This is a genomic window from Nostoc sp. ChiQUE01b (genome assembly GCF_034531255.1).
Taxonomy (GTDB): Bacteria; Cyanobacteriota; Cyanobacteriia; order Cyanobacteriales; family Nostocaceae; genus Nostoc.
In genome coordinates this window covers 1-51072 of record NZ_JAVRBM010000066.1, presented here as the reverse complement: position 1 = coordinate 51072, position 51072 = coordinate 1, and the positions used below count along the sequence as shown (strand labels likewise).

Here is a 51072-nt window from a genome sequence, read left to right as displayed (position 1 = left end):
GGATATCGCTACCGAAGTATTTGGTGATGCTTTGGGCGGTGTAGACACTGTACAGGCTTCTGTAAGCTACACCTTGAGCAGTAACCTAGAAAACTTAACTTTGACAGGGTTTGCAGCAAATGGCACAGGCAACGCCCGCAACAACGTCATCAACGGCAACGCTTTCAATAATACACTCTTTGGGTTGGATGGTAACGATAATATTAATGGTGGTGGTGGCAATGATACAATCTTTGGTGGCAATGGCAACGACACCGTAAATGGCGGCACAGGTGCTGACAGACTAGACGGTGGTGACAACGATGACCTGTACATTGTAGACAACGTTGGGGATATCGCTACCGAAGTATTCGGTGATGCTTTGGGCGGTGTAGACACTGTACAGTCTTCAGTTAGTTACACTTTGAGTGCTAACTTGGAGAACCTAACTTTGACAGGGTTGGCAGCAATTAACGGCACAGGCAACGCCCGTAATAACGTTATCAACGGCAACAGTGCTAATAATGTACTCTCTGGGTTGGATGGTAACGATACAATCTTTGGTGGTAGTGGCAATGACACCATCAATGGAGGCAATGGCAACGACAGCATTGATGGTGGTGGTGGCAACGATAGCCTCAATGGCGGCGCTGGTACTGACACATTCAAAGGCAGTCAAGGTAATGACAACATTAATGGTGGAGATGGCATAGATACCGCAGACTACAGTCAACTAGGTCAAATCACTTTGTCAGGTGTCGGAACCGTTCAAAAAGCAGGGGGATTCGGGCAAGACCAACTCTTTAAAGTTGAAAAGGTTATTGCAAATGCGAGTGTTGCCAATAACACCATAGATGCATCCGCATCTTTGCCTGGGGTATCTATTACTGTTAACCTGCAAACCCAAAGTTTGGCTGCAAATAACGTTCCTGGTTTGGGAACATTGTCATTTACTGCGGTTAACTTTGATAATGTCATCGGTACAAATGCAGGTGACAACATTGTTGGTGACAGCCAAAATAACGTATTATCCGGTGGTAATGGCAACGATAACATTAACGGTGGTGCTGGCAACGATACCATTACTGGTGGTAATGGAACCGATCTTCTCACTGGTGGTTTAGGTAACGATCTTTTCGACTTCAACTCACTTGCTGAGAGTCAACCTGGTGTGTTGCGCGATGTCATCAGTGGCTTCGCTGGATTAGGCGCTGGATTAGGCGATCGAATCGATCTATCTACCATTGACGCTAACCCATTTTTAGCAGGCAACCAAGCCTTCACTTTCATTGGGGCTAACCTATTCACCGCAGTTGGCCAAGTCAGTTATATTGGAGGCATTCTTCGAGCTAACACCGATCTCGTTTTCGGCTTGGAATCTGAGTTCGATATTCAGCTCGCAGGAGCGCCAGCACTATTTGTAGCCGCAGGAAATCTTGGAAGCGACATTATCCTTTAATTAAGTTACAGCTATTTTCAGGTAAATAGACCACGCGCTAGGGGCACAGCAATGCTGTACCCCTACGACAGATGTGGTTCAAATAAATGAAACTGCTGTAAGTAAGGTTAATTGAATAGTCGGGGGGAGAGGTTAGCTTGCTTCTCCCTTTTTTGATCTTCTCTACTCCTTACTCAACACTTTTTTGGTGAAACATCGAGAATTACTCAGGATCGATCGCGCTCCCCAGGCATGAGAAAATCAGGTAATACAATCGCAACTGTAGCGATGATGGCACACAAGGAAAAAAGATGTCGGAGAATTTGAGAAGCCAAATTGTCACCAAAGGGGTGCAGCGATCGCCAAATCGAGCTATGCTGCGTGCAGTTGGTTTTAAAGATGAAGATTTCAACAAAGCCATTGTGGGCATTGCCAATGGCTATAGTACAATCACTCCCTGTAATATGGGGATTAATACACTGGCGCAAAGGGCAGAAGTTGGGATTAAATCTGCCGGGGCGATGCCGCAAGTGTTCGGGACGATTACCATTAGCGATGGCATTTCCATGGGAACTGAAGGGATGAAATATTCCCTGGTGTCGCGGGAAGTAATTGCTGATTCCATTGAAACTGCCTGTACCGGACAAAGTATGGATGGGGTGTTGGCAATTGGTGGTTGTGATAAAAATATGCCAGGAGCAATGCTGGCGATCGCTCGGATGAATATTCCAGCTATCTTTGTTTACGGTGGCACCATCAAACCCGGTCACTACAACGGACGCGATTTAACTGTTGTCAGTTCTTTTGAAGCTGTTGGTCAATACAGTGCTGGAAAAATTGACGAAAAGGAATTATTAGAAGTTGAAGGTCGGGCTTGTCCTGGCGCTGGTTCCTGTGGTGGAATGTTCACGGCTAACACCATGTCTTCTGCTTTCGAGGCGCTGGGTATGAGTTTGCCCTATTCCTCAACAATGGCAGCGGAAGATGCCGAAAAAGCCGATAGTACAGAAAAATCGGCATTTGTTTTAGTCGAAGCTATTCGCAAACAAATTTTACCCCGACAAATCATCACCCGCAAATCTATCGAAAATGCCATTTCTGTAATTATGGCGGTGGGTGGTTCCACAAATGCGGTGTTGCATTTCTTGGCGATCGCTCGTGCCGCAGAGGTAGAGTTAACTATAGACGACTTTGAAGCTATCCGCGCCCGTGTTCCCGTTTTGTGTGATTTAAAACCAAGTGGTAGATATGTAGCTACAGACTTGCACAAAGCTGGAGGCATTCCCCAAGTGATGAAAATGCTACTTACACATGGTTTACTACATGGGGATTGCTTGACCATCAGCGGTCAAACCATTGCAGAGACATTAGCAGATATCCCAGAAGAACCAGCAGCCAACCAAGATGTGATTCGTCCTTGGAACAACCCGATGTATGCCCAAGGACATTTAGCTATTCTCAGAGGTAATCTGGCAACAGAAGGGGCTGTAGCTAAAATTACTGGTGTGAAAAAGCCAGTAATTACTGGGCCTGCACGGGTATTTGAATCCGAAGAAGCTTCCTTGGATGCGATTTTAGCGGGTAAGATTCAACCAGGTGATATTTTGGTAATTCGCTACGAAGGCCCTAAGGGAGGCCCTGGAATGCGAGAAATGTTGGCCCCCACCTCCGCAATTATTGGTGCTGGCTTGGGCGATGCTGTGGGATTAATTACTGACGGACGCTTTTCTGGTGGTACTTATGGTATGGTAGTTGGTCACGTTGCACCAGAAGCAGCAGTTGGAGGTGCGATCGCTCTTGTGGAAGAAGGCGATCGCATTACCATTGATGCACCCGCTCGTTTATTGCAGTTAGATATCTCCGATGAAGAATTAGCTCGTCGGCGTGCTAATTGGCAACCTCCTGCACCACGTTACACAAAAGGTGTGTTGGCGAAATATGCCAAGTTGGTATCTTCTAGTAGTGTTGGTGCGGTAACGGATTTAGATTTATTTTAAAGTGAAAATTTGAGAGTAATCAGCTGTTCCACATCTAATTCGCATATCTAAATTTGATGAAAGTCTTGTGGCGTGAGCATTTTGTCTGCCCTGATTATGCAATTTAAATGTGGAGCAGCTTACTAATTAAACTTGATCGTATAAATTAGCCTGCGCTAATTGCTGAACTTTTGAAAGTTTGTTTTGAATATTTTTGCGGATATGATCTCGCTTCTCAAGCAAAGCAATGATTAATTTACCTAGATTGCTCTCCTCAAGAGCCTCTTCAGGTTTAATTAGCATTCCCTCTAGCTCAAAGTGTCTGAATAGCCCCTCAAATTTACCTTGATAGGTTATGCAAGCGACAGGAGTTCCTTGCCCCAAACAGGCAATAGCAAAATGCATTCTACCGCTCAGTACCATATCAAGATTCCCAGCTATAGATTTGATTTGTCTAGCACTAAACTGTGCAGGTAGCCTCAAACAATGATACTGCACTTCTGCCGGAAGATCTTGCCAGATTGCCTCAGATAAACCAATATCACTAGACTTCTTGTCAGGATGGCGAAAATCATGAGGAACTAGTATGAAGCTGACGTTATCATTTTGAGAATATATTTCAGTTAAAGCCTCTACATAGATGTGAATTATTTTATTAATATCTTGCTCGTCAGGTTGGGAAATTATTTGAGAATTGGCGTTGATTCCAAGAACTACCCGTTGACTGATTTTCTGGTCTTTAATCCATTTCAATACATCTGATAGATGTCCATCATTACTAGCAGGATGCACGAGAAATGCTAAGTCAGCGACTAGTTCTATTGGTCTTTTTAATTTCTGAATCAGACGATTCTGTGAAATTGGATCTCGAGCGTATAACTTGATATCTAAAGGTAATTTTTGAAAAGCTTCAACTACTTTTTCCGTTGGTTCTTCATTGAAGCTAAAGCCAAGTATAGCACTATCTGTACCTGTTTGCTTAGCTAATGCAGCACATTGGATTCTTCTGGCAGATCGGTACTCACTATACTTGCCATCCATTACGTCGGCACCCAGACAATAAAATTGGTCATAAGTGCTAGCTAGTTTTATAAATTCAAACCACTGTTTCCATGAATCGCTAAAGATGTGATGAACAATTTTTAAATTTTGAGATTCTGTTTTAAAATTGTTCCAATCAGGAGATAGACTACAGGAAATTAATCCAATTTTTTCTACACCTTTATCTTTGAAATAATCAATAATTCCAGTAATCATAGCTTCATCGCCAATACTACCAAAATTGCTGGGAGGCAGTATAAGAATAGAACGATTTTGCTGATTGCGAGCATGGTTAAAAATCCGCATTAGCCTTAATTTAGTAGCATATGCGTTCAGAAAAAGAGACAAGATATCTTGTTTCATTTATTTTTAAAGATTATTAACAGATTTGAACTTTTGTTTAGTATAGTACGAATTTTATTTTTTTTAACTTTTTTTAAACTCTGTTGGCAAAAAAAACTTCTTCAATTTTGAACCCCGGATAGCGTCCAAACAGACCATATTAAGAGGGAAAAATTCCGGGATGGAAATACCTGATTTCACAGTTTTCAGAAGCTGCATCCTGCTTTGCTAATTGGCGTTGCTGATTTCATGTATCAAAACGATTGTGCATATATCAAAATTATTGTAGAGACGTTGTGTTGGAACGTCTCTACATCTGGATTCATACTGCAATTAGGCAACACCTTCCAGGGACTGCTGTATTTCCCGCTTTTTAAGGCTTACTCGTAAATTCCCCACTGTCTTGATTCTGGCGGTAGACGGAACTTTCCGCCTTGACTCGTGAATTCTGACTTGTGAATTGTTCTTCAATTCTTGCAGTTGCGTCAGTTTCAGACTTCAGTTCGTAAGTCTTTATGCGTTAGGATGACTACAGTGTGGGCAATATACTTAAATCTCATGAATAAAAAAGCACTTTATGTAATATATTTAACTTTGTACTTTATTGATGACGGTTTGATAGTTGGTGAAGTTTGGAGTTTATAATTCCGGTTAGGAAGTATCCACAATCATAATAGGGTATTGTTAGGAACAATGTCTTTTAAGACACTTGCCAATAAAAATGCCCAGCCGAATCGACAATATTATTGCCTATCAACTATATTTCTGGCGCTTTCGCCTTGGGGCGAAAGCAACGTTTGGGTATTTTTTTGATTCGATTTCTCTAACAAGCCTTGTTTGAAAGGATTGAGTTCATTGCAGTAACAGTTTTTTGCTCAAAAAAATCACCACCATACCTGTAGCCATACCAAATACAAGCAGAAGGAATTAATTTTTTTTAGAGACTTACCCAATGGAACCACCTAAAGAATCATCGAATTTTCGACAGAAGGCGTTAAAAGGTGTATTTTGGTCTGCAATTCAAAATTGGGGACGCCAAGCGATCGCCTTTGTTGTTTTTGCGCTGCTTGCTCGTCTGCTTGGGCCTGAGACTTTTGGTTTAGTTGCTTCAGCTACTATATTCCTGGCATTCGTAGGTATTTTTCTTGACCAAGGATTTTCTGTAGCGATCATCCAACGAAAGGAACTGGAACCAGAACATCTCGATACAGCCTTTTGGACTAACTTTGTCATCGGCTTGGTAATGACGGCTTTGAGTATTGCAGCGGCTGGATTGGTTGCCAACTTTTTTTCTCAACCGGAGTTAACACCAATCATTCGTTGGTTATCTCTCAGTTTTGTAATTATTTCCCTGAGTAGTACTCAGGAAGCAATTTTTCAACGCAATCTTGATTTCAAACCCCTAGCGATACGCGAACTGGTAGCAGTATGTTTAGGTGGTGTGGTTGGCGTGACAATGGCTTTTATGGGCTTTGGTGTTTGGAGTCTAGTTAGTCAGCAGTTAGTAAATGGTTTGGCTAAGGTTGTAGTTCTCTGGTCGGCCAGCAATTGGCGACCAAGATTCAAGTTTTCTCAAAGGCATTTTCATGAATTATTTTCTTTTGGTATTAATGTAGTTGGAACCCAAATACTCAACTTTGTTAATCGCAGATCTGATGACTTATTAATTAGTTATTATCTAGGCCCAGTTGCTTTGGGTTATTACTCCGTCGCTTATCGCTTGCTCTTAATAATTACACAGTTATTAACTGGCGTGATCAATCAGGTAGCGATACCTGCATTTTCTAGGTTACAGCAAGAACCTGAAAAGTTGAAAAATGCTTTTTATCAGGTAACGCAACTTACAAGTCTGATTTCTTTTCCAGCATTTTTGGGTATGGCAGCATTAGCACCCGAATTAGTAAGAGTTTTGTTCGGAGAACAATGGTTGCCAAGTATTCCAGTGATGCAAATACTTGCTTTTATTGGTATTGTTCATTCAGTTACCTACTTCAACGGTACTGTAATCACAGCGATGGGTAAACCGGCTTGGAAACTGAAGTTAAACTTTATGCACTCCGTAGCAAATGTTATCGGTTTTGCAATTGCTGTACACTGGGGAATTGTAGCTGTTGCAGCAGTTTATGTGATTCGCAGTTACTTATTGACGCCTGTAGATCTGTGGTTAATTCGTAAATTAATTGGTATAAAATTGATTGTTTATCTGCGGCAGTATGTGATTCCATTAACTGGAGTCCTGGGTATGACAGTTGTAATTTTTGCGGCTAGACACTTCCTGAAAAACCTCATAAACTTACAAACATTATTAGCTGTTTGCATATTGTTGGGTGCCATAACCTATGGAGTGCTTATTGTATTGCTTGCACCAAAGATAGTACAGCAAATACTTGAGATAGTTAACCCATTGATATCTAAAAAATTGGGACACAGTAAAAGATAATAATAAATTCTGGCATTGCTAAATCATCGCTTGATTGGGCAATGCCTATTTCAACTTCAGCTATCAAGAAAAATTCTTGGGCAAAAATTTTACTATAGGACTAGTAATTTTTCCTTTTTTAGCAGTAAAACTTTGAGATGTATTTACTTTTTGGAATATAGTTTTGTTTGTTGCTAACGACTGCCTTACTCTCATCAACAAAAATCACAAACAATATTTTTAACGGTTTGATAAATTTAGGTGTAGCTAGAGTTGAGGGCTTTGTGAAACCTTACAAAACCAAGGATTTTTGCTCTTGCGTTACCATGCAGGAGACAAACTACGTGCCATGATTCGTGAATTTGCTGACATTGAGATATTGTTTAAATAACTTTTGTAACAAGTCAACGTATGAAAAATAATCAAATTCCTCCTGGAAGCTTTGGTCTACCTATATTAGGTGAAACACTTTCTTTTGTTCTTAACCCAGACTTTGTTAAAAAGCGCTATCGACAGCATGGGTCTATCTTCAAAACTCATATTCTTGGCAGACCAACTGTGGTGATGGTGGGGCCAGAAGCTTTAGAGTTCGTTTTGTCAAGCCATATGGAAAATTTTTCTTGGCGCGAGGGATGGCCTGCTAATTTCAAGATATTGCTTGGTGAATCGCTTTTTTTGCAAGATGGAGAGGAACATCGCAGAAATCGCCGTTTGATGATGCCGGCGTTGCATGGTCCAGCATTGGTAAATTATGTCGCCACTATGGAAGATATCACACGTAGTTATCTGCAAAAGTGGGAGAAGCAGCAGGAGTTTACCTGGTTTAAGGAGTTTAAACTATTAACGTTTGATATTGCTAGTCAATTGTTATTGGGTACGCCTCCTGGTCCCGAAGGTGCGCGCCTGAGCAAGTTGTTTGGAACTTTAACCAATGGACTGTTTGCAATTAATCCCTTGCCTTTACCGTTTACAAAATTTGGCAAAGCTTTAGCCGCTCGTAATCAAGTTTTAGAGCAGATAACTCAAATTGTCCGAGAACGCCAACAAAATCCAACCAAGGATGCTCTGAGTTTGTTAATCCAAGCTAGAGATGAAGATGGTAACAGTTTAAGTGAAAAGGAACTCGTAGCCCAAGCGCTGCTGTTACTTTTTGCTGGACATGAAACAACTACTTCTATGCTGACTTGGTTATGTACAGAATTAGCCCGTCATCCAGAAATCCTGGAAAAGGCTAGGGAAGAACAATTACAACTTGCAAGTAAGGGGAATTTGGATTTAGAACAATTAGGAAAAATGCCTTATTTAGAACAGGTTTTATGGGAAGTTGAAAGATTATATCAATCTGTGGGCGGTGGGTTTCGTGGTGTTATTAAAGACTTTGAATTTAAAGGTTTTCATGTACCTGCTGGTTGGCAACTATTTTATTCAATTAGAACTACTCACCAAATTGAAGAAATTTATTCTCAGCCAGACCGTTTTGAGCCTGAACGTTTCAGCCCTCAACGGCAAGAACACAAAAAATATCCTTTGAGTCTAGTTGGTTTCGGCGGTGGCCCCCGTGTTTGTATCGGTATAGCTTTTGCCAAAATGGAAATGAAAATAGTGGCTTCCCATCTCCTACGCAACTATGATTGGGAAATATTGCCTAACCAAAGTTTGGATTCCGTGCAGTTGCCCACAAATCACCCGAAAGATGGGTTGCGAGTTCGATTTCATCGGCGATGAAATTTTTCTGAATATTAATACAGCGCTTCTCAGTTGAGTAAAGTAGATGTTGATAAGGAAGAAAGACTAGAGGCTAGAATAATGTGCCTCATTTAAATGAAAAGCGCTGTAATTGCAGGTTAAAATGACTTTTTTGATGAAGTAATTAAATTAAATATATGAAAAATCATCAAATTCCTCCTGGAAGCTTTGGTCTACCTGTATTAGGTGAAACACTTTCCTTTTTTTTTGACCGCGACTTTAGTAAAAAGCGCTATCGCGAGTTTGGGCCTATCTTCAAAACTCATATTTTTGGCAGACCAACTGTGGTAATGGTAGGGCCAGAGGCGTTAGAGTTCGTTTTGTCAAGCCATATGGAGAATTTTTCTTGGCGCGAGGGATGGCCTGCTAATTTCAAAATTTTGTTGGGCGAATCACTTTTTTTGCAAGACGGAAAGGAACATCGCAGAAATCGCCGCTTGATGATGCCGGCGTTGCACGGACCAGCGTTGGTAAATTACGTTGCTACTATGGAAGATATCACACGTAGTTATCTGCAAAAGTGGGAAAAGCAGCAGGAGCTTACCTGGTTTGGGGAGTTTAAACAACTGACGTTTGATATTGCAAGTCAATTATTATTGGGTACGCCTCCTGGTGTTGAAGCTAGGCGCGTGAGCAATTTGTTTACAACCCTATCAAGTGGGTTATTTGCTATTAATCCATTGCCTTTACCATTTACCAAATTTGGTAAAGCCCTAGCAGCCCGTAATCAAATTTTAGAGCATGTAACTAAGGTTGTTAGAGAACGCCAGCAAAACCCAACCAAAGATGTTCTGAGTTTGTTAATGCAAGCTAGAGATGAAGATGGTAACAGTCTCAGCGAACAAGAACTCATCGCCCAAGCAGTACTACTACTTTTTGCCGGACACGACACCACAACCACGATGTTAACTTGGTTGTGTTTAGAATTAGCTCGTCATCCAGAGGTACTGCAACGCGCTAGGGAAGAACAACTGAAATTTGCTGATGTTAATTCTTTAACTTTGGAACAACTGGGGCAAATGCCTTATTTAGACCAAATTTTATGGGAAGTTGAAAGGCTACGTCCGTCAGTTGGTGCGGGATTTCGTGGTGTTGTTAAAGAATTTGAATTTAAAGGCTTTTATGTTCCTGCTGGTTGGCAATTATACTATGCGATCGCATTTACTCATCGCCTCCCAGAAATTTATTCTCAGCCAGAGCTTTTCGATCCTGACCGCTTCAGTCCCCAGCGTCAAGAACACAAGCAGTATCCTTTTAGTTTAGTTGGTTTTGGCGGTGGGCCACGCGTGTGTATTGGCATAGCTTTTGCCAAAATGGAAATGAAGATTATCGCAGCTCACCTTCTACGTAGCTATGATTGGGAAATCTTACCCAATCAAAGTTTAGATACAATGGGAATTCCTAATCGTCCTAAAGATGGGTTACGAGTTCGATTTAAGCCTCAGTGATATCATGTCTGCTAAAGACTAATCGTTTAGGCTGACGCAAAGATGAGGGGATAATCATAAGTGATTAGCTGGACTTGCATATAGGACTAGTATTTGATTTTTGAAATTACTCTTAGAGGCAGGGAACAGGCAATAGGCAATAGGCAATAGGCAATAGGCAATAGTGAAGAAGGGGATTAGAAGTGTACGGATTTTTTTCAGAAATCAAACCGGATTCCTATATGAAATTTTTTATGGCACTTCCCATAGAGATAAATTTGCCTGAACAAGTTTTACAACGCTGGCAAACAGCGAAAGATATCGTCAACCAAAGCGTTAATTCTTTGAGTAACTCAGTAGAACAAGTTGGCGAATCTTTAAAAGCACAAGCTACTACAACGACTAATACAGCAATTGATACAGTGACGACAAGTTTAGAACAAACTTGGCAAACGGCTGAACAGTTGAAAAGCAGCACATCGGGAGCAATTGAAACAGCAATCAGTTCTTCTTTTAATGATTGGCTGATACAACACCCTGTGATTTTGCGGTTAATTCAAATAGTCAGTTGGGCAGCCAATCATCCCATTATTAGCGTCGTAATTCTGATTTTTGCGCTTGCTTTACTTTGGAGTATTATTAAAGCAATTGTCCGCGTCATCGAAACAGCTAGTTGGTCAATACTGCAATTTCCATTTAAGTTACTTCAGGGTTTAATTAAAGTTAGCTTTCTTTCTTTAACTCAAGTTGGTAGTTTTGCTGTACAGCGAATTAAAAATACCAAAACAGCTGATAATCTATCAGTTTTACCACCTGATAATTTGCCAAAAAAGAAACAACTAAGATTGGCAGAAATTTCTAGTCGTTTAGAGGCAATTCAAAAGGAACAACATGAGCTTTTAGAAGAAGCAGCAGATTTGATTGCTTCTGATACGATTGAGTTAAAAATATCAGAAATTAAACCGCTAGAAAACGTTGAATCACATCTTGGCTGAGTTCGTCGGTGGAGCCGGAGGCGACGATACCGCCTTTTTGCATGGCGTAATAGTAATCGGCTTGACGAACAAAGTGTAAGTGTTGTTCTACTAATAAAACAGAAATGCCTGTGGTTTGGACGATGCGACGGACTGCGGCTTCAATTTCTAGGATGATGGAGGGTTGAATACCTTCGGTGGGTTCGTCTAAGACGAGTAATTGAGGTTCTCCCATTAAAGCACGTGCGATCGCCAACTGTTGCTGTTGTCCTCCACTCAAATCACCACCCATGCGCGAAAGCATGGTTTTTAACACTGGAAATAAGCTAAAAATTTCTTCGGGAATTTCTGGTTTTTTTACTGGTTTGCGTCTAGCTTCTAACCCCAGCAACAAATTTTCTTTGACTGTTAAACGGGGGATAATTTCTCGTCCTTGGGGAACATAACCAATTCCTAATTTTGCTCTTTGGTCTGGAGATTTGGAGTTGATTAATTGTTCGGCTAAGTGAATTGTACCGATGCGGGGTTTGAGTAAACCCATGATGGTCTTAAGTAGGGTTGTTTTACCGACACCATTGCGTCCGATGAGGCAGACCATTTGACCGGATGGTACGGTTAAATCTACGTTGCGGAGAATGTGGCTTTCGCCGTAGTAAACGTTGAGGTTTGAGATTTTTAGCATTAGTTTACGCAGAGGCGCAAAGGCGCAGAGAGGAAGAATTCTGTTATTATCAATTCTGTTCAAGTCAGACAGTAATTATTCTAGGAGATAAACGATGGGCAAGAAATATGATGTTTATGGTGTAGGTAATGCCTTAGTAGATATAGAATACGAAGTATCTCCAGAGTTACTACAACAGTTAAAGATTGATAAAGGTGTAATGACACTCCTAGATGAAGATAATCAAAATCATATTTTGGAAAATCTCAAAAATCTTCATTGTCGTAAGAGTTGTGGAGGTTCAGCAGCAAACACAATAGTGGCAATTAGTCAACTAGGAGGAAAAGTTTTTTATTCCTGTAAAGTGGCTAATGATGAATTTGGAGACTTTTACATAGAAGATTTACTCAACTGTCAGGTAGATACTAACTTAAAAAATGGCGATCGCCAATCAGGAATTACAGGTAAATGTTTGGTGTTAGTAACTCCGGATGCAGATCGCACCATGAATACATTTTTGGGAATTACTGGAGAATTTTCTACACAAGAATTAGTATTAGAAGCGATCGCTGATTCAAAATATCTATATATTGAAGGATATTTAGTAACTTCTCCCACAGGAAAAGAAGCAGCTATAAAAGCTAGAGAAATAGCTGAAACAGCGGGAGTAAAAACTAGCCTGTCCCTATCTGATTACAACATGGTGAAATTTTTTAAAGATGGTTTATTAGACATCATTGGCCCTGGTTTAGACTTTATTTTTGCTAATGAAAGTGAAGCATTAGGACTAGCAGATACACAAGATTTTCAAGTAGCTGTAGACAAACTAAAAATATTGAGTAAGAAATTTGCCATTACTCGCGGTTCCAAAGGTTCAGTAGTATTTGATGGTGATAAATTAATTGAAATCGCTGCACCTCAAGTAAAAGCCGTAGATACAGTGGGAGCAGGAGATATGTATGCAGGAGCTTTCCTCTATGGAATTACCCAAGGTATGAGCTATGAAGAAGCCGGAAAATTAGCATCAACTGCGGCTTCTAAGGTTGTTACATCCTACGGGCCAAGATTAAAAACTGAGGAATTGAAGGCATTACTTACTGCTTAGGGAACTCCCAAAAATAAATTATTCTGCTTCAAGTCGTTGGCTGTTGATGGTTGACTGTCAACGGTCAACTGTCTTTATTCTTCCTGTTTTCCTAAATATACTTCAATGACGCGGGAGTCATTTTGTACTTCTTCAAAATTCCCTTCGCACAGCACCGAACCTTGATGTAATACTGTTACTTTGCGAGCAATTTGACGCACAAATTCCATATCGTGTTCAATTACTAAGATGGAATGACTCTGAGCTAAAGCTAAAAGTAGTTCGCCAACGTTGTAGGTTTCTTCATCTGTTAAACCAGCAACAGGTTCATCAACGAGTAATAAATCAGGAGACTGTGCTACTAACATCCCAATTTCTAAACGTTGCTTTTCTCCATGAGAAAGTAAAGCTGCTGGAATGTCTGCTTTAGCAGTTAAACCGATGGTTTCTAATAAGCCTTTAATACTATTTTTTTCGGTAATACTAGAGCTGCCAAACAAAGTAGAAAAGACATTTTTATTGCGGTTGTTGGTAATTTCTAAATTTTCACGGGGCGTTAAATTTAGATAAACTCTTGGTGTTTGGAATTTACGCCCAATTCCCAACCGCGCAATTTGATGTTCGGAGAAAGAACGTAGGTTTCTACCTTTGAATAAAACTCGCCCAATGGTTGGTTTCACTTTCCCGGTAATGACATCTAAAAATGTTGTCTTTCCCGCACCATTTGGCCCAATTACTACTCGTAACTCACCCACATCCATGCTAAAGTTTAGCTTATTTATAGCTTTAAAACCATCAAAGCTAACAGTTACATTTTCAGTTTCTAATATTTTCGCGTTCATGTTGCACTTCGATGTCTTCTTCTAAAGCAGGGTATGTAACAATTTCTTGAGGGCCTTTGAAAAAAGAAAGATTCTGACGACGCAACCATCCAACTATGCCGTCAGGAAGCACTGTTACGACAATCAAAAATAGTGCGCCTTGGAAAAATAGCCAGATTTCAGCAAATTGTTCGCTTAAAAAAGTGCGGGCATAATTGACTAATAAAGTTCCGACAATTGCGCCAATTAAAGTAGCACGTCCTCCTACAGCGACCCAAATTACCATTTCAATGGAAAAGGCAATATCCATCGCTCTGGGTGACACAGAACCACTTTGAACGGTGTAAAATGCTCCTGCTATGCCTGCGATCGCACCTGAAACTCCAAACACCAGCACCTTAAAATCTGTAGGGTCGTAGCCAGAAAATCTGACTCGACTTTCATCATCACGAATCGCTATTAACAATCTGCCAAAGCGTCCGCTTGTCAGCCAGCGACAAATTCCGTAGGTAGCGGCGAGAAATACCACTGTCAACGTGTAAAATACAAATTGTGTTTTAGTATCGCTGACTGTTGCCCCAAATAAAGTTGTAAAATCTATCAGCCCATTCGTACCGTTGAATAATTTTTGTTGACCATTGAAGAAGTTGAAAAAGACAATGGTTCCGGCTTGAGTCAATATAGAAAAATAAACTCCCTTAAGGCGATTTCTAAATACTAAATATCCCAACAATCCTGCCAATAACCCTGGAATTAATATCACGGCAGCTATTGTCAAAGGAAAAGAATAAAAAGGTTGCCAAAAAGTGGCAAGTTCCGTAACTCCATAAAGCCCCATGAAATCGGGTAATTCACCAGTTGGAACTTGCAGTTTCAGGTACATAGCGATCGCATATCCACCCAAACCAAAGAAAATCCCATGTCCTAAACTCAATAAACCAGTATACCCCCAAATCAAATCAATACCCAAAGCCACGATCGCCAGCGATAAAAATCGCCCCAACAAATTCAGGCGAAACTCCGACAGCACCAGTGGCATAATGATAATCAGGGAAAGTGCGATCGCCACCACCGCTCCCACTTCAATCAATAATCCTCTCTTCTGCTTCATTCTCTGCATCTGTGCGTTTAATTTAAACATCAACAGTACGTCCCTTCTGTGGGAAAATTCCGCCAGGCTTCCACTGCAAAAACACAATAATCAGCGCAAATACCATTACCTTGGCCATACTTGTCGTGGCAAAAAAGGTAAAGAAATCTGCCAAAGGTTTCACAGAACTCAACAACAAAGCCAAAGTTCCAGAACCGATTAAAAAATTAGCCGTACCAATTGCCAAAGCTGCGACAATACTACCTGCTAAATTCCCCACACCCCCAACGACAACAACCATAAAAGTGTCAATAATATAGTTTTGTCCGGTGTTCGGCCCTACAGAACCTAGTAAACTAATCGCACATCCAGCCACGCCAGCTAAACCAGAACCAAGTGCAAAAGTAACCGCATCAACTTTTTGAGTCGGGATACCCAAACAAGCACTCATACTGCGGTTTTGCGTCACAGACCGAATTCTTAAACCCCAGCTAGAACGTTGCAAAAATACGTAAATACCCGCCACACAAATGATTGTTAAAGCAATAATAAATAACCTTGCAAAAGGCAATTGCACGCCACCCAAAGACATCCCCGCTTGTAACCAAGTAGGTGCAGTTACATCCACATTTTGAGCGCCGAACCAAGGTTGAGTTACTGCTAGCTGATAAGTTTGGCTTAATAAATTGCCCGTGATGATTGTTATCCCCAGCGATAGCAATAACAACACCGCCACAACCCAACTACGAACTCTTTCTAAATTTGTGCGAGAATTTAAAATCCATAACCCGCCAAAAAACAACAGAGAAAATATAGCTATGCCAATTATTAAAACCCAATTCACACTGCGAACAAATTGCTGAAAAATTAAACTCACTCCCCAAGTTGCCAATAGAGTTTCTAGGGGACGCCCATAGAGATAGCGAATTACACCCTTTTCTAAAATTAATCCCACAAAGGCTGTGAAAATAAAAGCAATAATCAAAGCCAAAAATATATAACCTTCAAACCACACTCCGCCCAATTGTTTACAGCCATTCTGCACAACAAATGTTGTATAGGCACCAAACATCATCAATTCGCCATGTGCCATATTAATGACACCCATCAATCCAAATACAATGGCTAATCCCAACGCTGCAATTAATAATACAGCGCCAATACTAATGCCATTAAAGATAGCCTCTAAAAAACCTGCTAACACTTGTTTCTCCTACATATTATCTCATATCATTTATTTGCCATCAGTCATTTATCATCTGTTATTCACTAATAACTAATGACTAATGACTAATGACTAATGACTAATGACATAAGAAATTAAACTTTCTTATATTTACCGCCCTTCGCTGGGTCGGTCCAATCACAAGCAAATCCCTTAGTTTCTTTCACAAATTGATTCCAAGGAACTGGTTCAACTGGCGCAGGCGTCGCATAGACAATATCAAACAAACCATCTTGTCTGACTTCGCCAATTCGCACAATTTTAGAGATGTGATGATTGGCATCCATTGTCACTTTACCTTCAGGTGCATCTAGAGTTTGGCCGACTGCCGCAGCACGCACTTTCTCTAAATCAGTAGTCCCAGCTTTTTCTACTGCTTGTTTCCACAAATAAACTGCGATATATGCTGCTTCCATTGGGTCATTTGTAACCCGGTTTTCACCGTATTCTTTTTTGAAAGCAGCAACAAACTTTTTGTTAGCAGGTGTGTCTACTGTTTGGAAATAATTCCAAGCAGCGTAATGACCTTTGAGATACTCTACACCAATTGCTTTAACTTCTTCTTCAGCAATACTTACAGACATAGAAGGATATTTATCTGGTGTTAATCCAGCACCTTTGAGTTGTTTGAAGAAAGCAACATTGCTATCACCATTTAAGGTGTTATAAATAACGCCGCCGTTAGGTAAATTTTGTTTGATTTTAGTGATAATTGGTGTAACTTCTGTGTTACCCAATGGTAAATAATCTTCGCCGACTGTTTTACCACCTAAAGCTTCTAGTTGGGATTTGATGATTGTGTTAGCTGTTCGAGGAAAAACGTAGTCAGAACCAACTAAAAAGAATTCTTTACCTTTATTTTTCAACAACCAATCAACAGATGGTTCGATTTGTTGATTTGGCGCGGCGCCAGTATAAAAAATGTTTTTAGAACACTCTTGACCTTCGTATTGTACGGGATACCAGAGCATGTGATTTTTGCTCTCAAATACTGGCTTGACGTTCTTGCGGCTAGCAGAAGTCCAACAACCAAAAACTACAGCGACTTTATCTTGATCTATTAGCTTGGTTGCCTTTTCTCTAAAAGTATCCCAGTTAGAAGCACCATCTTCACTAATTGCTTCAACTTGTTTACCTAAAACACCACCACTAGCATTAATTTCTTTAATTGCTAATTTTTCAGCGTCAACAACGCTTTTTTCACTAATAGCCATTGTGCCACTCAGGGAGTGCAATATGCCTACTTTGATAGTCGCGCCAGTAGCAGCAGCAACAGGAGAAGCGGCCGGAGGAGCAGTTTCTGTAGCAACTGGGGTATTATTCGCGCAAGCTTTTAGAAAAATGCTGCTTGTGAAACTTACAGATCCGAAGATTAAAAACTTGCGGCGGTTAAATTCTCTTGTCATATATTTGATGAATTTTCTTCTTGATGAATTAGCCAACTCATAGGAAGTTGACAATATCAATGATTAAATTGTGATATTAGTGCGATAGTTTACTAGCAAAAAGTTACTTGTTATACAAAATCTTGGTTTTTGTAATAAAAAATTAAATTTCAATATTAACTTTTGTTTAGTTGTTGCAATTATCATGTCGATATAAATCAGAGGATAGTATTTTAGTACTATCCTCTGATTTAATTTCAAATCTCTCGATCGCATATTGATGACAAACTTGATTTTTAACTTCTTGTGTGGTTAAGTTAACTAAGCAAAAACGTAAATATTAGCATTGCTCAAAGAAAGTCCGGTGTTGAGAGTAGCAATTTGGGTTTGAGCGATCGCTCCTGTTCCGTCTTGATCGAAGAATAAAGAACCGTTATCTTGATTAAAGATAAATTTACTATTACTCGTCGTAGCTGCCGAACCTAAAGCGAATTGATTAACAGCGATCGCAGCACCACCAATCAGTCCACTACCAAAACCAGCCGCAGATATAAAAATAGTATCATCAAGGGTGTTAAAATCACTAATTGTATCACTTCCTTCACTCGGAGAGTAGAAGGTGAAGTAATCATATCCCGTCCCACCAATTAGCGTATCGTTGCCAGTTCCGCCAACCAGGATGTCATCCCCTCTGCCACCATACAAAATGTTAGCAGCACTATTACCAATAATCATGTCATCGCCATCACCACCCAAAGCATTTTCAATCACGGTTTCGGCGCTGATAGTTAGGGCTGTTGCGTTCAAGGTACTCACAGAACCCGGAGTCAGGTTGAGGAAAGAATTGGAAGTAATTGCCGCAGCATTAATTGTATCGATACCGGAAGTATCAGTCAGAGTTGTGGCGGCATAAATGCCGTACTCATTGGTGTAGAAATAAGTATCATTAACAGTATCTGCATCTCCATATAAATTTAATTTCCAACTATTGAAGATACCAATATCTGTAGGGCCTAAATCCTTAACTGTGAGTGTCCAGTTGCCAGCGCTGTTTTCTCCCCAGTGTTGCGTGCTAGAAAACTTAAACACGATATTGTCTCCATCATCTTCCTTATTGCCAGGTTGGTGAACAAGAACACTTTCAGTTCCACTGGGAGAAGTCAGATAAACAACCAAATCGCCGCGATAGGGATGAGTCAGATCGAGTTCCACTTCAACAGTGTCAATATCTAAATCTGCGCCGACAGTAAACGTATGGCTAATACCTGCGTTATTGTTATCTGGGATAATCCAGCCTAAATTACCCGAACTAAAAGAAAGACTCTGCTCGTTGTCTAATCGGCTTTCATTTTGCCAAGTTTCTGCTAAACGCACAGCAGCATGAGCGTCAACTAATCCAAATCCATAGTCTTGGCTGACATGTAAGCCTCCGCCATTCCAGTTGTTAGCGCCGTTGAATTGCCAAATATAATCTGCTCCCCATGCAGAAGGATCGTTTTGACGAGCAGAATAGGCAAGAATTTCTTGGATATCTCGATAACCTAAATTGGGATTTGCTTCCAACATTAAAGCAATTACGCCAGAAACCATTGGGGCAGCAGCTGAAGTGCCGTTAAAACTGTAATTATAATCACCGTAATCATAGCCGCCATATCCGATGCGATCGGTGGTTACAATACTGCCATAACTACCGCTCCCAAACGCAGAAACCAGAATCGAAGCGCCTGGAGTACTGTATGCAGATGCCGAACCATCAGAATTGAGGGCTGCTACGGTAATGACGTGGCGAGAGTTCTGAAAGTTGTGATAATTAGTATTATCTCCTTTTTCGCGATCGTTACCGGCTGCAAATACGATCGCTGTTCCTAATCCATTACGTCCATTAGCAACAGCATTTACAATAGCTTGTCCTGTTTCTGGGGCATTATAAAAATTATCGAGAAAAAAGTTGGTTCCAAAACCCCAGCTATTATTGACAACATCAAAATTCACAGCACGCCACAGCGCATCAGTCGCAGTGTACATAGAGCCAGGAATCGCTCTAATACCAGCAATTGTTGCATTGAAAGCAACACCCACACTACCAACTCCGTTGGCCTCAGCAGCAATAATACCTGCTACTGATGTCCCGTGGCTATCCTCATAGATATCTCCGAAGGGAATAAAATCTTGGTCGATACTGTCATAATCAATTGTTGCGTCATAATTATCGTCCAGGTCGTAGTGGAGATAATCAAATCCATCATCGATAACACCTACAACAACACCATTCCCTGTATAGTCATCCCATACATTAACAACGTTAAGGTCTAAACCACCAGGGTTATACAAATGCCATTGATAAGGAAATAGAAAATCAGCAGGAAAAGTAACCATAAATTTATCTCCTTAATTCTGGAATCACGAGGGAATGTAGAGGCGTAAAGCTGTACGCCCCCACGTCGATTAATCTGTTAGCAGTAATTCTGACGATTAGTAATGTACTTACGTACATAAAATAGAATAGAGAAAGCATTAATATAATTCACGCACCTTTGCTGCTTGCTTAGATGCAGGATGGTGTATGCAAGATTGCAGAAAACTGCATTGTCATTTGATAGATGTGTTGCAAAAATTACAATACCCTATTAAAAGCAGTCAGCATTCACGGTAACTTTTACTGTATTCGCGTTGGCGTAGCCTCTCGTAGAGAAGTATTTCTGTAACTTTACGAGAAAGCAAGCTACGTCGAGCGGTCTGCATTTTAGGGTAGAAGGGATAGACAGGCTTGGTTTCATAGCCCCAGGCTTTAGCTTGTGGGCTAAATCTAAGCCTGGTTAACAACTTATTTATAAAGTAAGTATGAAAATAAAGAGTAGCCGAAATCCGATCCTATATAGGAATCCGGTTTGATTTCTGAAAAAAATCCGTACACTTCTAATCCCCTTCTTCACTATTGCCTATTGCCTGTTCCCTGCCTCTACGAGTAATTTCAAAAATCAAATACTAGTCCTACAGTATGCAGTATATTTATTAAGTTATAAAACGTTAATTGATTGCTTAGAGAAATATGATTAGAGTTTATGCTGATAAATTGATAAAAAGTCAAGATTTACCTCAATCACCAGCGATGAAAATTCTACTTATTGATGACCACCAATTAATCTTGACTGCAACTTTTAATTTATTGCAACAAGAATATCCAAATGCAGATATCATTAAGGTTAAAAGCGCATTTGAAGCTCTCAGTAAGATTGCGACTTCTTCCTTTGACTTGATTGTGATGGATTTATCTATACCAGAAGAAACAGGAATGACGGCCCAAATTGATACGGGTATCAACTTGATTCAACAGTTACTCAAGCAATATCCCCAGCAAAATTTGATGGTGCAAAGCAGTTATGTAAAGGCTTTGGTAAGGATAAAACACGAGATTGACGAGCATCAAGGTGGATTTGCGATCGCTGATAAAGGATTATCAGAACAAGAAATGTTAGCTCGCGTCTACATAGCACTCCAAGGCGCAACTCATACACAAGATATCAAAAACGGCTTAGAACTCAAACCAGAGTGGTTAGAAGTTTTAAGATTAGCTTTTGAAGAAGGATTAACAGATAAATTAATATCCGAACGAATGTATAGATCTGAACGTGCAGTCAGAGCATACTGGACAAAAATTCAAGACGTTCTCGGACTTTATCCAGAAGACTGTAAAAAGGAAGGTAAAAATATCCGTATTCAAACAGAAATTCGCGCTAGACAAGAAGGATTAATTGATTAGTTATTTATGATAAAAAAGGTGATTTTTGGAACTTCATTGAATTATTAGTTTTGCCTTAAAAATCTTTATGGTGTGGGTTAATTGGCGAAGGATTCAAAATGAAATCAAAATTTTACTATTGGCGTCAGTTCCAGGAGCAGTATTTTTAATTGTTATAGTCATTGCACGTTCATATGGATTTTTACAAGACTTTGAATTGATGGCGTTGGACACATTTTTACGTTTACGTCCTGGAGAAGTAACTGATGATAAAGTTGTGATTGTCGGTATTAATGAAGAAGATATCCGCAGTCTTGGTAGGTATCCCATTCCCGATGAAGAAATTGCAACACTGATCCAGAAAATACAAAAATATAAACCCATCGCTATTGGTCTTGATATAGTTCGAGATTTACCTGTTGAACCCGGTCATGAAAAATTAGTAGAAGTATTTCAAAATTCTAAAAATCTCATTGGTATTGAAAAAATATTACCTCCAGATCCAATTTCACCACCGCCACAACTAACGCAAAAACAATTAGGTTTTTCTGATATCGTAGTAGATAAGGATAATAAATATCGCCGTTACCTACTTTGGACACCATCGCCTAAAAATCCTCAAAATCCTGAAGAAGATAAATTTTCTTTTGGATTACAGTTAGCACGAGCTTATTTATCTCATCGAGATATTAATATTGAAACTGGAATAACTGACAAAAATACAATCAAATTTAAAACTACAGAACTGCCTCGTTTCTCATCGAATAGTGGAGGGTATGTCAAAGAAAATAGTAGTGGATTAAAAATATTAATGAATTTTCGCGCTGGGAGAAAACCCTTTCACGTTTTATCATTGAATGATATTAAAACTCAAAATTTTAATTCAAATTTACTACAAGACAAAGTAGTCATCATTGGGATTGTCGCTACTAGTGTCACTGATTTTGTCAATACCTCTGCAACTGTTTATCAAAAAATTCCTGGGCAAATATATGGAGTAGAATTTCATGCTCACGCTTGTTCGCAGATAATTAATGCAGTAATTAATGGACGACCCCTGTTAAAAGTTTGGTCGAATGAATGGGAATATATATGGATAATAGTTTGCGGCTGTTATCCGATAATTCTTTTTTGGTTAGCCCAATCTTTATGGAAGAATTTACTGGCAGTTGTAGTAGTAGCTTTAGCTTTATTTGGTTTGGGTTTAGTATTAATTTCATTTGGTTGGTGGATTCCGATAGCACCGGGTTTATTAACCTTAATAATAAATGGCTTAGGATTGAGTGGTTTTGCATTTGCTTTGTATCAAAATAATCAAGTATTTAAAATTAAAATGAACGAACGCCAACATACAATTGAACATGCGTTTACTGTAATTCATAATGGGCCTCTACAAACTTTAGCAAATGTCTTGAGACAGATGCAGGCTCAAGATTGGCCGCATGAGGAATTAAAATTACAGTTAGAAAAACTTAATTATGAAATTCGAGAAATCGGGGAATATCTCAAGCTTGAGGCTTTATCTCAAGATGAAAGTCTGCGTTTAGGTAGCGGGTTAAAGCTTGATTTAAAACGCCCAATACATGAGCTTTTTTATGCAGTGTATAGTAGCACACTTGAACGGCAAGATCTAGAATACTTAAAAAATATTAAAGTTAAAATTCGTACTTTTGAACCAGTAGATGATAAATGTTTGAGTGTAAATAATAAACAAGAACTTTGTTTATTTCTGGAAGAAGCTTTATGCAACGTAGGGAAACATGCTAAAGGTGTCAAACGCATTGAAGCTATTGGCAAAAAAGATGAAGATTTCTATATTCTGAAAATTCAGGATAATGGTCCGGGGCTTGTTTCATACATTGAAAATAAAGGAACAAAACAACTGAGAAATATTGCCAAAAACTTAGGAGGTGATTTTAGACGTGAAAGCATTACCCCCAAAGGAACGGTCTGTGAAATAAGTTGGAAATTAAGAAAATAGCAATAGTAGTAATAGTAGTAATTGGAGGGTGGTAAATTTATTTAAATATTCCTATGCTTAAATATGAGGCATAAAATGTCACAGTTTTTTAACAAAACTATCAATGTCAAATTAGTAACTAGTTGTGTTGTGGGCTTGTTATTGTTTTTAACACCACTAGCAAGTGCTAATTTTAGACCAGGCGATCGCAAACCTGCAAGCGACTACACCAGAAGCGGAGGTAGTAGAGGATGTCCGAAGTCGGATAATCAAATTCCTCTGACATTACTTGCGCCTAAAACATACATTGGCTATACAGCTTCTACACGTCCTACTTTTGCAGGTTATGTATCTAGTTCTCATGAAATAGAATTTCAAATTTTTGAGTTTGTTTCCAATAATACAGTCACCGCATTAAGTAACCCCATCAAACAAAATACATCACCAGGTATTTTCCAAGTATCTCTCCCTGAAAATTATCCAAAATTAACTGTAGGTAAAAAATATTTTTGGCAAGTAGCAATCAGTTGTCCAGGAGACGATTTAGTAGAAAGAGCAGAATTTATAGTTGTAGAAATACCATCTACAATCGAAAACAAATTATTGGCTACAGACAATGGGTTACAAAAATCCAATACCTATGCCGCAGCGAATTTGTGGTATGAAGCCTTAGCTGAAGCCCTCAAATCAGCCAGCCCTAGAAAGTTAGGACAGGTAGGTTCAAATCTTGTGCAAGAGTTTGCCAAATATGAGTCAGCTAGACTCAAAGACAATGAAGAATTAGTCAAAAAACGAATAGCGAATTTGCAAACAATTGCAAATCAAGAAAAGTGATATTTAGTTCATAAGCTGTTGCACTGTGAAATTCTTGTGTGGTGGGCTTTTTGCCCGCCATAATTACTACATTTTAATTCTATTTTTGACTTATTAGATAGTAAAGAGAAATCAAGATAATATTGGCGATCGCCATTCAAATAAAAGCAAAATTAGCCTCAATTACTTGCAAGAGAAAACTCAGTATGGTAATCTTAACTTAAGTTATATAAAAATATTTTTCAGTGTTAATTACTAAATTTAAATCTGTGAGAAATATTGATTTACAGTTGAATAATAAGCGAAAAAAACCAAGATTTAATCGCTACAGTATATCCCTAGTCTTGAGTTTAATTATTTTCCCAAGTGTTGTATCTGCTCAGTCCACTCCTCCACCTGGAGTTAATATTCCGCCAACAACACCAGAAACCCTCGACCAAACAATTCCCAAACCAACTCCCTCACCAACTCCTTCGCCGACTCCACCTGCTGCTGCTCCAGAGATTCTGACTCCTCCTGAGACACCAACATCACCGGATACGAGTTTTCCCAGTAGTGAAAGTTTTCTGGTGAAAAAAGTCGAAGTTCTGGGAGCTACAGTTTTACAAAATGAAATTGCAGAGTTAATCAAGCCATTTGAAAATCGTCAAGTGACTTTTGCAGACTTGATTCAACTACGTTCAGACATCACCGAACTCTACATCAAAAATGGCTATGTCACCAGTGGCGCATTTTTACCCAATAATCAAAATCTGACTGATGGTGTGGTAGAAATTCAAGTAGTAGAAGGTGGACTAGAAAAAATTGAACTAGGCGGATTAAGGAGATTACAACCAGTATACGTGCGATCGCGTCTGCGAAAAGCCTCCTCTACACCTTTAAATCAAAAACGTTTAGAAGAAGCACTGCAACTATTACAACTCGACCCTTTAATCGAACGGGTAAACGCACAATTAACCGCCGGTAGCACTCCCGGTAGCAATATCTTACAAGTAACAATTACCGAAGCACCTGCATTTCATGGCGGAGTATTTGTAGCGAACAATCAAACTCCTAGTATTGGTTCTACCCAAGCAGGAATATTTTTCAGTCATGATAACTTGTCGGGTTTTGGGGATAGTTTAACTGCTGAATATGGAATTACTGAAGGACTGAATATATATAATTTCAGCTATACAATTCCCCTAAATCCGAATAATGGTACTCTTGCTTTCCGCGTCAACAATAGTGACAGCCGCATCATTGAAGATGAATTTAGTGAGTTAGATATTAAAAGTGACGCACAAACTTATTCTCTTAATTATCGCCAGCCTTTGTACCGCAAACCCCAATCCGAATTTGCTATTGGTTTAGGGTTAGATTTACGCCGCAGTCAAACATTTTTACTCAATGACATTCCTTTTTCTTTTTCTGAAGGGCCAGAAAACGGTTTGTCAAAAGTGACAGTCATTCGTTTTTCACAAGATTGGGTGGAACGGAGTGCTAGTAGAGTTTTAGCTGCACGTTCTCAATTTAGTGTTGGTATTGATGCTTTTGACGCTACAGTTAACGATTCCGGTACTGACGGACGTTTCTTTTCTTGGCTAGGACAATTTCAATGGGTGCAGCGGTTATCACCAGGAACAATTTTATTAGCAAGACTAAATGCACAACTCACAGGAGATTCTTTATTATCTTTAGAAAAACTTAGTATTGGTGGAGTTGATACAGTCCGCGGCTACCGTCAAAATGAATTTGTAGCAGACAATGGAATTACAGCTTCAGTTGAAGCTCGGATTCCTTTAACATCTTCCAATACATTGCAAGTCGCACCTTTTTTTGATATCGGTACAGCATGGAATAATCGTGGCACTAATTCAAGTTCACAGACCCTTGCAAGTTTGGGATTAGGTTTAATTTGGCAACCAATTCGAGATTTAAATTTGCGTTTAGATTATGGTATTCCGCTAATTGATGTGAATAGTGGAGGTAATACTCTGCAAGATAATGGTTTTACCTTTTCGCTGCGGTATCAGGCGTTTTGAGGTGTAAGAATTCAAGAGTACAAGCCCAAAAACCTCATGTAGAGACGCGATTTATCGCGTCTTCAAAGACCAATGATGTGTACCAATAACCCTTAAGCCAAGCCTATTGGATTACAAGTGTTTGGTTAAGACAAGAGATGCGATTTATCGCGTCTGGCTGTAATTATAAAACGATTAAATAAGTATCTTTTCCTTCTACTGGCAAAACTCGTAATTTTTGATTAACCAAATCGGGTTCTAACCCTAAATCTTCTAAAGGTATTAAACCTAATAAAGGATCTGAACCTTCTGGCAATTCAATACAATTAAATGTTCCTTCTCTTCCCTCAACTGAAAGATTTAATTCTCTGAATATGCGAGCTTTTTGTACTCCTGTAGCAATTTTAACGTCTACTTCTCCTTGAAGAGGCAGTCCTAACTGAAGAATAATATTTTTAGGTAAACACAGCCTGGTTGCACCTGTGTCAACTAAAACATCATGTAAAGTAATTGAACGTATTTGTTCTGCTGGAATAAATCCTCTTTCTGCAAGTATTTGGTCAATTCGATTGTTAATAGCGATTGTGGTAGTTACTTTGCCCATTTTTTCCGTTTTGCTCATTGTCATACTATTTTCCTATAAACTGGTGAGGTTGATGAGTGAGTATATATTTACATTTTATTGAATTTTATGAAAAATCAGATACCCGACTTGTTAAAGAAGTCGGGTATCTCAAAAATAACTTTAACGACATTCTCGGCTCATCACTAAATCACCGTTTGTTAGTCGATACACTCCTTGTGGTTCGATAATGCGATCGCCTTTTTTCCACTGGCGATTTGTACTATTATTATTGCTGATATTTTCTACATTACCTGTAGGATAATTTGAGGCTACTGCATTATTAGGACGAGTAGGTAACCCGCCAATACCTGTAATCAAAAAAGTCCCTCTTTGTTTAGAACTACGAGCAATACAACTATTAGCAATCAGCCTATTAGTATCAATGGGATTATCTTGTAATTCCGTGAGGCTATTTTGGATAAAGGTGATATCGGGCACACCGATGATGTTACCAGATATTGCACCGCTGGCGTTGATATCGGTGCGATCGCTATTAGCTAATGACTGAAGATTATTGGCATCAATTGATGTTTGCGTCGGGCTGTATAATGGTGAAGTTAATAAAGCACGAGTATTAAAAGTAATATTGCCTCCTTTACCTTCAGGTGCAAATGCCAGAATGTCGCTATCTTCTAAGGCGATGATAGTGTTAGCATTTAGGTTAATATTACCTCCATTTGCTTGACCTGTAGAAAGGTCGGTGCGGATATCACTGTTATTACGCAAGCTAATGTTTTTTGCAGTAATATTAATATTCCCACCGCCTGCTTGTTCAGCCCTGGCGCTAACAAAGCTATTATTTGCAGTGTAATTTCCTGTTGCAATAATATTAATATCCCCTGCAATACCTTGTCCCTCGCTACGTACAGTCACCGCAGCACCATTAGCTACATTGAAGTTATTTGTGAATAAAGATATCGTCCCGCCATTACCAATAGAATCGGGATTTGTGCCTGCAAATATAGCTGCGTTAATATTCTCAGCAAATGTACCAGAAATAGTTATACTATCTTTAGCATTTATATTAATATCACCAGCATTCCCACTACTGCTAGTTGAGTTGAGAATTCGTCCACCATTCAACACTTCAAGTGTTCGAGCATTGATGGTGATATTACCTCCATCACTAGAATTATTTGTACTAGCACTGATTTCGCCCCTGTCTGCTAAACGGAAATAACCTGTGTTAATTGTAATGTTTCCTGGTTTTCCAATACTTCCGTTGTTGCTTCTAACTGATATTAAGCTAGGAAACCCATCTGCATCTAGTCCAGAAATAATTACAGCATCCGCAGCATTAATGCGAACATTTCCACCCTCGCCTTGTCCTCCAGGGAGATTTCCATTAGGCTCACTAATACCTGCAATAATTTGACCGCCATTTGTTAAGGTAAATTTTGATGTATTAATTTGAATATCTCCAGCTTTTCCCACTGCACCTTCTCTTATCTCACTAGTAATAACGCTATCGTCAAGAACTACTGCATCTGTACTATTGATAATAACATTACCTCCATTACCCTCACCCAAAGTTCCAGCACTTATGTCTCCACTAATGAGTTGTAAAAATTTAGTATTAATAGTTATATTGCCTGCATCATTACCTTTGCTTGAGGTTAAAAAGCCAGTAGCAAAAACATTTGTTTCTGTACCATCTATTTCCATGCCATCACTAGCAGTAATAGTTATGTTTCCCCCGCGGCCGACTTTTCCTTGTCCTTCTCCTCCAGATTGAGCAGCTATAAATGCGCCATTCTTTAAAAATACTTGTTCTGCTTCAATACTAATATTTCCTCCATTACCAACAGAACCATTTGTCTGTGAGTTCAATGCATTTGATGAGATAAAAGACCTATTTTCCATTCTCAGTTCTTTTACTTTAATATCTATATTTCCAGCATTACCACTGCCAAAAGTACTTGCTGATATGTTCGAGAAACCATTATTTAGAATTAAGCGATTAGCAATAATTGATAAATTTCCTGCGTTTTCTTGACCGTCAGTAATTGACGAGATTATCGCTGTATCATTCAAAATAATTGAATCATCAGCTTTAATTTTAATATCTCCAGGTTTGCCTGCTAAAATGTTGCTAGAAGTTATTAAAGCACGATCTGAAAGCAAAACATTTCGAGCTTGTATATTAATACCACTACTGCTGCCATCAGTCCGTGTTTGGGATCTGACTACCTCTGAAGAAGGTGTGAATTCTGCCGAAAAAGCCTGACTCATGATTTGGCTATTAATAAGAGAAATTGTATCATCAACTTTGATATTGACCGCACCTGCGTTACCTTTTGTAGCAGTGGAATTAATTTGACTTCCATTATAAAGTTCTAGCGATTGGGCAGAGATGTTGACGTTTCCTGTATTTCCTGTCCCAATACCAAGACTAGCAATATAACTTTCATTTTCTAAGCGAATAATTCCATCAGCATTTATGAAAACATCGCCTGCTTTAGTTTCAGGAGTACCTTGATTGCTAGCTATAGATGTATAAATATTACTGGAGTTTTCTAGGCTGAGATTATTCGCATTAACTATAACATTACCAGTGCTTGCACCAAAACTAAAAGCACTAGAAACATTCACAAGTGAGATATCTGTTTTCGCTACACCATCAGGAAAAGTCAAGTTGAAATTGTTGTTATCAATATTGAGTCCTACTGTTCCTGCTGCGCTTAATCCACCAATCTCTACCCTACCACCTCGTGCTGCAACTAATCCTCCATCCATGAAGATTTGCCCTGTAGATTCAGGCGTAGGTGACACACGACCACCAAGTAATATTAAACTTTTATTATTTGGTACTGCTAAAATACCTCGATTTTCAATCGAGTTTGCGCCTTGATTGGCAATTTGATTAAACAAAAAGGCTGTAGGATTGACGCTTAGTAAAGTATTTTGGGGTGTAACTTGTGAAGTTAAAGAAAATTCAGCACCACCAGAAAATTGAATTGCATTAGCTGTGGTAGCTACAAATGAACCACGAATATCTAATAGGGCATTTTCTCCAAAGATAATACCATTAGGATTCATCAAAAATAAATTAGCAGTGCCTTGGGTGCGAATAAATCCTTGAATATCAGAGGCGGTTCCACCAGTTACTCGTGCAAAAATATTGATAATGCTGGAATCGTTGAGGAAAATTCCCGCACCACCATTAGGAATACTAAAACTACTGAAACTGTGGAATAGGTTGGTGTTACCAACTGTTGTGCCACCTCCAATTAAAGAAAATGAGCCATTATTTGTAACTTGTGTTCCTAATGTTTGGTCAGTTGTTACTTGAGCCAAAGCGCTGATATTTGTTGTCAATGCCAAGTTTAACAATAGTCCCAAGGGTAAATACGAATTCCAGCAATTTTGATTAATCACAGCTTTTACCTCCAGTTTATTTTTCGGTCTAGAGAAGACGCGATAAATCGCGTCTCTACATGAGGTTTTGGGTTTACAGGATTTTTCAGATAAATGAAATACACAGGTAGGGGCACAACATTGTTGTGCCCTTAAGACGAACTGTACTTTTTAACGACACTTTCGGCTCATTATTAATTCACCATTCGCTAGTCGATAAATACCTTCAGGTTCAATAATTGAGTCGCCTTTTTTCCACTGATTACTAATATTTTGTACATCACCTGTGGAATAGGTGGAAGCGGAAGCATTGCCAGGACGAGTAGGTAAACCACCAACGCCTGTAATTAAAAAAGTACCATCTTGCTTGGAACTGCGAGCAATGCAACTATTAGCAATTAGCGCATTAGTATTAATAGGATTATCTTGTAATTCCGTGAGGCTGTTTTGGATAAAGGTGATGTCAGGCACACCGATGATATTACCAGAAACTGCACCACTGGCGTTGATATCGGCGCGATTATTTCCCTCTAATTCTGTTCTCAAATTTGCTCTATCGCCTGTTTGAGCTTGGGTACGGTAGAGTGAAGAACTTAAAAATGCTTGGGTGTTAAAAGTAATATCGCCGCCTCTACCATCACTAGCAAATGCTAAGATGTCGCTGTCTTCTAAGGCAATGATGGTATTAGCAGTAAGGGTAATATTACCACCACCACCTGCACCACTGAGGACATTTGTACGAATATCGCTATCACCGCGCAGCCGTATATCTGTCGCTGTGATATTAATAGCGCCACCTGAAGATTGTGTGCTAGCTGTACCTATTGTACTGTTATTGCTACGTAATGTATTACCAAGTTTAATAGATATATTACCTGGATTTCCTTTACCAGTACTGCTGCTATTTACAAAAGAGTTGTCTGTCAAAAAAAGCGAGTCAGCCTGAATATTAATATCACCACCTTTACCAGTAGCTGTATCTACCACTCCACTATCTATGAAAGAGTTGCTTAACGATATATCATTCTGCACTTCTAGAAATATATTGCCTCCATTTCCTTGTCCGAAAGCGCTGCTTTGTAGATAAGCATCGTTGCTTAAAGAAAGCGATCGCGCTTTAATTGTGATATCGCCTCCCTTACCCTCACCATCGCTTACCTTCCCTTGTGAATTGCTTCCTGCAACGCTTTGTACCACAGTCCCTTCAAAATAAACAGAGGCATTTTTTGCTTCGATAGTTATATTTCCTGCATTTTCCTCTGCGGCGGTAGAAGTTGCTATCGCAGAATTGTTACCGCTTGCAGAAATCAAATTAGAAGCATTGATGCGGATATTACCTGCTTTTCCTGCTCCGAGATTACCTGTAAAAATAAAAGCGTTATTTAATAAGAGCGAACCTGTTTGGATATCAATATCTCCTCCGTTACCGATACCTGACTCTCCAACACTACTAGTTATTCCACTTTGATTATCGTTTCCTGAAATTGAGATTTTATCTCTAGCTTGGATAGTTATATTGCCAGCATTTCCTTCTCCAAGAGTGTTAGAACCGATGAATGAATTATTAGTAAGTTCTAGCAAACCCGTATTGATAAATATCTTTCCTCCATCGCCTTTACCTGCTGTGCTAACATTCACTTCCGAACCATCAGTTAGAGAAAGGGAACCAGATTCAATAGTAACATTACCACCTTGACCAGTAGCTGAATCAGCAACTACACCAACGATAAAACTATTTGCGAAAGAAACATTATCTTGTATGTCTAAAATTATATTTCCTGCGTTTCCCTGTCCTACGGTAGTAGTTTGAATAATGTTGTTAGTTAAAGAAAGCGATCGCCCTTTTATTACAATATCACCAGCTTGACCACTAGTGATGGTTCCTGATAATACACTTCCCCCCGCACCGCTGGATATTAGACTTGAATCAAATACAATATCCGCCTTTTCTGCTTCTATTGTGATATTTCCTGCATCTCCTTGTCCAAAATTACTAGTTGCTATTTGTGCATTTTTAATGCTAAAAGATTGAGCAGCATTTATTTGAATATTACCTGCATTCCCGCGTCCTAAACTATTGGCGCTAATTTGACCATTATTTAAAGCAAAAGTTTTTGTCTGGATAGTAATATTTCCTCCCCTACCTTCAGCTGTTTCTCCAACAGAGCTACTAATTGAACTTTCTGAACCAATTCCCGAAATTGTCACTTTGTCTCTAGCTCGAATATCAATATTTCCAGCATTACCTTTTCCAGCAGTGAAGGAACCTATTAAGGCATTACCAATAATTTCAAAATTACCTGTATTGATAACTATATCTCCCGCATTCCCAGTACCTTGTATTGCATTGATAATTCCAGTCGTAGACGAATTTGTACCCTCAATAGTCACGTTATCGGTAGCAGTAATTTCAATATTTCCTGTGAAACTATTAATATTTCCTAAACCTCGATTGATACCTACGATGAAACTGCTTCCGCTTGCAAGATTAAAATTGCGGGCGTTAACAGCAATACTACCTCCACCGCCAGATGCCATAAAAACAGAAGAGCTATTTGCAAGGGATACATCTGCTCGTGCTACATTATCAGGAAAACGCCAACCTGTAGAATCTAAATTAACTATTCCTAGTTCTGTCAAACCTCCCAATTCAACCCGCCCACCAGGAGCATATATAAACCCTCCATCCAAAATTACATTTGCCCCCATAAGTGATAAATCTTTGCCATCAAGTACTGTTAATCCTGATATCTGACGTTGAGGATTGCCATTCAACGCAGAACCCAATACTGTAGATATAGCCCTAGAATTGTTAATAATTTCTGCTTGGTTGTTAACAGCATTAAAAAATAATGCTGAAGGTTGGATGCTGAGTAAATTACTTTTGGCAGGTTCGGAAGCGTTGAATATACCCGTTTGTCCCAAATTAACGCCATTAGCAGTTGTGGCAACAAATGAACCCCCCACATCTAAACTAGCGTTGGGGCCAAAGATAATACCATTGGGGTTAATTAGAAATAAATTCGGGTTAGAATCGCTAATTATACCCAGAGTCCCGAAAATTTCTGAGGGGTTTTTACCTGTAACGCGAGTTAAGACATTTTGAATGTCAGAGTTATTAATTAAGAAGTATGCTGCTCGTCCTTCGCTGACATTAAATTCTTGGAAGCTGTGAAATAAATTGATGCCACGAACTGTGCCACCATCGATTAAGTCAACTGGTAAGTTGTTGGTGGTGTCTAGAGGTGTGACGATGGAGCGATCGCTACCTAAAGTATTATCCGGTATAATGTTACTTTGGGCAAAAACACAGTTGCTAAAAAATAACATTTGTAATGCAACACAGCCCAATAAATTAAACCGTGTCTGCAATGATTTTTGAGAAATGTTTATTATAAATTTCAGTTCCATTCGTCTTAGCCTCAACCACATTCTCGACTCATAACCAATTGTCCGTTTGCTAGTCGATACACTCCTTGGGGTTCAATAATCAAGTCGCCTTTTTTCCACTGATGTCTTGCATTATCATTAGTAACATTTTGCACATTACCTGTGGCATAGGTTGAAGCTGAAGCATCCCCAGGACGAGCAGGTAAACCACCAACACCTGTAATTAAAAAAGTACCTTCTTGCTTTGCACTACGAGCAATACAACTATTAGCAATTAGCGCATTAGTATCAATGGGATTAGATTGTAATTCTGTGATGCTATTTTGGATAAAAGTAATATCGGGCACACCGATGATATTACCAGATATTGCACCGCTGGCGTTGATATCGGTGCGATCGTTATTATTTAATGACTGAAGGGTATTTATATCAGTTGAAGTTTGTGTAGGGCGATATAGTGGTGAAGTTAACAAAGCACGAGTGTTAAAAGTAATGTTACCACCTTGACCTTCTGGCGCAAAGGCGAGAATATCGCTATCTTCTAAGGCAATAATAGTGTTGGCATTGAGGGTAATATTACCTCCACTACCTTCACCTGTAGATAAATCGGTGCGGATGTCGCTGTTATTAAGTAAGCGAATGTTTCTCGCAGTGATATTGATGCTACCACCGCCTGCTTGTTCGGATTGTGCGTTTACTAAACTATTATTTGCCCTAAAATTATCCTTAGCAGTAATATTAATATTGCCTGCAACACCTCTTCCATTACTCCTTGTAGAAACTCCAGCAACGTTATTAGGTAAGTTTAAATCGCTTGTAAATAAATTAAAGTTAGTTGTAGATAAGAATATTGTTCCGCCGTTTCCAGTAGAACTAGTACCTGCAAATAAGCCAGTGATATTATCTGAGTTGGTAGAGATAGTGATACTATCTGCGGCATTGATAGTAATGTCACCAGATTTACCACTGTCAACAGTTCCTGTAGTTATCAATCCACCATTTGATGCTTCAAATACACGAGTATTCAAAGTTATATTACCGCTGTTACTAGAATTACTAGTTGCTGCTGATACAAAAGCATTGTCTGTTAGACGGAAATAATCTGTGTTGATTATGATATCTCCACCTTGACCAAGCGCCCCACTTTGGGTTTCGGTTGATATTCCACTTGCATTTCCATTTATATTAGTTCCTGAAATAGTTACTGCATCAGCAGCATCAATGCGGATACTTCCACCCTTACCTTGTCCACCAGGCAAATTTCCCGTTGCTTCAGCAATTAAAGTACTAATAGCACCACCGTTAGTTAAAGTTAGCTTTCGTGTCTGAATTTTAATATCTCCAGCATTACCAACTCCGCCTGCTCCTACGCGACTATCGATTATACCGTTGTCAACAACAACCCTATCATTGCTGGCAATAAAGATATCACCAGCATTACCCTTGCCAAAAGTTCCAGCGCTGATAGTTCCATTTGTTAACTGCAAACGTTTAGTATTAATTGTTATATCACCGCCATTACCTACAGGTTGAACTTGTGTAGAGATTAAACTACGAAAATTAGCGTTTGAGCTAATTAAATCAATAGAATCTGATGCATTGATAGTAATATTACCTGCATCACCACCCAAATTATTAATAGCTCCTACTGTGATATAACCGCCATTTCTCACCAGGAGATTTTTAGTGTCTAGTGTTACATCACCTGCACGACTATTGCTAAAAGTTGTGGCAGAAATACCAGTAATTCTATCTGTTGAACCTTTAGGATCGATTTCTATTAAATCAGTGGCTGTAATATTAATATCTCCGCCACGTCCAATTGTTTCGCCTGGTTCTGGTTCTCCAGAAACAGAAAGTATAGTTCCATAATTTGTTAAAGTAAGTCTTCCAGTTTTAATATTTATATTGCCAGCATCACCGACATTAGATATAACTTCAGAAGAAGAATTAGCAGATGCAGAAATAAAAGAATTATCTAAACTAATACTCTGAGCCGCAATATTCATATCGCCACCGTTACCACCAAGAGTATTAGCTGAGATTTGAGACTGGTTTTCCAAATTCAAATAATTGGTAGTAATCGATAAATTACCTGCATTTCCTTTTCCATCAGAACTTATAGACAATATTGCTGCAAAATTGTTCAAATTAATTGTATCAAAAGCCTGAATTTTAATATCTCCAGAATCATTTGCAAAAATGTTCGTAGCACTTATTAAAGCACCATCTGTGAGCAAAAGATTTCGTCCTTGGATATCAATACCACCGCTTCTCCCGTAGGTTGGCGTTCCTGAAAAGGTTTGTTCTGTAGATATAGAGGTGTCACGTGGTTGAACCGCGCTTGCAATCAAACTACCGAAACCACTAGCGTTTGTTCCAGATAGGGAAACTGTATCTTCAACTTTGATATTAACAATTCCTGAATTACCCTCTGTGGCAATTGCTTGAATACTACCACTATTCATTTTTAGCGATCGCGCACTAACATTGATATTACCACTATCTCCAATACCTAAAGCAATATTTCCAAAAATGCTATTTTCATTGAGTGTTACAACTCCACTAGCATTAACTACAATATCACCTGCTTTGGTGTCAGAAGTTCCTTGATTTTGATTTATACCAGTGAAGAAATAACTAGAATTTTCTAAATTCAAATTATTAGCATTAACTACAATATCACCACCACCAGCACCAGTAGCAATAGCCACAGATTGATTTACAAGTGAGATATCTGTTTTCGCCACACCATCAGGAAAAGTCAAGCTTAAGTTGTTGTCATTAACATTAAGTCCTACTATTCCTGGTGCAGTTAACCCACCAATCTCTACCCTACCGTCTAACGCGGCGAGTTGTCCTCCATCTATTAGAATTTGTCCTGTAGATTCAGGTGTAGGTGAGATGCGACCGCCAAGTAGGATTAAACTTTTATTATTGGGAACCGCCAAAATCGCACGATTTTCTATTGAGTTTGCCCCTTGGTTAGCAATTTGATTAAATAAAAATGCTGTAGGATTGACGCTGAGTAATGAATTATTGGGTGTAACTGGAGAAGTTAAGGAAAATTCTGCACCGCCAGGAAATTGAATTGCATTAGCTGTGGTAGCTACAAATGAACCACTAATATTTAACTGGGCATTTTTTCCAAAAATAATGCCGTTGGGATTCATCAAAAATAAATTAGCAGCACCTTGGGCATAAATCAATCCTTGAATATTAGATGCTGTTCCACCAGTTACTCGTGCAAAGATATTACTAATGTTGGAATCGTTAAGAAAAATTGCTCCGCCATCATTAGGAACGCTAAAACTGCTGAAACTGTGAAATAGGTTTGTATTGCCAACTGTTGTGCCACCTGAAATATAAGAACCCAAGCCAATATCTGTAACTTGTGTTCCCAAAGTTTGGTCAGGTGTTACTTGAGCTAAGGCACTGAGGTTTGTTATAAAACTTAAAGTAATTGATAGCCCTAAGCGCCAATACCAATTTAAATAAGATTGATTAATCATGGCTTAAATTTATGTAAATTTATAGGCTCAGATCCCCGACTTATCCAAAAAGTCGGGGATCTTATTGGTTACGAATAATTAAGTAGGGCTGTATCAGATACCGCAATCATATTACCAGAGATTGTGCTATTAACTAGTATTTCTGTTGGAGCGATCGCTATTTTTCACGAAATCCAGACTAATGCATAATCTTTTGCATATCACCAGTTAAATTACAATGCAGTTTTCTGCAATCTGCCATACACAATTATGCATATAACACTGCATGAAACCTGAGCGAATAATTTTCGTACTTTTCTTACTCTATATTTTGTTCCTTGGTTTCTCAGCTTTATTTCCTATTCCCTAATTCTATAAGTAAGCTCAGAAATCAAAGCTGACTACTATTTTTACTCTCATTTTGATTGCGAAAAGGAGAAACAAATGTCTACTTTTGTTGGTTCTGCTACTGGTGTTCCTAAAACTGGTTTAGCCTACGTAGACGGTTTACTATGGGGTAGTCGTTGGAAAATTGAAAACGACAATAGAAAACTGACCTATTCTTTTGTTGATAACAAATCTTGGGATTATTTCTTCGACAATGCTGAAATAAATGCCTTTACTAATGCAATCAAAGCTTGGTCAAATGTAGCTAACTTCCAACTAGAATATTCTGGTTTTAACGATTCTCAAGCTGAGTTAACCTTTCATGTTGTTGATTCTTCTCTTTTTGGCGATGGCGTACTAGGTATAGCAAGCCCACCAGGAGAATCTTTCGATTTTCTTGCAGAAGGAGATGTTTTAGTTAACTGGGAACCTTACCAATACAATCCTGATGCTGCTTTAGCAGTTGGTGGCTATTCTTACTATACTTTTGTTCACGAAATTGGTCATGCTTTGGGATTAGCTCATCCCCACGATGAAGGCGGAACTTCTTCTATTTTTCCTGGTGTTGATTACTCTGGAGATTTTGGTGACTACGCCCTTAATCAGTTTGTCACCACAGTCATGTCTTACGTTGATATTCAAAGTCCCTATTCTCCTGGGTATGAAACAAATTGGGGTTATGCTGCGGGGCCAATGGCATTTGATATTGCAGCTATCCAACATATTTACGGTATTAATAAGTCATACAATACAGGTAATAATGTTTATTCGCTTCCTACTTTTAATGGCGTTGGAACCTATTGGTCTTGTATTTGGGATGCAGGCGGAACAGATACAATATCTGGTCAAGGGGCAACTAATTCAGTAATTATTGACTTGAATAATGCAACTTTGGCGAATAACGATCCTGGTGCTGGTGGCTTTCTTAGTCGAGTTGTTGGTATTAAAGGCGGATTTACCATCGCTAATTCCAAAGGCGGTATATCTGTGATTGAAAATGCCATAGGAGGTAACTTTAATGACAGTTTAACAGGAAATGAATACAACAATTATCTGTCTGGGGAAGGCGGAAACGATCTCATTGATGGCAAAGCTGGAAATGACAGTCTTGTAGGTGGCGCGGGGAATGACACGCTTTATGGCAGCGCTGGTAATGATACCCTCAATGGCGGTACTGGCAATAATACTTTGTATGGGGGCACTGGCAACGATCGCTATATAATCAATGGCGATAGTTACTACAGTATCTATGAATACCTTAATGAAGGTACAGACACAGTTGAGTCTGCCTACAACTTTAACTTAGGTCCAGCTTATTTAGAAAATCTGATTCTCACAGGCACATCTGCAATCAACGGCACTGGTAACAATCTCAACAACACAATTACAGGTAACGGTGCTAACAATCAACTCAATGGCGGCGCTGGCAATGACACACTATATGGTGGTGCTGGGAATGATAGTCTAGTTGGTGATGGAGCTACTAACGAAACCAAAACCTTTAGCAATAACTCTCCTGTTAGTATCCCTGACTTGTCTACAATTACATCTAGTTTAGCCGTCAGTGGTTTACCGACATCGATTGCTGATGTCAACGTCACTTTAAATATTAAGCACAACTGGGATTCTGATCTAGATGTTTTTCTGATTAGTCCAACAGGGACTCGCGTGGAATTGTTTACTGATGTCGGCGGTAGTAACATTAATTTTACTAACACGACATTGGATGATGAAGCAGCAACATCAATTACACTTGGGACTGCGCCTTTTAGCGGAAGTTTCAAACCAGAAGGGCTGCTATCTGCTTTTGACAATAAAAACCCCAATGGCACATGGAAACTAGAAGTCAGAGATGATGAAATTGCAGTTGCTGGTACGCTCAATAGTTGGTCGCTGCAATTTACAGTTCAAACAGCTGGCATTGGCAACGATTTTCTGGATGGGGGTACGGGGAATGATACCCTAACTGGCGGCGGTGGTAACGATACACTAATTGGTGGTACTGGTAATGATGTCCTTGTTGGTGGTACTGGGAACGATACACTAACTGGTGGTAGTGGCAGCGATCGCTTTACATTCAACTTTCGCACTGAAGGAATCGACAAAATTACTGATTTTAGCGTCATTGATGATACGATTGCCGTCTCTAGGGCTGCTTTTGGTGGCGGGTTAGTTGCTGGTGCCGCCATCGCTGCTAGTCAATTTTTCCTCGGTTCAGCAGCAAGTACAGCTAGCCAAAGATTTCTTTATGATAAAGGCAACGGTTCTCTGTTCTTCGACCAAGATGGTACAGGAGTGATCGCTAAAATCCAAATTGCTACACTTAACACTGGATTGTCCCTAACCAACGCAGATATTTTCGTCGCTGCTTAAAGATTTTTAATCAATAAATCATTATCTTGTGGGGTAGGCATCTTGCCTGCCCTAATGTGCTTAATCCTCAGCGACACTCTCGACTCATCACTAATTGTCCATTTGCTAGTCGATACACTCCTTCTGGTTCAATAATCAAGTCACCCTTTTTCCACTGACTAGTTACACTATCATTGGCAACATTCTGTACATCACCTGTAGGATAAGTTGAAGCTGAAGCATCCCCAGGACGAGATCGTAAACCACCAACACCTGTGATTAAAAAAGTACCTTCTTGCTTGGGACTACGGGCGATACAAATATTAGCAATCAGCGCATTAGTATCAATGGGATTATCTTGTAATTCTGTCAGGCTGTTTTGGATAAAAGTGATATCAGGCACACCGATGATATTACCAGAAATTACACCAGTAGCATTAATGTCAGAACGATTATTATTATTTAGTGACTGAAGACTATTTCTATCAGCTAATGTTTGTGTAGGGTTATAGAGAGAATCACTAAATAAAGCACGAGTGTTAAAAGTAATATTACCGCCTTGACCCTCTGGTGCAAAAGCGAGAATGTCGCTATCTTCTAAAACGATAATGGTGTCAGCATTGAGGCTGATATCACCTCCAGTTGCTTGCCCTGTAGATAAGTCAGTACGAATATCACTATTGTTGCGTAGACTAATATTTCTTGCAATAATATTGATATCGCCACCGCTTGATTTTTCAGAATTTGCGCTGACTAAACTATTATTCGCACTGTAATTACCTTTAGCAATAATATTAATATCGCCTGCAATACCTTCTCCTTCACTGCGTGCAAAAACTCTAGCATCATTAGCTAGATTTAAGTTATTTGTGGATAAATATATTGTCCCCCCATTACCAATAGAGTTTGCTGTTGTAGTTGTAAATATACCACTGACTAAGCCATAAATAGTAATTTCATCTGTAGCATTGATAGTGATATTACCAGCATTGCCGCTACTGTTGGTTGTTGTAAAAACTTGCCCTCCAGTAAATGCTTCAAATACACGAGCATTAATGGTGATATCACCTCCATTATTAGAATTTTTAGTATCTGCCGTTACACTGCTGTTGTTTTCTAAGCGAAAATAATCTGTGTTAACTACAATATCTCCTGCCTGACCAACACTTCCTCTATCGGTTTGAGTCGATAATAAGCTAGGAAATCCATTAGCATTAGTTCCAGAAATTATTACAGCATCCGCAGCATTAATGAGAATATTTCCACCTTTACCTTGCCCTCCAGGAAGATTTTGTGTTGACCCACTAATACCTGCAATAATTTGACTGCCATTACTTAAATTTAATCTTGATGTCTGAATTGTAATATCACCGGCATTACCCGCCCCACCTTCTCTGATCTCACTAGAAATATCAGCATTATTAAGAACTACACTATTTTTGCTGTTAACAAGAATCTTCCCTCCATTACCTGTACCAAAGCTTGCAGTATTGATAGCTCCATCTGTTAACTGTAAAAAGTTAGTATTAATAGTTATATCGCCTGCATTACCAGTATCGCTTGCAGCATTTATTTCTTTACTACTATTCCATAATATTTGTTCTGCATCAATAGTAATATCACCTCCATTACCTCTTGTAGGTGAATTAGCGCTAAAAGCAAAAATAGAAGAATTATCTTCTGCATTCAGTTCTGTAACTTTAATATTTATATTTCCTGCATTCGTCCCTTGAATGTTAATTGCTGATATATTAGAATCATTATTCAGACTCAAAAGATTAGTAATAATTGATAAATTACCCGTATTTTCTAGTTCTAAGCTACTTGTATCAATATAAGCTTGATTATTCAAAATAATTGATTCATCGGCTTGAATATTCACATTCCCCGTTCTACTTGATAAAGAGCTAGTGTCTTGAAGTAAAATATTTTTTGCCTGAATATTAATACCACCAATACCTTGATTGTTGATTGTACTATTTTCCCCAGACAAAGTAATTGTATCCTTAACTTTGATATCAATAGGATTTGTGTTACTATTGATTGCATCTGCAAAAATTCCACTACTTATAATTTCTAATGATTCGGCAGTAATGTTAATATTTCCTGTGTTGCCTGTTTCTACTCCTATATTACCAATAAGACTTCCATTTTCTAAGCTAACAATTCCATTAGCATTAATTAAAATATCACCTCCTTGAATTTGAGATGAACCTGGGTTAGTTCTACCTGTATAAATATTGCTATTAAGTAATTTAAGATTATTGGTATTCACTACAATATCACCGCCAATTGCACCAAAAACAGCAACGAGAGATTGATTTTCAAGTGAGATATCTGTTCTTGCTACATCATCAGGGAAAGTCAGGCTGAAATTGTTGCCATCAATATTCAGTCCTACTGTTCCAGGTGCAGTTAATCCACCAATCTCGACTCTGCCATCTGGTGCTATAACCTGCCCTCCATCCATTAGAATTTGGCCTGTAGATTCAGGTGTAGATGACGCACGACCACCAAGTAATATTAAACTTTTATTGTCATTAACTCTCAAAATCCCCTGATTTTCAATTGAGTTGACACCTTGGGCAGCAATTTGGTTAAACAGAAATGCTGTAGGATTAATACTGAGTAAAGTATTGTCTGGTGCAACTGGTGAAGTTAAAGAAAATTCAGCCCCGCCAGGAAATTGAATTGCATTAGCTGTGGTAGCTACAAAAGAACCACCGATATTTAATCGGGCATTTTCTCCAAAGATAATACCATTGGGATTTATCAAAAATAAATTAGCAGCACCTTGGGCATAAATCAATCCTTGAATATCAGATGTTGTCCCACCAGTTACTCGCGCAAATATATTGATAATATTGGAATCATTGAGAAAAATTCCCCCACTGCCATTAGGAATACTAAAACTGCTAAAACTATGGAATAGATTTGTATTAGTAACAGTTGTTCCACCTTCAATAAAAGAAAATGGCCCATTATCTATAACTTGTGTTCCCAAGGTTTGATCGGCTGTGACTTGAGCTAAGACGCTAATATTAGTTGTCAAAGCAAAGCTCAGGATTAGTCCAAAAGATAAGCGCAATTTTGAATAATATTGGTTAGTCACAATTCTAGTTAACCGCCTTTAACGGTGTAATTAAAGACGTAAAAATAGTAGCTTGTTTCAAATGACATGTAAATATAGCAGAATTCAGAATTAATAAATCTGAAGTATGGTACTTTATACCGTAGGCTAACGCACCGTCAACAATTCAAGGTGCGTTGCGCTATCTGACAACACACCTGACATCGAATTTATATTTATTCACCTAGATTGAACTTTTATCGGCGACTTACTTAAATGCGCCGATCGCTGATTTATAATAAATCGGTTAAAGAGCGATCGCACTTTATTCTTTTGGCTGCAAACCCAATTCACAAATTGTTTTTGCTTCATCAACAGAGTAACTTTGGCCTAAATCTATTTGTGGTTCTTTGCACCAGCCCTGTCTAAACCACTCATAGAGAACGGTTTCGGTCGAAGTTCCTGACACAAATTGCTGGGTTTGTTTTTTAGATGCCCCTTCTGTGTTAGGGCTACATTTTTTGCTTCTCCATCCGTTACCTTCTAGCCATGTTGTCTCACTTGCACCCAAATCAATTAAGTAACGTCCATTAGATTCTGATACTGATTTAGCCACATATTTTTGAGTAATTAAACGTTGAACACACTCAGCCAAACTAGTTTTTTGACATTCAGCTAATGCCGCATCTGCTGAGATACCTAAATTAGTATATTCTTTAATGCATTGCAGATATGCTGCTTCTTGCGCTTGAACTAGTGTTTCACCAAAGGGAATGCCACTAAAGAATATTATGACTGTGGTAGTCATGAGTAATTTGTGCAATTTATTCATCATGATTTGTGAGAAAGTAATTTTTACCTCTTATATATTTACTTCATAAATAAAATCTGAATAATACTTAATAATGTTGTAGCAATTGCAGAAAACTACATAGCCAATATGCCTGAAATTTGCTATGGCTAATTACTTACGTAAATATTTTTGCAATGAGTTGACAAATATACAACTCATCTGATTTTATTTGTAATAAGCTTATTTATAATCACTATTAACCTTTGTTTTCCCGTGATCAAAAAATTTTCTAAATCAACTACTCATTATTGGTTAACAATTTTATTTTTTGTCAGTTTCACCCTTTGTGTATGGTTGAATAATGTGCAATTGACAAGTCCCCAACTAAGTATCGGCAAGTTAGTCCAAGCTCAAGCTCCTGATGCCGATCAATTAGTTAACAAAGGTGTTGAAAGTTATCAAGCAGGAAACTTTCGGGCTGCAATTCAATCTTGGAAAGCAGCTTTAGAGTTATATACACAAAAAAAGAACTATAATAATGTGGCGATCGCCAATGAAAATTTAGCACGAACTTATCAACAACTGGGTGAAAATGAGCAAGCTCTAAGTTATTGGGAGCAAGTTAATAATTACTATCGTTCTCAACAAAACTGGCAGAAAGTAGGGCGAATATTAACAGAAATAGCACAAGCTTACAGTAGTTTTGGACAAACAGGAAAGGCAATTAATTTTTTATGCGGTGTCTCTGATGCCAAAAATATCGAAAATCTAGCATGTCAGCAAGGTAGTGCATTAAAAATAGCTTCAGAACAACAAGATAAAGCAGGGGAAATTGCAGCATTAGGAAGTCTTGGCGAAGCTTATCGCCTTCGAGGTAATTATGATGTAGCAATTCAATATCTAGAAGCTGCTAAAAAGACTAACAATCAAACATATAATTTTGCAATCTTAAATAGTTTAGGTAATGCTCACGCCAGTCGCGCCCAACTTTGGAATCTACGTACAAAATCGGCTCAACAACAAAGTATTTCTAAAGCAAGGGAATTCCAACAAAAGGCCAAAAATGATTATCAGCAAGCGCTAGAATATTTCCAATCAAGTCTCAAAGAAGCTCGTCAACAAGATAATAAATCTGGTGAAATCCGAAGTCTGCTTAATCTGATTCAGCTTTTTTACCACTCCAAAACAATCAGTTTAATACCTCAAAATCAGTTGCAAGAAAATATTCAAGAATCTTTGGAACTGTTGGATAAATTACCCGATTCTATGAATAAAGTGTATGCAGCGATCAATTTAGCAAATTTGCCTGCTGTCGATGAGGAATTAACTTCACCATTAACTCAATGTTTGGCAAAGCTAAAATTACCAAACGCGCAAGCAAAGGAATTATTTAATAAAGCTATAAATATTTCTCAGAGATTGCAAGACTCTCGTTCTGAATCTTATGCTTTAGGAGCGCTTGGTCATTTCTATGAGTGCCAAGAAAAAAAATATCAACAAGCTTGGGAATTAACTAATAAGGCAATTTGGTTAGCAGATCAAAAATTAAAAGCTAAAGATAGCTTATATTTATGGGAATGGCAAGCGGGAAGAGTTTTAGAAGCACAGAATAGAAATATTGAGGCACTTCCTTTTTATCAAAGAGCATACAATATTCTAGAAGAGTTACGCAGCGACATTCTGATTGCAGACCGTGATTTTCAGTTTGATTTTCGTGATATTATTGAGCCTGTTTATCGTCAGCTAGCACAACTTCAATTAGAATTTGCCTCAGCAAGTAATACTAGTAATAAACAACTGAGTAGTCCAGCCTTAAATGCTGCCTTAACTACAATAAATTCCCTCAGATTAGCAGAAATTCAAAATTACTTTGGTAATGATTGTATTTTAACAGCAATTAATAACAAAAATGTTACCGAGGTCGTAGAGGACAATACTGCATTTATTAGTTCAATAGTTCTTAAAGGTAAGACAGGAGTTATCTTGATTTTACCTAATCAAGAAAGACATTTGCAATGGATAGATAAAAATCAGGAAACTCTTCGCCAGGAGATTACAAACTTTTACACTGGGTTAGTTCGAGGGAAACGAGATGTTAATTATAATACTAAAGATGCAGAAAATCTCTATGAATTAATCATCCGTCCCTTTGAGGATGATTTAAGTGCTAACAAAATTACAACTTTAGTATTTATCCAAGATAGCTTTTTGCGTAATGTGCCGATGGCTGCACTTTATGATAAAAAAGACAAAAAATATTTGATCGAAAAATATGCGATCGCTAGTACTCCCAGCTTACAATTAACCTCGACACAAAAAGTTAATATTAAATCAAGTAGAGCCTTAATTTTAGCTGTCAGTCAAGAAGCAAAAATCGACGATAAATTATTTGAAGCATTAACGAATGTTCCTCTAGAAACAAAGGCAGTGCAAGAACTATTTGCAAATACTAAAAAGTTAGAAAATCAGGAATTTACAATTAGCAATTTAGAACAAGAAATTCAAAACACATCTTATCCAATTATTCACGTTGCAACTCACGCACAATTCGGCACAATTGCAGAAGATACATTCTTAGTCACAGGAAATAATGACAAACTCACAATTAATCAACTAGAAACATTGCTACGTCAAACTAATAATAGTTCTAACTTAGTTGAATTATTAGCACTAACCGCTTGTCAAACAGCAGTTGGTGATGATAGGTCAACCTTAGGATTAGCAGGTGTGGCGTTACAAGCTGGTGCTAAAAGTGCAATGGCTTCACTATGGTCTGTGGGGGATGAGTCTACAGCTAATTTAGTGGCAGAGTTTTATAGTAAATTACGTGAATCAAAAATGAGTAAAGCACAAGCTTTACAAATTGCTCAATTGAAACTGATTAATGCCAAAGAAACAGAGATTGATATCCAATATAATCACCCTTATTATTGGGCACCATTTATTCTGATTGGAAATTGGCTGTAATCGGTGAGTAGGGAACAGGGAACAGAGTGTAGATTGGGTTGTACCTTAGTTCCCCTTAGGGGTACGGAGTGAAACCCAAGAATGCAAGGTTTTTGGATGTTGGGTTTCGTTCCTCAACCCAACCTACGCCTATGCCTTAATAATTTAAAACTCTCCGCGTCCCCGCGTCTCCCCATCTTTGCGTCAGCCCTAATTAATTATTTCTCTAATAATTGTATCTTCCTTGCCAGTTGCAAATTTAGCAAAGCGCTCTGCTAAGGGTGGTACGATTACCAGGGGGTTACTAAATCCAGAAAATACATGAATGCTTTCAAATCCAGGAACAGTACCAATTAAAGGAAATTGATTGTTACTAAATGCCACTAAGCAATGATGCCAAGTTCCTGGTAAATTCCCCAAAGCTGGTAAGACTTCCCCGACACTTTCTCGCAACCAGCGTTCACTCGCTTGTGAGTTTACCTCCGCATGAGGATTTGTAAGAACGCGGCTAATTTGACCTAAACGCAAACTACCATCTTGAAACTGAATTGCCCCGGCATCTAAAATCGCTGGTACTGGTTCATTACCTGGTTCATCCCACAATTGCTCGACTTGAGTAGATTGGGCTTCTAATTGATACCGTTGCACATTTGCTGGCATAACTAAGGTGCGTAACCTGATATCAACTGGTGCAGTTTCAATTATTTCTGCGTGGGTAAAATATATCTTCAAGGAAATACCAGCTGATTTTAATAGTTGGCGGCTAAGTCCACCTGCACAGATGACGACATTTGCACTGTGGTAAGTTGCATTGGTGGTTTGTACGCCATTTTCCAATATTTGCAATACTTTGCTAACTTGGAGTTCACCTCCACTACGCAAAAAAGCTTGAATGTAAGCTTGTGCAGTTTTTTGTGGATGAATATGACCGTGTTTAACAGTTAAAGCGCCAGATATCGCCTGTTGATTTATTAGCGGTTCCAATTCACTAGCTGCTTGTACGTCCAGTAAACGCGGTACAACAGCACAATTACTATATAACGCAGCGATCGCTTCTGGGTCACTAGCTGCTGGAATAGTTAGTAACAAATCTAATTCCCGAAATTCGATATCAGCGTCTAACTCTTGGGATAGGATATGATAACGAGCGATCGCATCTTCACACAATTGGCGAGTTAGTGGTGTAGTACCCGACCAATAAGCAAGTCCACCATAACTATAGCGAGTTGCATTCTGTGGTATTTCATATTCTTCCACCAAAAGTACACCAAAGCCTGCTTTCCTTAATTCATAAGCAAGCGTAGCACCCGTAATCCCACCGCCAACCACAATCCAGTCGTAAGTTTGCATCTTAAATATCTTCCCTAATTACGAATTACCATAAGTTGCTTGTAACCGTTGTAAAAGATATTCTCCTGCTAGGATAGACGGATAAATTGGTGATTTTCCTGTTTTGCAACTCTCCAAACAAGCAATTTCTACATCATCATTAGGATGACAGAAAAAAGCCATAGAATAGCGAGACTGGTTTACTCTGTCGTCATTAGGAATCATTACCCGATGCTTAGTTGAACAAAACACATGATTTGTCCACCTCTGCATTAAATCACCAGTATTAACTATAACAGTATCAGTAATTGCAGCCGCCTGAATCCATTCTCCTGCTGTTGTTTGTACTTCCAACCCGCCGACATCATCTTGGAAAAGTAAAGTAATACTCCCATAATCGGAATGTTCCCCTGCACGCACTTGTCCGGGTTTAGGCGGTGTTTGTAATGGGGGATAGTGGAGCGATCGCAAGGTATGATTATGTTGGCTGTGCCTTGTGGTAAAAAAATCTTCTGGCAAGTCCAACGCCAAAGCAAATGTTTGCAAAACTGTGTTAGCTAGGTTTGTGCAACTATCATAAAAAGCCCCAATACAAGCATCCATACCCACAGCACCTTCTTTGCTGACATTAAACGCCTCTTTTAAGTCACCTGGTTTATTCGGGTCAAGGCGTTCTCTCTCAATAGCAACATATCCTGTATTATTAAATTCATCATTCCAAGCTTGCTTTTGCTTAACTTCTAAAGGTAAATTGAAAAAACATTTACTATACGTGAATACTTGCTCAATTAAATCTTTTGACATACCAGAATTTTGCAAGTACATAAAACCGATTTCATGACAAGCCTGATAAACTTCTTTCACAACAGCTTGCCGAGTTGTTGCATTGCCATTCATGAAAGCAGCCAAATCAATTACTGGAATTGTAACCATCAATGATTCAAGATATAGTTAACAATTTGTAGTCACGCCAGTAGGGTGTGTTATGCCGTAGGCTAACGCACCTCAAACTTAGTTTTCTCTAGCGGAGGCATAAACTTTGCTCAAAATTATCCTTGTAGAAAATGAAGAACATAAATCTCATATCAAAAACCTGTTCTTTGACTATTTTAATGAAACTAAATTAATCTTTAGCCAAAAATATAACATCAATATAGATGTTAATACATTCTTCGAGCAATATATCACCCAACTCGATGAATTTCTACTACCTTCAGGACGCTTACTTTTAGGACAATATGAAGAACAAATAGCTGGCTGTGCTTGCTTGCGAAACATTAACCAAGATATTGGCGAAATTAAAAGGATGTATGTCAAACCACAATTCCGCCAAAAAGGAATAGGTCGAGCATTATTACAAGCTATCATCAATGAAGCTACTGATATTGGTTACTCCAAACTTCGCTTAGACACCGCGCCTTATGCAAAAGAAGCACACGCACTTTATCGTGCATTTGGCTTTTACAATATCGAGCCGTACTTAGAAAAAACAGAAATTCCGTTAGAATATCGAGCGAACTGGATTTTTATGGAATTGATTTTAAAATGATGAATATCCGTTGTGAAACTTTGACAGACTACCCAGCAATAGCACAGGTGAATACATTAGCTTTTGGTCAAGACAACGAAGCCAAACTTGTAGAAAGAATTCGCCATTCTGACCGCTATATTCCAGAACTTTCGCTAGTTGCTGAAATTGAAGGTATGGTAGTCGGTCACATTTTATTTAGCTATATTGATTTGGCGAACAAACAAACATTACAAGTACTTGGTTTAGCACCTTTAGCAGTTTATCCCCAGTTTCAAAGACAAGGAATTGGCAGTGCATTAATCAAAGCAGGGTTAGAAATAGCCGAAGCAAACAAAGAAGCCATAGTAATTGTACTAGGTCATCCAGAATTTTATACTCGCTTTGGCTTTCAGACTTCCGTGATTTATGGAATAGAATCTCCCTTTCCAGTACCAGAAGAATTTTTCATGGTTAAACCACTGCAAGGTTATCACAAAAAGTGTAAGGGAAAAGTTGTTTATCCACCTGCATTTGATGAAGTATAGTAGACTTCTTGCAGAAGTGGGGAAAAGAGTAAGGGGTAAAGGGGAAAGGGCTAATAAAAACCCTTTTTCCTTTAACCTTTTCCCTTTCCCCCCTCTTGCAAAAGTAACTTTTGCAAGAGGTCTAGTATTCATATCATGTTCGGTAGAAGACTTACCATTAAGACTGACGCAAAGAGATTTTAATAATAAGTAATTATCCGAACTTGATATCACATATGGCATGGTGAAAACTTGGGGGGACAATAAGTCCACCCCACAAGAAAAATCGTGTATTTTTTTATTGGTAAGTTCCTACAATTATATTTTTACTAGGGAGACTACACAACTTGGGAATTTTGGCTAGCTGCTTTTTTAGCAACAGTTTTTAACCGAGTTGCTCTACTTTTACGTAGAATTTCACTTTTACGAACTCCCCCAGCCATTTCATATTCACGGCTGTCTCTGCCGTATTTAAAGCCAATCCCCATCAGCATATTCTCACAGTAAGTAGCCAAATTTTTTTCTAACTTTTCAATTTCTATTTTGGAAGAGTCAATCATGCTGATAATAGTATTATAATTTTCTAATTTAGTGCGTAACTCTTCAATTAATTGTGTCAGTTTTGCGATATTGTAATTATCTCCAATATCCAAATTGCTATTTATTGCTTTGAGTCCAGCAAATTTTAACTCAGCACTTTCTAGAACGCGAGATGTGCGTTTTTTCTGAGACATAAATCTATTACCTTTTAAGGTTGATAACATTACTATGCCCCACTAAAACTAAATTTTGGCTCAGCAAAATCCACAAATATGGTAATTTTTATTTATAAGTTTGGTAGGGTGCGTTATCGCGCCAGCGTAACGCACCGAACATCATGGACGGTGCGTTAGGATTTTCGTCCATAACGCACCCTACGAAACTACAAAACAAGCATTAGTCACTCCAGAACATGCCGCAATACTTGTCGGTTAAGGGGAAAAGGGGGAAGGGGAAAGGGGGAAAGAAAAAACCTTTAACCTTTACCCTTTAACCTTTTCCCCAAACCCAATGCCGAGTTAAAAATGCACAAACCGAGCAGTATTGGAACATGCCGGACTTACTAAAAGACGTTGATTAGTCACTCCAGACATGCCGGATTGGCAAAAATATGTTCGTTACTAACTCCAGACATG

The 51072-nt window shown here is 38.7% G+C and carries 32 protein-coding genes; 16 read left to right on the top strand and 16 right to left on the bottom strand.

The annotated features are described in order from the left end of the window. Both RMY63_RS30855 and ilvD read left to right on the top strand, forming a co-directional pair. A partial coding sequence (locus RMY63_RS30855) for a calcium-binding protein (RefSeq protein WP_322732368.1) occupies positions 1-1438 on the top strand: 1438 nt, incomplete at its 5' end. 290 nt (positions 1439-1728) lie between these two features. After that, on the top strand, positions 1729-3414 hold the full coding sequence (ilvD, locus tag RMY63_RS30850; protein WP_322732367.1) for a dihydroxy-acid dehydratase: 1686 nt from the start codon (positions 1729-1731) through the stop codon (positions 3412-3414). 126 nt (positions 3415-3540) lie between these two features. Here the strand turns inward: ilvD and RMY63_RS30845 are convergent, their stop codons facing one another. Next, the gene (locus RMY63_RS30845) at positions 3541-4797 is read right to left on the bottom strand and encodes a polysaccharide pyruvyl transferase family protein (protein WP_322732366.1); all 1257 of its coding nucleotides are present in this window, start codon (positions 4795-4797) and stop codon (positions 3541-3543) included. Between the two features lie 931 nt (positions 4798-5728). Here RMY63_RS30845 and RMY63_RS30840 point away from each other — a divergent pair. The 4 genes from RMY63_RS30840 (at position 5729) to RMY63_RS30825 (ending at position 11363) form a co-directional block, all read left to right on the top strand. Then, positions 5729-7216 (top strand): MOP flippase family protein, encoded by a 1488-nt coding sequence (locus tag RMY63_RS30840; RefSeq protein WP_322732365.1) that lies wholly within the window; start codon positions 5729-5731, stop codon positions 7214-7216. Positions 7217-7606: 390 nt separating this feature from the next. After that, a complete protein-coding gene (locus tag RMY63_RS30835) occupies positions 7607-8920 on the top strand; it encodes a cytochrome P450 (RefSeq protein ID WP_322732364.1) in 1314 nt (437 codons plus the stop codon). A 158-nt stretch (positions 8921-9078) separates the two neighbouring features. Beyond that, entirely contained in the window at positions 9079-10389 is a 1311-nt protein-coding gene (locus RMY63_RS30830; RefSeq protein WP_322732363.1) for a cytochrome P450, read from the top strand. 221 nt (positions 10390-10610) lie between these two features. Next, on the top strand, positions 10611-11363 hold the full coding sequence (locus tag RMY63_RS30825; RefSeq protein WP_416212564.1) for a hypothetical protein: 753 nt from the start codon (positions 10611-10613) through the stop codon (positions 11361-11363). Here RMY63_RS30825 and urtE read toward each other — a convergent pair. Then, the gene (urtE, locus tag RMY63_RS30820) at positions 11326-12024 is read right to left on the bottom strand and encodes an urea ABC transporter ATP-binding subunit UrtE (RefSeq protein ID WP_322732362.1); all 699 of its coding nucleotides are present in this window, start codon (positions 12022-12024) and stop codon (positions 11326-11328) included. The genes RMY63_RS30825 and urtE overlap by 38 nt on opposite strands. Before the next feature lie 94 nt (positions 12025-12118). On the opposite strand from urtE, the gene RMY63_RS30815 reads away from it, so the two are divergent. After that, positions 12119-13108, top strand: a complete 990-nt coding sequence (locus RMY63_RS30815; protein ID WP_322732361.1) for an adenosine kinase — start codon at positions 12119-12121, stop codon at positions 13106-13108. A gap of 74 nt (positions 13109-13182) precedes the next feature. On the opposite strand, the gene urtD is transcribed toward RMY63_RS30815, so the two are convergent. The 4 genes from urtD to urtA form a co-directional block, all read right to left on the bottom strand. Then, entirely contained in the window at positions 13183-13929 is a 747-nt protein-coding gene (urtD, locus tag RMY63_RS30810; protein ID WP_322732360.1) for an urea ABC transporter ATP-binding protein UrtD, read from the bottom strand. After that, entirely contained in the window at positions 13904-15019 is a 1116-nt protein-coding gene (gene urtC, locus RMY63_RS30805; RefSeq protein WP_322732359.1) for an urea ABC transporter permease subunit UrtC, read from the bottom strand. Before urtC ends, urtD begins: the two co-directional genes overlap by 26 nt. Positions 15020-15041: 22 nt before the next feature. Next, a complete protein-coding gene (urtB, locus tag RMY63_RS30800) occupies positions 15042-16202 on the bottom strand; it encodes an urea ABC transporter permease subunit UrtB (protein WP_322732358.1) in 1161 nt (386 codons plus the stop codon). Between the two features lie 116 nt (positions 16203-16318). Continuing rightward, positions 16319-17437 carry an urea ABC transporter substrate-binding protein gene (gene urtA / locus RMY63_RS30795; protein ID WP_322732357.1) on the bottom strand — a complete coding sequence of 373 codons (1119 nt, stop codon included), beginning with the start codon at positions 17435-17437 and terminating at the stop codon, positions 16319-16321. A gap of 22 nt (positions 17438-17459) precedes the next feature. Here urtA and RMY63_RS30790 point away from each other — a divergent pair, with 22 nt between their 5' ends. After that, positions 17460-17672, top strand: coding sequence for a hypothetical protein (locus RMY63_RS30790; protein WP_322732356.1), 213 nt, complete (start codon positions 17460-17462; stop codon positions 17670-17672). Positions 17673-17929: 257 nt separating this feature from the next. Here the strand turns inward: RMY63_RS30790 and RMY63_RS30785 are convergent, their stop codons facing one another. Then, positions 17930-19984, bottom strand: coding sequence for a S8 family serine peptidase (locus tag RMY63_RS30785; RefSeq protein ID WP_322732355.1), 2055 nt, complete (start codon positions 19982-19984; stop codon positions 17930-17932). 673 nt (positions 19985-20657) lie between these two features. Here RMY63_RS30785 and RMY63_RS30780 point away from each other — a divergent pair. The 4 genes from RMY63_RS30780 to RMY63_RS30765 all read left to right on the top strand — a co-directional run bounded on the left by RMY63_RS30780 (position 20658) and on the right by RMY63_RS30765 (position 26144). Then, a complete protein-coding gene (locus RMY63_RS30780; protein ID WP_322732354.1) occupies positions 20658-21368 on the top strand; it encodes a response regulator transcription factor in 711 nt (236 codons plus the stop codon). Between the two features lie 67 nt (positions 21369-21435). Then, positions 21436-23328 (top strand): CHASE2 domain-containing protein, encoded by a 1893-nt coding sequence (locus RMY63_RS30775; protein ID WP_322732353.1) that lies wholly within the window; start codon positions 21436-21438, stop codon positions 23326-23328. A 75-nt stretch (positions 23329-23403) separates the two neighbouring features. Next, a complete protein-coding gene (locus tag RMY63_RS30770; protein ID WP_322732352.1) occupies positions 23404-24141 on the top strand; it encodes a DUF928 domain-containing protein in 738 nt (245 codons plus the stop codon). Positions 24142-24389: 248 nt separating this feature from the next. After that, positions 24390-26144, top strand: coding sequence for a ShlB/FhaC/HecB family hemolysin secretion/activation protein (locus RMY63_RS30765; RefSeq protein ID WP_322732351.1), 1755 nt, complete (start codon positions 24390-24392; stop codon positions 26142-26144). Positions 26145-26307: 163 nt separating this feature from the next. Here the strand turns inward: RMY63_RS30765 and RMY63_RS30760 are convergent, their stop codons facing one another. The 4 genes from RMY63_RS30760 to RMY63_RS30745 form a co-directional block, all read right to left on the bottom strand. After that, entirely contained in the window at positions 26308-26751 is a 444-nt protein-coding gene (locus RMY63_RS30760; RefSeq protein ID WP_322732350.1) for an aspartyl protease family protein, read from the bottom strand. A 117-nt stretch (positions 26752-26868) separates the two neighbouring features. Next, the gene (locus RMY63_RS30755; protein WP_322732349.1) at positions 26869-30126 is read right to left on the bottom strand and encodes an S-layer family protein; all 3258 of its coding nucleotides are present in this window, start codon (positions 30124-30126) and stop codon (positions 26869-26871) included. A 150-nt stretch (positions 30127-30276) separates the two neighbouring features. Then, complete coding sequence (locus RMY63_RS30750; RefSeq protein WP_322732348.1) at positions 30277-33516, bottom strand: filamentous hemagglutinin N-terminal domain-containing protein; 3240 nt, start codon at positions 33514-33516, stop codon at positions 30277-30279. 11 nt (positions 33517-33527) lie between these two features. Next, positions 33528-37007 carry a filamentous hemagglutinin N-terminal domain-containing protein gene (locus RMY63_RS30745; protein WP_322732347.1) on the bottom strand — a complete coding sequence of 1160 codons (3480 nt, stop codon included), beginning with the start codon at positions 37005-37007 and terminating at the stop codon, positions 33528-33530. A 423-nt stretch (positions 37008-37430) separates the two neighbouring features. On the opposite strand from RMY63_RS30745, the gene RMY63_RS30740 reads away from it, so the two are divergent. Continuing rightward, positions 37431-39746, top strand: a complete 2316-nt coding sequence (locus RMY63_RS30740; RefSeq protein ID WP_322732346.1) for a proprotein convertase P-domain-containing protein — start codon at positions 37431-37433, stop codon at positions 39744-39746. A gap of 67 nt (positions 39747-39813) precedes the next feature. Here the strand turns inward: RMY63_RS30740 and RMY63_RS30735 are convergent, their stop codons facing one another. Then, a complete protein-coding gene (locus RMY63_RS30735; protein ID WP_322732345.1) occupies positions 39814-42837 on the bottom strand; it encodes an S-layer family protein in 3024 nt (1007 codons plus the stop codon). Between the two features lie 283 nt (positions 42838-43120). Continuing rightward, positions 43121-43603, bottom strand: coding sequence for a hypothetical protein (locus RMY63_RS30730; protein ID WP_322732344.1), 483 nt, complete (start codon positions 43601-43603; stop codon positions 43121-43123). Positions 43604-43951: 348 nt separating this feature from the next. Here RMY63_RS30730 and RMY63_RS30725 point away from each other — a divergent pair, with 348 nt between their 5' ends. Further along, positions 43952-46555: a CHAT domain-containing protein gene (locus RMY63_RS30725; protein WP_322732343.1), complete on the top strand. Its 2604-nt coding sequence runs from the start codon at positions 43952-43954 to the stop codon at positions 46553-46555. Positions 46556-46744: 189 nt separating this feature from the next. Here RMY63_RS30725 and RMY63_RS30720 read toward each other — a convergent pair whose 3' ends face one another. Then, positions 46745-47884 (bottom strand): FAD-binding oxidoreductase, encoded by a 1140-nt coding sequence (locus RMY63_RS30720; RefSeq protein WP_322732342.1) that lies wholly within the window; start codon positions 47882-47884, stop codon positions 46745-46747. Positions 47885-47902: 18 nt separating this feature from the next. After that, positions 47903-48796, bottom strand: coding sequence for an isopenicillin N synthase family dioxygenase (locus RMY63_RS30715; protein WP_322732341.1), 894 nt, complete (start codon positions 48794-48796; stop codon positions 47903-47905). A 106-nt stretch (positions 48797-48902) separates the two neighbouring features. On the opposite strand from RMY63_RS30715, the gene RMY63_RS30710 reads away from it, so the two are divergent. Then, positions 48903-49412 carry a GNAT family N-acetyltransferase gene (locus RMY63_RS30710; protein ID WP_322732340.1) on the top strand — a complete coding sequence of 170 codons (510 nt, stop codon included), beginning with the start codon at positions 48903-48905 and terminating at the stop codon, positions 49410-49412. Next, positions 49412-49918 (top strand): N-acetyltransferase, encoded by a 507-nt coding sequence (locus RMY63_RS30705; RefSeq protein WP_322732369.1) that lies wholly within the window; start codon positions 49412-49414, stop codon positions 49916-49918. Before RMY63_RS30710 ends, RMY63_RS30705 begins: the two co-directional genes overlap by 1 nt. A gap of 317 nt (positions 49919-50235) precedes the next feature. Here the strand turns inward: RMY63_RS30705 and RMY63_RS30700 are convergent, their stop codons facing one another. Next, positions 50236-50631 carry a hypothetical protein gene (locus tag RMY63_RS30700; RefSeq protein WP_322732339.1) on the bottom strand — a complete coding sequence of 132 codons (396 nt, stop codon included), beginning with the start codon at positions 50629-50631 and terminating at the stop codon, positions 50236-50238. Positions 50632-51072: the final 441 nt, after the last annotated feature.

What these genes read in the sequence shown, in the direction of transcription:
- RMY63_RS30815 (WP_322732361.1), top strand. Translation starts at nt 12,119, where the DNA reads ATGGGCAAGAAATATGATGTTTATGGTGTAGGTAATGCCTTAGTAGAT.
- ilvD (WP_322732367.1), top strand. Translation starts at nt 1,729, where the DNA reads ATGTCGGAGAATTTGAGAAGCCAAATTGTCACCAAAGGGGTGCAGCGA.
- urtE (WP_322732362.1), bottom strand. Translation starts at nt 12,024, where the DNA reads ATGCTAAAAATCTCAAACCTCAACGTTTACTACGGCGAAAGCCACATT.
- RMY63_RS30720 (WP_322732342.1), bottom strand. Translation starts at nt 47,884, where the DNA reads ATGCAAACTTACGACTGGATTGTGGTTGGCGGTGGGATTACGGGTGCT.
- urtA (WP_322732357.1), bottom strand. Translation starts at nt 17,437, where the DNA reads ATGGCTATTAGTGAAAAAAGCGTTGTTGACGCTGAAAAATTAGCAATT.
- RMY63_RS30760 (WP_322732350.1), bottom strand. Translation starts at nt 26,751, where the DNA reads ATGACAATGAGCAAAACGGAAAAAATGGGCAAAGTAACTACCACAATC.
- RMY63_RS30770 (WP_322732352.1), top strand. Translation starts at nt 23,404, where the DNA reads ATGTCACAGTTTTTTAACAAAACTATCAATGTCAAATTAGTAACTAGT.
- urtC (WP_322732359.1), bottom strand. Translation starts at nt 15,019, where the DNA reads ATGAAGCAGAAGAGAGGATTATTGATTGAAGTGGGAGCGGTGGTGGCG.
- RMY63_RS30830 (WP_322732363.1), top strand. Translation starts at nt 9,079, where the DNA reads ATGAAAAATCATCAAATTCCTCCTGGAAGCTTTGGTCTACCTGTATTA.
- RMY63_RS30750 (WP_322732348.1), bottom strand. Translation starts at nt 33,516, where the DNA reads ATGGAACTGAAATTTATAATAAACATTTCTCAAAAATCATTGCAGACA.
- RMY63_RS30775 (WP_322732353.1), top strand. Translation starts at nt 21,436, where the DNA reads ATGGTGTGGGTTAATTGGCGAAGGATTCAAAATGAAATCAAAATTTTA.
- RMY63_RS30700 (WP_322732339.1), bottom strand. Translation starts at nt 50,631, where the DNA reads ATGTCTCAGAAAAAACGCACATCTCGCGTTCTAGAAAGTGCTGAGTTA.
- RMY63_RS30705 (WP_322732369.1), top strand. Translation starts at nt 49,412, where the DNA reads ATGAATATCCGTTGTGAAACTTTGACAGACTACCCAGCAATAGCACAG.
- RMY63_RS30845 (WP_322732366.1), bottom strand. Translation starts at nt 4,797, where the DNA reads ATGAAACAAGATATCTTGTCTCTTTTTCTGAACGCATATGCTACTAAA.
- RMY63_RS30840 (WP_322732365.1), top strand. Translation starts at nt 5,729, where the DNA reads ATGGAACCACCTAAAGAATCATCGAATTTTCGACAGAAGGCGTTAAAA.
- RMY63_RS30825 (WP_416212564.1), top strand. Translation starts at nt 10,611, where the DNA reads ATGAAATTTTTTATGGCACTTCCCATAGAGATAAATTTGCCTGAACAA.
- RMY63_RS30790 (WP_322732356.1), top strand. Translation starts at nt 17,460, where the DNA reads ATGCCTACTTTGATAGTCGCGCCAGTAGCAGCAGCAACAGGAGAAGCG.
- RMY63_RS30745 (WP_322732347.1), bottom strand. Translation starts at nt 37,007, where the DNA reads ATGATTAATCAATCTTATTTAAATTGGTATTGGCGCTTAGGGCTATCA.
- RMY63_RS30740 (WP_322732346.1), top strand. Translation starts at nt 37,431, where the DNA reads ATGTCTACTTTTGTTGGTTCTGCTACTGGTGTTCCTAAAACTGGTTTA.
- RMY63_RS30730 (WP_322732344.1), bottom strand. Translation starts at nt 43,603, where the DNA reads ATGACTACCACAGTCATAATATTCTTTAGTGGCATTCCCTTTGGTGAA.
- RMY63_RS30835 (WP_322732364.1), top strand. Translation starts at nt 7,607, where the DNA reads ATGAAAAATAATCAAATTCCTCCTGGAAGCTTTGGTCTACCTATATTA.
- urtD (WP_322732360.1), bottom strand. Translation starts at nt 13,929, where the DNA reads ATGAACGCGAAAATATTAGAAACTGAAAATGTAACTGTTAGCTTTGAT.
- RMY63_RS30785 (WP_322732355.1), bottom strand. Translation starts at nt 19,984, where the DNA reads ATGGTTACTTTTCCTGCTGATTTTCTATTTCCTTATCAATGGCATTTG.
- RMY63_RS30715 (WP_322732341.1), bottom strand. Translation starts at nt 48,796, where the DNA reads ATGGTTACAATTCCAGTAATTGATTTGGCTGCTTTCATGAATGGCAAT.
- RMY63_RS30780 (WP_322732354.1), top strand. Translation starts at nt 20,658, where the DNA reads ATGATTAGAGTTTATGCTGATAAATTGATAAAAAGTCAAGATTTACCT.